Genomic DNA, 57,671 nt, shown 5'->3' with positions numbered 1-57,671 from the left:
CACGATTTGAGATAGAATACTTTCAATATCCTCCATTAGGGCACAGGAATTTTTACTAAAAACAATAGACTGGTTCCAATGATTGATGGAAGTCGTGTGTTCAGCAAAGAACCATTCTTGAATGGGGGTCAATTCCACATTTCCTCTAGTGGCTATTGGTTGAATCATGACTTTATTTTCAGTTTTTGCAACCGCTGCAAGCTCAGCTACCGTTTGATTTTCAAAAATTGATTTTGGACTGATGATTATACTTTCCTGCCTTGCTAGGGAACATATTTGGATGCTCTGAATGGAATCGCCGCCAAGTTCGAAAAAGTTATCTCGGATACTTATGTCATCTAACCCTAAGACATTCTTAAAAATCTGAAGAAGCACTTTCTCATTAAACGTCTTAGGTTCTTCTGATGTATTGTTTCTAGTGACTGGTACCGGAAGAATTGCTGAATCAATTTTCCCATTTGCATTTAACGGAAAATTGTCCACTTGCATAAAGAATGAAGGAATCATGTAACTTGGTAATCTCTCTTTTAAAAATGCTTTTAAGTGATCGTTATCAACCTGTTGTTTTGATGTGAAATAAGCGATTATTTGTTTATTTAAGTTTGGCTGATCCTGAACCATAATGAATGAGTCACTTACTTGCGGATACGCATTGAGATTGAACGAAATCTCATCAACTTCCACCCGGAATCCTCTTATTTTCACTTGATTATCCTTACGCCCCAGAAAAATCAACTCACCATCGTTCGTGAATTTTGCAAGGTCACCGCTGCGATACAAACGCTTTCCAGCTTTAAAAGGATGTTCAATGAACTTTTCTTTTGTTAAATCATCATTATTCACATATCCAACAGCTAATCCTTCACCACCAATATATATTTCCCCTGCAGCACCTATTGGTACGAGTCTTTGCTCAGGACTTAATAAATAGACGTCAGTATTCAGGATTGGTTTGCCTATCGATACTTTATTATTAGTAGTTTCATTTTTTTCAAACGCTTTAAACATTTCAATCGTGGTCCATACTGAATATTCCGTTGGACCATAGGCATTATAAAAATTTATATTTTGATAGCGCTCCAGCAAAGCTATTGGACATTCAGATCCGGCTGAACCAACGAATTTCACATCAGAATCCTCTATATTCAGCTCTAGTAATACCGCTGGCGGCAATACTAGGTGCGTTAACTTTTCACTTTTGATTTGATTTTCCAATGCGAATAAATCAAACATTTCCTCCTTATTATTCCCGATATGCAGCTCTGCACCATTTAATAGGCTTCCAAAAATCTCATATATAGAAGCGTCAAAATTAAAGGTGGCAAATTGTAATACCTTTGAGGTCACATCAAGCTGTAAGTACTTGTTTTGACTTATTACTAAATTCACTACTCCTCTATGGGATAACATGACGCCTTTAGGTTTTCCTGTCGTGCCGGAAGTATAAATTATGTAAGCTAGATCTGATGGTGTAATCATTTCGGTACAGCATTCGGAATCCAAGTAATGTACAGATTCAAGATCTATCACTTTAGCTATCTTTTTAATCGCAGGTACCACAACTTGATTCGTAATGCATATGTCCATTTTTGAATCATTGATGATATATTCCAACCGTTCAGCTGGTAGCATGGGATCAAGCGGAACGTATGCACATCCAGCTTTAATGATTCCCAACATGCCGATTACCATCTCAATAGATCTGCTAACATGCAGGCCCACTTTATTAGAGCCATTTTCCATATAGTTTCTAAGCAATTTCGCAATCACATTTGACTTTTGATCTAATTCTGAATAGGTAATGGTCTTACCATTATCAGCAACGGCTAATTTGTTTGGATGCTTCTTAACGATTCTTTCCAAAATGGAGGTGATCGTCTCATTTTGATGTACATCCGAAACCTCACCTTGCCACTCAAATAACAATTTATTCATTTGATTTTCGTCTAAATAATCCAAATGACAAATGGGCATATTTGTATTGTTACAAATTTGGAATAACCATTTTTCGAAACTCATCATGAGTCTTTCGATTGTTTCCCTTTTGAAAAGCTCATCGGAATACTCGAATTCAAGTATTAGGTCATGAGAACCCTTTACTTTTATAGTTAGATCATAGTTTGAAAAAGGAATTTCGAATTGGTCTTGTTCAAGCGTGAAGAATGAATTGCTAAAATTCCCTTCAAATCTTTCTTCCATAGCCAAAGCTGTTTGGAACAATGGGGATTGGCTTAGATCCCTGTCTGGATTAATGATTTCAACAATTTTTTCAAATGGAAAAGCCTGATGTTCCAATACATCCAAAATCACTTTGCGATTTCGGGTCAAGATTTCATGAAATGATTCCGTAACATCCACTGTTAACTTCAGTGGCAGCGTATTGACAAAGCACCCAACTGTCCGGGAAAATTCTTCTTGGCCGCGGTTTGCGACGGTACTCCCAACGATGATTCGATTCTTCCCGGTATACTGACTTAAAAACACTTGATAGGCGGTCATCATAAAAGTATATAAAGTTGTGCCATTCTCCTTTAAAATCTTGTCTATCAATAAACAAAGTTCATCCGTTATAGGCATTTCCAGTCTGTCACCAGAATAAGAAGGTGATTTTGGACGCTGAAAGTCAAATGGAAGTTCTAATGCTTCTTCCTCCCGATCTAAATAACTTTCCCAAAACCTCCTTTGGCTTGGCGTACTTTCCCTGACCCACTCCTTATGCCAGACAGCATAATCTAAATATTGCATGTCCACAGGAGGAATATCACCAACCTTACCCGTTTGAACCCTTTCATAAATCTCCATTAACTCCTCGAAAAAGGTTACAAACGATACTCCATCAAAAATGATATGGTGAAAATTGCATACTAAATAATACGTTTCTTCCTCAATTCGAAATAGCTTCATATTAAATAACCGATCATTTTCCAGATCAAAACATCTTTCTATTTCTTCAGTAAGATGGGAGGTGACCATTATATTACTGACTTCGGGGCCTACTTCCCGACAGTCTTCATAGGCTATTAAGTTACTGCTGTTTTTTGACAAGAATTGAAGTACTTGATGTTCTTCACCCTTAAAATTGGTTCGTAAAGTTTCATGGCGTTCAATCATGATATCTAATGCCTGTTGTAAGTCACCAATGTCCACTACGCCATTTAAAATGAATTTAAATGGCATATTATAGAGCATTTTCCTTTCATCGAGACTGTCAAACAGATACATTCGATCTTGATTATGAGAAAGCATCCCTTCCCTTTTTCCACGTTTATAAGGCTTATTGACCTCGTCTTCTCTCATGCTGAGAAGCATGTCCAGGAAACTTGCCAACCTTTCTATGTTCCATTGACTTGTAATGATTTCAGATGTTAATTGAATACCGAACTCCCGTTTTATCGAAGACAAAAACTCATCCTTTTTTTCATTTGTACTTAGTGATGCATTCATGTCCTCTAATAGTGATATTTTAAGAGGTTCGATGATAATTGAAATCATGTTTAATAGCCTATCTTCCGTTTCACTTATGATCCTGTTCATAGAACATCACCTCAATTCTTTTCCATTCAACTTAACTTATTAATATCGTCCAATTGTTTGATGAGTACAGATAGTTCCTGTATGGTTGATTGTTCGAACAACACTTTGATTGGCAATCTTACTCCCATGTTATTCTTCACCATTTGAATAAATTGCATGGCTAAAAGGGAATTCCCCCCTAAATCAAAGAAATTAGAATCTGTACCAATGGTTTCTTGTTCTAAGATCTCTTTCCAAAATCCAATAAGCTTTTCCTCAATTAACCTTCCCTTGACCGCAATAGTTGTCTCCATATATTTCCCCTCACTTAACTTTCATTTTTTCTAACATTCCGTTTAAGATTTGATTAAATATAGAAATGACTGATGTCCTTAACTTTAGATTGACCGCTGCCTCATTAAACTTGATTTGAACACTTGAACCAGGGTTAATGATGATGACGATTGGATAATGGGTGGTTTCCCGCCCTTCTTTCAAACTTACATTGATTTCACCAGTATTAGCTAGTTGCATGGGATAGTTTTCAAAAGCATATAATGAGTCAAATAAATGATCTTTCATATTAGCCCATTCATAAATTTCTGATAATGGTGTATTCTCATAGGCACTTAGTTCCAAAAATTCCTTTTGAACCTCATCCAGCAGTTCCATGTAGGTCTTCTCTTGGCTGATATGCTTTATAAACGGAACGGTATTGATAAATGGACCAACCATAACCTCAATATTTTGGACCGGGATATTCCTGCCGGATGTCACTACGCCGCAACATACATTATCCGTACCTTTTATTTCTTTTAAAGTAGTTAGCCAAATAGTTAGAAAGAAAGTATTCATGGTAATCTTGTATTCCTGACAGAATCGTTGAATGGAATCACTCAATTCCTCATCCAGTACTTTCAAGTAGCTATTCTCAATGTAACCCTCGCCTTCCAACACTCCCGTTAAACTAGGTGCAGAACTTCGGACACCTTCCAGTTTCCCTGCCCAATAGTCCCGCAGCTCCTTATTACTCGTATAATCTTTCATATATTCAACATACTTTTTAAATGAGGTACTCAAAGATGATGACGGTGTTATTGAATGATAAGAGTCAAAAATGTCATTAATCACCATCGAATAACTCCAACCATCCATAATAATATGATGGAATGTCCATATTAATTGGTACTCATTTTCCGCAAGCTTAATGATCATGAAGCCATTCAACCTATTGTTCTCGATATCTATGATTTTGTATTGATCTGCTAACAACTTTTCCAGCTTCGCTTGATGATCGGTCATTTCTTCATATTTAATCTCGATATCCATGGAACTCATCAATAGTTGATAGAATATCCCTTTTCTACTTGAATATAATTTCGTTTTTAAAATGTCATGTTTCCCAGCTGCTGTCCCAATGGCATTCTTTAATTTTGCGACGTCCAGAACGCCTTTAATATCAAAAATGAGTTGTACTTTATACTGACTGCTCTCACTATCAAATAAACTATGATATAACATCCCTTTTTGCAAAGCAGTCAATTCATAAATATCAACAATTCCTGTTTCTTTGCTTAGTAGTTGGTTAAGTTCCTCTTCAGGCACATCCACTAATGGAAAGTCTTCCGGACCGTACATCGAATTTTCCAATTTTGTCACTGCTTCCAACAATTCCAGCAAATTGTTTTGAATATAATTCTCAAAATCTTCTCTTACGAAATGTCTGTTGTAGTTTATTTTTATAGTTTGCTCTTCATTCACTACAAGTAATTCGATATCGACTTCATGCTCGGTATAGGAATTATGTTGAATATCATGTTCACTAAAAAAGATGACCTCCTTCGCAGCCAATTCATTGTTTTGATGAAATCTACCTAAATTATTAAAACTGATAAGCGGCTTATTTTGTTTCATTTGTGTCTCGCCACATAATTCGGTCATGATCCCATACTCAATCCCTTTATTAGGCAAGGCCCTAAACTTTTTCTTTGTACTTTTAATCGTGTTTGTAATGGATTCTTTATTTTCTAAATAAACCGGGCACATGGTCGTAAACCATCCCACTGTTCTGGATAAATCGACATCTGCGAATAATTCTTCGCGACCATGTCCCTCCAAAGTAAAATGAATATCTTTTTTATTAAAATAATTCCCGATTAGCATTGTAAAAATAGATAAGTATATTTGATCGATGGATGCTTTATGAGCTTTTGTCATTTCATTATAGATTTTGTTTGTAATCTCTTTATTCAGCTTCATATCAAATGATCTTCCATCGTATGCATTCCCTGTTTTGACCAAGGCGTTTTCATACAGTGCGTTATTTTCATTCAGCCAGTACTCTTTAATGCCTAAAGGAATACTATTTTTGTACTCATTAAGGTTATTTGCCCATTCCTTATATGATGTCGTTTTATTATCCAGTTTTAGTTCTTGATCGTTAATATCTTGAATATATAGCCGGTCAAAGTCTTCGATTAAGATTCTCCAGGAAACCCCATCAACAAGTAAATGATGAATGATCCAAATGATTCTATGCTCATTTTTGCCTGTATTGATGCATACAATTTTCATCAGCGGTCCGTTTGAAATGTTTATACCATGTTGTGCATTGATTCCGAGTTTAACAATTTCCTGTTCTTGTATGTCCTTATTCATGTTTGATAGATTTACGTAATTCAAAGTCCAATTTTCATTCGGGTCCGTATTTTTTTCTATTTGTGAAAATGCTTCTTTGCTAGTGAACCTTGATCTCAGCCCATCATGATGTTTAACGATATGCGCCATGATCTTCATAAGCCTTTTCTCACTCAGTTGCGGGTAGCCCTTTAATGTTACGGATTGATTCCAATGATTATAATTATTTATTTGTTGAGAGAAAAACCAACTTTGAATAGGTGTAAATGATGCCTTTCCAAAAACGTCAGACTGATTTATCGTTAAATCCCCCGTCGATTCCACAACCTTTGCCAGCTCTTCGATACTTTGTTTTTCAAAGATATCTTTTGAAGTAATGAAAAGATTCTCTTTCTTGGCAAGTGAACAAATTTGAATGCTTAGGATGGAGTCTCCCCCACATTCGAAAAAGTTATCGCGGATGGCTATTTCCTGATTATTCAGGACCTCTTTCCATATCTTTAGCAATTTTTGTTCCGTTTCATTAATGACACTTTTACTTTTAGTCTCTTCCGAGTTCGTTTTTGTATCCGGTAAGCTCTTCGTATCCACTTTGCCGTTAACGGTCAGCGGAAAAGACTCCATTTTAATGAAGTAAGAAGGAATCATATAATGAGGAAGATGATTCTTCATATAATCCCTGATATGATTTTCTTCCAGATCATTGTCTGAGATATAATAAGCAATGATGAATTTCTTCGATTTAGATTCATCTTTTATCGCGATAAAGCAATCCTTTATACCTGTACATTTGTTTAGAACAGCACTGATCTCACCAAGTTCGATACGATATCCCCGGATTTTCACTTGGTCATCCGCTCTTCCTGCAAATAGTAAATTTCCATCCTCGGTATACTTAACCAAATCTCCAGTTTTATAAAGCTTTTTTGAGGGATTGAACGGACTCGGAATAAAGCTTTCATCGTTCTTCTCCGGATTATTTATATATCCTCTTGCAATTCCTTTTCCGCCGATATACAGCTCGCCTATTTGACCTTTAGGTGTAGGCTTCATCCTGGAATTCAACACGAACGCTTCTGCATTTAGAATTGGCTTACCAATGGGGATCACTGTATCATCACTTGGAAGTACCTTATATACAGTCGCTACGACAGTACCCTCCGTTGGCCCATAATTATTATATAAGTCAAAACTCAAACGATCAGGTTTCGTTTTTAAACGATCCCCACCTGTCAATATAGCTCTGATTGATTGCGGGAATTTCATTTCGTTGATAAATAATTGCTCTAGCAGTCCCGTTGAAAAAAATGCGAGTGTGACTCTCTCCTTTTCTAACTTCTCCGAAAGGATCTCAACATCCAGTAAATCATAGTAATCTAGAATCAGGAGTTTATTCCCATTCGTTAGGTAAGGGAATGCCTCCCAAACAGAAGCGTCAAAAGATGTATTCGAAACCAGTAATGCTGCATCTTTTTCATCAATAGAATAATAATCGATATGCCAATCACAGAGGTTTGCCAATCCGCCATGTTCAATCATGACTCCTTTAGGTTTTCCCGTTGTTCCTGAAGTGTAGATGATATAGGCCAAATCATTATCCGATAGCTTTCTTGAATCGAACTCTTCACATTCACTTTCTCTTACTTTTAGTATGTCTTCGATCAATATTAGTTTTCCTTCATCACCGGGATACTTTGAAAGTCCTTCTTCATTACTTAAACAATATATGATTTGAGAATCCTCAATCATATGTTTCAGCCGCGACTCTGGCTGTGACGGGTCCAAAGGCACGTACCCTGCCCCAACTTTCATAATGGCTAAAATAGCCGTTACCATATTGATCGATCGATCCATAAAAATACCTATTCTATCTTCTACACCTACATCGTTTCGGAATAATTTATGTGCCACCTGATTTGCCCGGGCATTTAACTCGCTATACGATACTTGATCATCTCCATGAACAATGGCAATATCATTGAAATTTGTACGTACTTTATTCTCAAACCTAGTTATTACATCTTCAAAATGTTGATCTTCCATTTCTTGTTTTACGTTACTTGTCCCCATTTCGATTAGTGATTGTAACTGTGCAGGCTCTAAATAGGTAATGTCCTTTAATTTCCTGCTTTCCTGGGTTGTAATCTCTTGCAGCCAATATTTGAAATTTTTAGCCATTCTTTGAATCGTCGTTTTATTGAATAATGATTTGTTGAATTCAAACGAAATGACTAATTCATCCTCATCAATTTCCTCTACCTGAACAACCAAATCAAATTTAGCTTTAAAGGTATTGATTTTTTTTGGTTTTAATTTGAAATCTTTATAAGCCAGCTTTTCTTTTTGGTTATTCTGCAGAACAAATACTGTATCGAACAAAGGCGTATTTTCCATGGTTCTTTCTTCCGATGAATATTTTAAAATTTCTTTAGTAGGTAAATTTTGATGGTCAAAAACACCTGCAATATTTTTTATATTTTTTCTTAAAATCCCTTTAAATGAATCATCCTGAGATACCTTTATTTTAAAGGGCAAGGTGTTGACGAAATAACCTATCAATTGTTCTGTATCCACATGGTTTCTCTTCGCCAATGGACTTCCGACGACAACTTCCTCTTCATCAAAATAAACAGACAAAAAGGTTTGATAGGCTGTAAGTAAACTCATGAACAAAGTCGACTTCGTTTTTTTATGAAGACTTTCTAGATTGTGTTGAATATCTTTTGGTAACAAGAAGCTGATAATATCGGAAGTGCTTTTACCTTCTCCTGTTTTTTGATGATCATATTGTAATAAGGACTTTTGCCGTAATGCAGTTATTTCATTACTCCAGAACTCATTATCCTTGCCACTTATATAATTTGGTGAGTTTTTTTGCCATAAAGCATAATCTCCATATTGAATGGATTTGTTATTTATATCATTTTGTTCCCCATTCTCGATTTCCTCATAAATGGAAAACCAATCATTGATCATTAATGGAATCGACCAACCATCAAAAATAATATGATGGATATTACATATTAATTGATATTCACATTCATTTTTCTTCACTAACGCAATCCATAAGAGAGGACCATTACTTATATCGAATTGTCGTTCCGTTTCTTCATTCACCAAGTGATTTATTTTTTCTTCCTGTATGTCTAAAGGAATGTCCGAAACATCAATATAGTTAATACAATGGTTAATCGACTCATCAAAAACCAAGATGCCTTTTCCAGATTGTTCTCTTATGATACTTTTTAAAATTTGATGTTTATTGCTTAGCTTATCTAAAGATATCTCCAGTTTTCCTTTATTCACTTCACCTGATATTTCATAAGAAAAAACTATGTTATATAACGATTTATCTACATTGGTTTGGTGAATGAACCACAAATTTTCTTGTTCATATGTTAAAGGGTATGTATTCATGTCATTTATAGGTATATAATCTTGCTTTACCTCTTCTTTTTTACGGGTTTCTAAAACTTGGGATAATTTCGCAATCGTATCGTTATCCAAAAAAACTGAAGGAGCGATTTCGGTATTGAATTGATCTTTTATCTTGACAATTAATCTCATTATCGATAATGAATTCATTCCACTTTCAAGTAGTGACTGATTATTTTTTATAACCTCATTACCTATGATGCTAACAACCACTTCTCTTACTTTTTCACTTATTTTTTCATCTGCTGGACTCTTAATACTCGATGCAGTTTCACTGTCTTTTATAATGACTTTGGGTAATAATGATTTGTCCAGTTTTCCGTTTACAGTTAAGGGGATGTTGTCTACCTTGATAAAAAAGCTTGGTATCATATAGGATGGCAATGAGCTTCCTACACTTTCCCTCAAATAATCAGCAGCTAATTCCTCATCAGCAACATAGTATAAAAATAAATGCTTATCATCATTAAACGCTGTATCCATTGTAACGACAGCATTCTTGATGTTTTTCAATTCATTGTACGAGCTCTCAATTTCCCCTAATTCAATCCTGAAACCCCTTAGCTGCACTTGCTCATCATTCCTGGAGATATATTGCAGATCCCCATTATCTAAAACTTTCACTACATCCCCTGACTTATAGTAGCGAACATTATCGATATAAGTAAATTTCATCTTATTCATCATGGCATTTTTATAGTAACCTAGCGAAACACCTTTTCCTGAAACGTATAACTCGCCCTCTTCATCTCCAGTTACTTCTTCTCCATTTTGATTCATTACTTTAAATCCAAGATGAGGCAGGACTTTTCCGATATTAGTAATTCCTTTTTCAACATCACTTTTAGCGATTTCTTTGTATGTTACATGAACGGTGGTTTCAGTTATTCCATACATATTTATTAGCTTTGGCAGCCTGCCGTTTTCTGGCGAAAACCACTGCGCCAATTTTTTGAAGTTTAATGCTTCTCCTCCAAATATAATGTATTTTAAACTCAATTCATTTTGACGATTTATGAGCTCTCCACTCACCTCGAAGAAAGCACTTGGCGTACAATTAAAAACGGTTGTTTGAGTACTTACCATTAAATCAACAAAAGATATTGGATTTCTGCTTTCTTCAAATGAAACCATTACGACTTCTCCGCCATAAATCCAAGCTCCCCACATCTCCCAAACGGAAAAATCAAATGCGTAGGAATGGAAAAATGTCCATTTATCTTTATTACTAAACTCGAACAAACCCTCGCAACCTAAAAACAAGTTCATGACATTTTCATGTGAAACACAAACTCCTTTAGGCTTGCCGGTTGAGCCCGATGTAAAAATGATATAAGCTGGATCCTTTGGGTCAATTAAGGTATGTAAATTATCACCTGTCATATCTTTAGAATTCTCTACCACCTCATCAATGGTTAAATGCCCACAATCAATATCGTCAAGCTGACCCTTATCCCCTATTAATAACTTCAATTCCGAATTCCTTATTATATGCTTTACTCTTTCATCCGGACTTTTAGGGTCGATAGGTACATAGGTAACACCCAATTTAAGGAGTGCTATGATTAAAAATAAAACATACTCGGACTTTTCAATATAGATTCCGACATTGTCTCCTATATTTATCCCTTGATCCTTTATATACATCGCCATTTTATTTGCCAAAATATTCGTTTCTTTATATGAAAAGTGCATATCTTTATTTCTTACTGCAATATTGTTTTCATATTTCCTAACACTTGCCTCAAATAAATTCACTAAAGAATCCATATTCATCATTTTCCCCCATCATTTTAAATATGTGCCTGATGCGACCGTCAACATATGAAAAACTAAAGAAATTAAAGCTATGAAAATCGTTATGATTAATGCTTTTTTTCTCTTAATGAGTGCTAATTTTTCTAAGCTATAGCTGAATAAAATTAAACTGACAATATAAAACAATTCAAACTCAGCCATGAATGTGTGAAGAATTGAAGTTTTATCATGCACGAGTAAGGATAAACTAGTAAATGTCGTTTCCTTGCTCTTAACCAATAATGCGATTATTGCATTAACACCAGATCCAACTACAATGCATATCCCTGCATTAATGACAGCTTGACAAATCCCTTTTATATTTACCGATCTTTCTTTTGAGAATAAAAATAATAGGCATACAATTATTATTTGAATAATAAATGTAACCAATAATCCAAGAGCTCCCATTACAATTGTGTTTATGGCAAAACTCATGACCCCTATCTCTGAAATGGACATGCCATTTAATACATTCATCCCTTTTTGATCTGCAGAATATAACAAAAGCGTCGTTTCGATACCTGCAATTAAACTGAGGATCAATAACGAAATGATTAACTTATGTACTCTTTCCTCTTTTTTAAATAGATATTGTACTAGTTTGTTATTGTTTTTAAATTCAGCATTTGCTTCCACTTTTAATTCCATTGGTATTCCCCCTCAATTTATTTTCTGGAATTTATTAGAAAATAAACTCCTTCACTTTCCTTAATCTTTTTTTTGTCGGATTCCGTTATATATGCCTCCAAAAAGTCAGAGTCAGTTTTCGTTTTAGCTTCAATATCGATTCCCATTGGATGCAGTTGATCAAAAATCAAGATTCCAAAAGTTTTATCTGTATGAGTGATGGAAATACCGATGTTCATTGGTAAAAGACAAGTTATTAACAATATTACCGGCTGTCCAAATTCTCCTTTCAACAGGATATATTCTTTATTTCATCCAAACCTATATCTAAAAATTCATAATTGCTTTTTTCCACAAACGAACTTTTCTTTGCTTCGATTATTTTTTGGGGCCAGCTTGCAAATTAAATAATTCCATTCTTTTCGTTGAAAATATCATCAATATAGTCCAAATTGACTGAATCCTCTTCATAAAACTTTATCTCTAAGTTTTGAAAAATTTTTTATTATTCATAAAATATTCAATCAATTATAATGACTCTCCTCCAAATTACATCCATTTTTATCCTGTAAAATTTCTTTTTTAAAACAAATATTTCATTTTCTAGGTTAATTATTGCCTATTATCATTATCGATAACACTTTATCACAACAATTTTGTCGAGTCCATTAAAAATTTGTAAATTATCTACATTAAATAATAACTTTACCAATTTACCTAATATTAATTTATTTAAATATTTTTATAAAAATATAATTTTTTTAAATTGGCCACCTTTATTTCTCCAATAAAAAAAGCCGTATTTTATTTTTCACTATAATTGTGAAAAATAAAATATGGCTTTATATACTGTTCATTCATTTATGGTTGTTTCGTGAAAATATGCATTGCCTTTTTTAATATCTCATTCTCTTCCTGTAAGTCTTTGATTATTTTATCCTTTTCCTCTTTCAGACTTAGCCCTGTAAAACCATTACGGGAATCCTCCAAGCCCTCTTCATTTGTTTCTTTATAATTATTGATCCAATTTCTTAATGTAGGTATCGAGATATTGAGCTCTTCGGCCAATTCTCTAGGTTTTCTGCCTTCTTCCAATACTAATCGAGCAGCATAAATTTTAAAATCTTTATCATGGTGCTTCCCCATAATAAGACACTCCTTTTTTAAATTTATTTAGTGCCGATTTTCTGTACATCCTTTATCAACGAAAAAAATTTTTTCTAATATAAAGACTTTCATAAATATAGTTTCAACCTATTAACCAAAACGGAATTGATTACTATTACGATCATTAAAATTATGAGAGCTCCCATAATTGGCTGGACACTGAACCAGACCAAGCCAAAATGAATGAGTGCAACCATGATTAAAAATGGAAATCCATAAAGTAGGCTTATTAATACATTGGGGTTTGATTTAATTGCAGCTGATGGGTTCTCCCATTCTATACTTGGGTTTTTCATATCATATATGGGTGTTAGAAGATTATAGCAAACCACTAAACAAGAAATAATTAATAACATGACTGCACTTTCCAATTCCCAATGGCCAAATAGAGCAAATATTAAAAAGCTGATCACTACGGCTATAATACTGATAATTGATGAAAATATCACTTTAGAAAAATAAACATATCTTTCATTAAAAGGGGCACTTTTCAGTAAATAATGATATTTCCCTTCTCTTGAATATGGGGTTCCGCTTATATTATTTATACAACTCAAAAAGAGGACAGAATATGAAAAGTATTTATCAAAGACTCCTTCTTTCGTTATATCCAAATAATTTGGAAACACTTCCTTCTGTATCAACAATAGCATTACAAGTGAAAAGATTGGTGGTAATAAAAGACCTAAAACTATTTGCATCTTAAAATATGCTTCAGACTTAATGATCCATATCTCTCTTTGTAAATAGTTACTCCATTGATTTTTGGAGATATTGACCTTTGAGTTTTTCATATTCATTTTATTATTTTCCAATAACCCGTTTTTAAAATAATTAACAGAAATGTTTTCTATAATGAATGTATATAATAGGAAACTGATTAATATTGTCGAAATATAGATAACAAGAAAATGAGCAGTTATTTCATTTGATACAAATGCATCTAGTATCCAATTAATCACTGGAATCATATTTGCGGTTTCAAACATATGTTTCATTATGAATTCCAACGAGTTTTTTAACCCTTCAATAGAATTCAAATCAATATCCGAAATGACCTTTGATATAGCAATTGATGATTTTCCAGCAAAATAAACAATGGAAATAATCAAAAGCATTAGGATGACAGCAATGTTCACCATTAAATATGTTATTTTATTTTTGAATTTATAATAATACCTATTAATGCACGACAGAATGAATAGGAGGATCAATGCCGTTAATCCATTTACAATGGGTAAAAATATAAATAATTTAATCGCTTCCATAAACTTTTGATCGACTATCAAGAATCCCATGGTCGGCACTTGGATTACCATCGATAAGATGATAGGCACCCATAAGCTACTTAGTACCTTAGCCTTTGATATCTCCTTATAGGTCAGTGGCAGCGGAGCCAATACTTTAAATTCATAATAAGCAAATATTTGCGATGTGGATAAATAGCAAACCAATGCAAAGACGAGAATGCTCGAAATGGTTAAATTGTAAAACAGGAAGACCTGGGTATCCCCAAGAAAATAAACAAAGGCATTTACGACAGTTAGCTGCAAAAACATATAAAAAACGGCTATTATCAAAACAGCCTGCAGCATTGTCTGCTTGGGCATTTTATAGAAGGAAGAAACGAAAAATCTAGTTAATTGAAGTTTTTCCTTCATATACCTGAGCCTCCATAAAGGTAGATTCTAAAGAACTTTCACCTATTATATTTTTTATTTCATCATGCAGGATGATTTTACCCTCTTTTAAAATAGCCACTGTATTACAAATTTTTTCTGCCACATCTAACAGATGTGTCGAGAAAAACACTGTACCGCCCATTTCAACATATTGTTTGATTAACCCCTTAAAAACTAAAACGGCGTTTGGATCTAATCCATTTAACGGTTCATCCATAATGATGATCGGGGGATTAATGGTAAAAGCCGCTATCAGGGATACCTTATGCATCATCCCATAAGAATAGCTTCCCATTGGCTTTTTAATGGAATCCTGCATCCCAAACCGATTGATATATTTCCCCAAACGTTCTTTGTCATCATTCCCATATAGGTTCATCAAGAACCGAATCCAATCAAACCCCGAAACATTTTTAAATACATTGATAGTATCAGGAATGAAGAAAAATTGTTTTTTAAATTCTATGCCGTCTTCCTTGGTCAGGCCATTTATTTCAACCCTTCCATTTTCATAATCCAATATGCCCGTAATAATATTCAGCGTAGTTGTTTTTCCTGCACCGTTCGCACCTATAAAACCTAAAATTTCCCCTTTTTTAATTTTTAGATTTACACCATTCAATATCTTCTTTGTTGAGTAGCTTTTCTCTAAATCTGTGATGCTTAACAATGTTATCATCCTCCAATCACTTCATGAATAACACATTTCCTCCCAAACTTATTCGTTATTGAATTTCTTTTTTGAAATCCATATGTTCGTTACTAATATCGTTAGCGCCGTCAACGCAAGTGCGGCTAATGCACCCCAAATCGCCTGTGTATTGACTGTACCTAAAATCAGTACTTCCATGGCATGTTTACTCATGCTTGCTGGATTCAAATTGTCCATAACCGGATTTAAACCAACAATGATTCTGCAGCCGAGGAGAAATACTATCGAAATTAATGCAATAATACCCTGACTATTAAAAATGGTACTGATCATCGTCGTGAATGAAACGATAAATAGAATCCACAGCAGATAGAACAACAAAGCTATTATTAAATCCACAAAATCAACACTCGTAAACAAAAAAACTACATACAGATATGAAACCAAGTATCCTAATGCTACACTGCAGGCAACAAATAGATAGTTGGAAATGATTTTCCCGCTTATATAAGATACAACCGTCACGGGCCTTGTAAGAATGAAAGCCAGCATACCATTTGCTTTATCAGATTGTACGACCCCCATCATGGAAACGATGATGATCATGACCCCCAGCTGATCAAATTGGGACCCTAATGTACTTGCAAGAACTTCGCCGCCTTTTTGGGCAGCCATGCTTGGATCAATCGTGATTCCTTGGCCCCCACCCAGTGCCTCTAATATTGAAGGTAAGTAATAGCTTACAACTGGTTGAGTTATTCCTAAAAATATAAATACAAGTGGCAGCCAAATCACTTTAAATTCACGTACCATCTGAACAAATTCCTTTTTCGCTAAAACGGTAAAATTATTCATTTTTCCACCACCAATTTTAAGAATATCTCTTCCAATGTATCGTTATCTATTTCAAACCTTACAAGATCAACATTATGCTCAAGAGCACTCGCGAGTAACATGTTCTTGTTCGACTCAATATTTTCCACTTCTATCTTTAATTTATTTCCCGTTACCTCTACACCTTTTACAAAGTTCAAGCTTTTAACGTTTTCAATCCATTTTTGACTTTTAGAGGTTATATCGACATTAATTTTATTTCCGCTATTCCTGTTTAATAATTCTGACATTGTTGTATCTTCGATTTTTTTACCACTCTTTATAATGACAAATCTCTCACATATTTCTTCTGCATCGCTTAATATATGTGTCGATATTAAAATTGTCGTATCTTTCTTTATTTCTTTTATTATATTTAACACTTCTCTCCGGCCGATTGGATCTAATGCCGAAACTGGTTCATCCATGACAATCAATGCTGGTTTATGTAACAACGCTTGTGCAATTCCAAGCCTCTGTTTCATTCCGCCTGAAAAAGTCCTCACCTTCGAATTCTCTTCCCCGCTCAAACCTACTTTCGACATTATCTCTGGAATGCCCCTTAATAATTCTTCCTTCTTGATGCCTGAGAGCTGCCCCATGAAAGTTAGTGTTTCTTTGGCAGTCATCCATTGAAAGAAGTTTGGGTATTGCGGTAAGTATCCTATTTCCTTTTTCATTTTTGAAATTTTCTTACCATCAAGCAATACCTCTCCCTTACTTGGATCTATAATATCTGCAATCACTTTTATTAGTGTCGATTTACCAGCCCCATTTGGCCCGATCAATCCAACACATTCCCCTGATTGCAGTTCCATTGAAAAATTATTGACCGCTGTTTTTTCTTTGAATTTTTTTGTAACATTTCTAATTTCTAATTTCATATTCTGTCACTGTCCTTTCTACCAATAACGAAGTACAGAATTGGACCAATAGTATTTGCAAAAATAATGATGAGTGTCCACAATAAAACATTTTTTCTCGTCTTTCGATGTCTGTATAAATCAATCAATGCTATAAGGACTAAAATCAATCCAATAACAATTACCGGTAAAATAATCGGCAGAATAGACATGAAATCAATATCTTTCAATTCGTTCCATCCATAATGCAATTCCATATATAATCACTCCTTTAATAACGAAATAATGTTATCATTATCAATAATGATAACATGTAAATTGGAATATTGCACCTATTTTTTTCTTTATAAAATATTGTTTTAGTTTTTATTGTTATTTATAATGATAATATTATCATTATAAATAACAATAAAAATATAATGATATTTTTAACGCTTATTCGTGTAAATCCTCTATGCTTTATTGCATGGAGAGATTAGCTTTTAACAATTGAAAATATTTAAAAATGGCTTTTTATTTACTTCGAAAAAATATTTCGGTAATATTATTTTTCCAAATGTGTCATTTTCGTAAATGAAAATGATTCCAACATTACAATATATGATTAAATAAACTTATTATTCATGACCTATAAGGAAAGAGAACTGCTGAAACATCAAAATTGATTAACATTATCCAGTTATTAATTTCTAATGTAAGGAGAATACGATGATTAATAAAGCTGAAATTTTAATGCACCCTGTAAGAATAAAGATTTCTCAAGCTTTAATGAGAAACAGGGAAAATGGTTTAACACCATTAGAAATGTTAAAAATCATTAAAGATGTACCACAAGCAACATTATATAGACATATACAGGTTTTGTTGGATTCAGGGGTCATTCGCATTGTAAAAGAGAAAAAAGTGAGATCCGTTTCCGAAAAATACTATGTTTTAAATGAAGAAGAAGCGCGACTTAGCGGGGAAGAATGGAAAAAATCTTCAAATGAGAAAAAGCTGAACTTTTTTTCTTATTATCAATTATCCCTTATGACTCAATATCAGAACTATCTTACTAAATTAGAAGAAAGAGACTGCTCAGAAGATGGGTCAACCTTTTCACTTTTAGAACTAAAGCTTGATGATGAAAGTTTTATTAACTTTCAAAATGAATTGAACGATTTAATGTTGAAATACTACAAAGCTACGAATCAAAGTGCTAAACAGGACTCTCCAATACGAACCATCGGCGTTACAATTATTCCAGAATCATAAACAAATGAAAAAGGCTGTTCCAAAACCATGGTACCATAAACCATAAATAATATAGAAAAAACGTTAAAAACATATCTATATATTCACAAGCAATAGGTTCCAATCTCTTTTGGAACAGCCCCTTCATAATGGAAGAAACTCCAAAAAAAAAGTTTACCACCAAGTTTTTATTATTTGCTTTGAGGACTTCAAAATGAATATACCCGATGTCAGCTGCAAGAGGGTCACCCATCAACTATCAAATTTTCCCCAAAGCTTCCTTGATACTGCCGTATACTTCGTCCCAAAGGTGTTTATCTTCAGAAAAAGCCACTGTTATCTTTTTAAAAACTTCTTTTTGCTCTGCCTCAAAACTTTCATCATCCTTAGCAGGCAGGTCAGATCTCAACTCCATTACGTACTCTTGCACTTTTGGTGCACGAGGTCCCCAAACCGCTTTTTCTTCACCATTCCTATCAATGAATATAAAGATTGGAATAGAACGCGCTGTTCCATTCGTTAAGTATTGATCGATCAGCTCAAGATTTTGATCTCGTAAAACCATGCGAGTTTCAATACTTGCCGCTTCAGATATATTCAGGAGAATAGGTATATTCATCATTGCATCTCCGCACCAGTCTTCAGTAATGACAATTGCTCGAAGTTCCTTCGATTTTAATTCATTTAAAAAAACTTGATCCGCTTCAGTAATGGAAAAACGCTCCTGAATCGATTGTAAGTTTTCTTTATGGACTTTCATCGAAGATATAAATTCTTTAGCCGGAATCCCCTTTTCAAACCATTCATTCAGTGTCGTCATACTATTTCTCCTATCTATTTTTAAGTTAAAAGTACCATAAACCACTTATTATTTCATTGTTTCAGCCCTAAGATTACAAATTGGTAAATTAAATCCATGTTTTCATTCCCGTGTAAAGGGAAAACTCTAAATACATTCAATAGCTTACTAACTAACTATTTTATATTCATTAGAACATTGTTTTCTAGTTTAGGAGATGAAATTTGTGGAAGGTTTCTCTTTGCGCTACTCCCTGCATTGACATGGGGCAGCTTAGTGCTTGTTTCCGAAAAACTTGGAGGCAACTCTTATAATCAAACACTTGGCATTACAATCGGTTCATTACTGTTTGCCATCGTGATGTCTATCATCAATCCACCGGAATGGAGCAGTCTAGTCTGGATTGTCGGCATCATATCCGGAATAGGGTGGGCATTCGGGCAATTATTTCAGTTTAATAGCGTCAAGGAAATCGGAGTATCTAAAACCGTTCCAATCTCAACCGGACTGCAAATCCTAGGAAATACATTTTTTGCCGTTATCATTTTCAGGGAATGGAATGACAAAATTACAATCATCATCGGCATAGCTGCAATCATCTGCTTGATTACGGGTGTCTTGCTGACAAGCTATGGCGACGGTGAAAACAAAAAAGAAGGAAGCATGAAAAAAGGGATTTTTTATCTTGCCATTTCAACGTTGGGTTATGTTACATATGTCATTGTTGTCAGATGGAATGAAGTTGACGGATGGTCGGCCATCCTGCCACAAGCAATTGGCATGTTCCTAGCTGCCCTGCTCCTTTCCATCAAACATAAACCGTTTAATAAGTATGCCGGAAGAAATATTCTAACCGGAATGATGTGGGCAGTGGGTAATATCGGTCTCCTGCTCGCTAATCCAAAGGTTGGCGTTGCCATTGCATTCTCATTTTCCCAAATGGGAATCGTCATTTCCACTTTAGGAGGCATCTTTCTTTTAGGAGAGAGAAAATCCAAAAAGCAGATGGCCTTCGTCATCATCGGATGTGTACTCGTAATTGCTGGTGGAATCATGATTGGCTTTACAAAAGAATAGTAAAAGGAGCGATAAATGATGTATGAAGATTTAGAGAAAAAAGTAGTCGTGATCACTGGGGCGGCAAAAGGGTTAGGAAAAGCCATGGCCGAAAGGTTCGGTAAAGAAAAAGCACATGTCATATTAAATTATCACACTGAAAATGGCGACCATAAGGAAATCATTAAAACGATTGAAGCAGCAGGCGGGAAAGCCGCAGCCATTCAAGGCGACGTTTCAAAGGAAGCAGATGTAAAGAAATTACTTTCATTTGCTATCGACACTTTCGGTACCATCGACATCATGATCAACAATGCAGGCATTGAAAATGAAGTCCCGAGCGAAAAGCTGACGCTTGAGGATTGGCAGAAAGTCATCGATGTAAATCTTACGGGTATGTTCCTCGCAAGCAGGGAAGCTATCAGTTATATGCTCGATCATGGTATCAAGGGCAATATTATTAATATGTCTTCCGTTCATGACCGGATTCCATGGCCTCATTTCGTCCACTATGCAGCAAGTAAGGGCGGAGTGAAGATGATGACAGAAACCCTTGCACTTGAATATGCTCCTAAAGGGATACGGATAAATAACATTTCCCCCGGCGCAATCGACACACCCATCAATGCAGAGAAGTTCAATGACCCAAAATCTAAACAAGAAGTCATCGACCTGATACCGATGGGATATATCGGTAAACCGGAACAGATTGCCGCTTGTGCTGCCTGGCTAGCCTCAGCTGAATCAAGCTACGTAACGGGCATGACCTTATATGCTGATGGCGGAATGACCAAATATCCAGGATTCCAAGCAGGAAAAGGCTGAAGTTTTTCTGTTTTAGGTAGCTGTTGAAATTTCCTTTTATAACAAGAAAAAGTCATGTATATGGATAGTAGAAAAGAATTTGAGGGACTGGGTCTCTCTTCTTTGTTTCTGAAGCAATTTATCCATTAATGCATCATTTGTTGCTGAAATAAATTTAAAGCGTAAATTGGGGTTTTCCATTTTCCATAGAGGAAGAGCAAATGGAATAAAGTATTGCGATGTAATGATATTAGCCCCTATCTTTATTTCCTCCAGTTCGCTTCCTGTTTTCAACTGTTTTTTCCCCTGTTGAAAGGTGCGAATAATTTGATCCGCAAATGGAATGAAGGCTTTCCCTTTTTCGGTTAAAATAATCCCTCTCCCTTGCCTCTCAAATAGTACTGAATCGAGTTCACTCTCAAGTGTCTTAATTCTTGCCGAAACCGTTGGCTGTGATAAAAACATTGCCTCTGCGGCTTTATGAAAACTATTAAGGTGAACAACATACATAAAAGCTTCAATATGGTCAATATTCATCTTCCCAACTCCTTTTTCCAAAATGAACGCAAAAAGCTCCTGTTCGCTTATCGCGTTCAGGAGCTTTTGGTTGTCCAATCAGCTCATCCTATTATAATAATTCTTTCTCCGATTTTAATCCTATAAAACCAATAAGTAAAGGTGTAATTTAATTAACTGAACAATCAACAAGTCACGATATATTTATTGCGATTCATACAACATGATATCCATGGAACCTAATACTATTTATGCAGGTAGAGGATTCTAAGTAAATAAAACTAATAGTTCCATTCTCTTTTTGCCCGATTTTAAAAACTAAAGTTTCATGGATTTGGATGGTCACTTGATCATTTATTGTCCACAAGTTATGCACAGAATCCTTATCTATTCTTTGTTCGTCAATCTTTTTTGGCCGTTTCGGGACTTTTCCAAGCGGTCCACTTTTTAGGAAATTGATGGACCATCATGTATATGTTATATTTTTTCTCCTTATAAAAGAAAAGAAGGGTCAACCTAATGTAGGGAATTCCAATAATGACATAAGGAAAGAAACTACATGCCTCAACAATAAATTGATAACAATCAATTAAATCAGGTAAAAGCAAACGTTCTCCTTACGCAAACCTTACTTTCATAAGCATGATTTTTGGGATTACCTCAATTAATATATACAAAACCTAAATAACAGAGCCCTATACCCATATTGAGGAATAGGCCTTTTAATATCGAATGATTTTGATGCTTCCATTCAACCCCACCTTTTTAATGGCGGTATGCTTTGAGGGAATCTAAACGTATTGTATGGATCATAGGTCATTTTCACTTCTCGAAGCCGTTTGAAATTTTCTCCATAGTACGCAGTTGGCCAATCTTTGATGAGGGTATCCGGCCAATTCACATAGTCACCTGTAGTATACGGAGACAAGGCGTACTTAAGTTCCTTGATCCAGTGATTGTTTTGCCGCTCTTCTTCTGGATTAGTCCATGTAGCCAAATACTCCTGGGCGATTAAAGCATCCCGATAATAAAATGCCGTTTCCTTTGGTTCCACACGGCCAGCCGCTCCTCCAAGGGATTGATGCCAAATGGCTGCATTTTCATTTGGAGCGTTTTCCAGAAAATGCTTCATCGTCAAGATTGCTCGCTGAGGAAAAGTTTTTTCAATGAAAGAACCTGACCTCTTACGATGGGCCGGTCGATTTCCACTCGGATCATTAAAGAATCCTACGGCTTCAATGTAAGGGACTTCCTTTATCATGACATTTATTGGTGAACCAGTTTTCGTCAAAGGTTTTAGAAGCTGCTTTAACCTATGTGACGTTCCAACAAATTCACCTTGAGCGATAATTTGGTTTACTTCCTTTGCCTTGAATTCAATTTCAGAAGTTAGACATTCATCAGCTTGAGGGGCCCAATCCTGCCAGGCATTAAACACCGCTTCGAAATCTTTCCACCCCCATGTGACGGAGAAAACCGATACCCTTGATACAGGGTGTACCCTGAAAGTAAGAGAGGTGACTATGCCAAAGTTTCCTCCTCCACCCCCGCAGCATGCCCAAAATAAATCACTATTAATTTTCCTATTTGCTTTAATGAGTTTGGCGCCCATCTTTCCACACGCCCTTACCATTTCTATTTCAACCAGATTGTCACAAGTAAGTCCAAAGCGCCTCGTTAACATCCCTATACCACCGCCAAGCGTAAGACCTACAAGACCTACACCGCTTTCGGTCCCAGCCGGAATCGTCGTTCCATACTTCCATAGCTTATTATATACTTGCCCTAAATCAGCTCCGGCTTCAATTTTTGCGATCATTTTTTCACGATTGACCTTGATCTTGTACATTTCACTAATATCAATGATTAGACCGCCGTTCACTAATGAAAAGTTTTCATAACTATGCCTGCCGCTCCTAACCCGGAAAGGTGTATGATTTTCCCGGGCCCACTTCAGTGAATTCAACACATCATTGGTATTTTGGCAAAACACAATGACCTTTGGAAATTTAGGGAAACTTAAGTTATTATTAATCCTGGCATGCTCGTATTCGGCATCATTAGGTGTAACGATACGCCCGGTAAGCTTTGTTCTTTCCAAAATATTAACCCCTTTCTCAAATGATGTGGAGAGTTATATATACTATGAAAATCTTTAGGAAAAGACACATTCTATAGGTGAAAGTGATTTAAAATCAATCCAATTCATACTTTTACCTCACTAAAAAGTAGGATATTTTGTTTTCTATTTGATAGAGCATACTTAACTCGCAAGATTTCACTATTTACTTGTGAATTAATCGCAAAGACTAAAAAACCCTTAAAACAAAATACCGTTACAATCGCCAGCACTTATTTTAAAATAAATAAAAAAACATGGTCATAAAATAACCATGTTTTCTTTATACTCATATTTCTGTGTCTGCACAAAAAGTTATTTATTGATAAATTCTTTGTTGATTTTTTCAGCTTCATCCATGTATTCCGTTTTAATGCCGCTCTTAACTCCCCACCAAAAGAAGCCAAGTGCCAGACATGTAATGACCACCATATCCCAGCCAAATGTAAGAATATTTTTTCCGCCGAACTTCTCACTTCCAATATAAGAAATCAAAATCATACAACCTAAGTAAAGAAGCATCCAAACACCTGATAAAAATTGTTTTTTGAATCCATTCCATTTATTTTTAGCTTGATAATAAAAGTAAATAGGCAGTCCAATTGCGATGATGAAAGCGACTTCTCCTGTTAATGGCCAACGCGCCCAGTATAAAGTAAGCGATGCAAAAACAAATCCGCAAGGTGCAATAATTGAGGCACCTTTTAAGTGAAATGGACGGTTAAAATGTGAAGCGGTACGTCTTAATGTTGCCAATGCAACTGGCCCCATGATATACGAAATAAGTGTGGCAACTGAAATCACTTCTGCAAGTACGCCCCATCCGCGGAATAAAAATAAAAAGATAAAACATACACCTAAGTTTAATAACATCGCTGCACGCGGAACACCATAAAGTGGATGTAATGTACCAAAGATCCTCGGTAAGTACCCATTTTTCTGCATTCCATAAAGCATTCGCGAAGTTGTAGCTGTATAAGTGGCACCTGAACCAGACGGTGAAACAAACGCATCTACAAACAATACAATCGCTAACCAGTTAAGGCTTAGAGCAATTGCCAAATCTGCAAAAGGTGAATTAAAATTCAGATGACTCCATCCGTTCACGATCATTGACGGATCGACTACACCGATAAACACAACTTGTAACATAACGTATATAAAACCTGCAATTAGAATAGAGCCAATAACAGCAATAGGTATAGACTTATTCGGTGACTTCGCTTCACCTGCCATATTAACGGGACTTTGAAATCCGTTAAACGCAAACACTATACCAGAAGTAGCTACTGCTGTTAAAACGCTTGCCCAACCATATGGTGCGATACCCTGAGAACTTGTAAAGTTTTCACCATGAAATCCAGCAAAAAATAACGATCCTGCCATTACACCTGGAACAATTAATTTAAAAATGGTAATAAATGAATTTGCCTTAGCAAAAAGGTTGACTGTCCAATAGTTGACGAAGAAATAGAACAATAGTAGTAAAGAAGCTATGAATAATCCTTTGGTCGTTAAGATATTGTTATCAACTAAAGAATGAGACCATCTGGCCCATTCCCAAGGCCACGTACTCATATATTGTACCGAAGCAATGGCCTCAACGGTAATAGTCGAAGCGATAGATATCCAGTTCGCCCACGCAGCTAAAAATCCAATAAAAGAGCCATGCGAATATTGAGGATACTTAACCATGCCTCCAGCTTCAGGAAACATTGCCCCAAGCTCTGCGTAAGATAATGCAATAAATAAAATTACCACCATACCGATAATCCAAGAAAAAATAGCTGCTGGTCCAGCAATCTGGGCAGCTTTCCACGCTCCGAACAGCCAACCTGAGCCGATAATAGAACCAATACCTGTCATAGTTAAAGCAAAGGTCCCCATCTTTCTATGCATATTACTCATCTCTACCTACACCTCTTCCTAGGAAAATAAAAAACACTTGATCTATAAATCAAGCGTTTGCCCAGGCGCGCGGCTTATACTCTATATGCTCCCCCATGGTACTCCATGTTGCGCCAGTTACATATAGGAAAATAGTTTTTTTAAGTATATAAGATTATTTTAAATTCCACAACACTAAAAAAATATTTATATTTTTTAAATATTACCATTGATTTTTCGGAATTACCTATCAATATTCTTTTGAATTTGAAAAAATTAGGTGAATAAAGGTTCTAAAAACAAACATTCGATTTTTAGAACATATGTTAAAACCTATAATCATTCCCCTTAAACATTATACTTAAAAACCTTAAATAGCCTATATGTGCAAAAATGAACCGTTCATTTTTTACAAATTATATCCCAAAACCATTTACATAGAATTCATGCACTAGTTTGGAAAATCTTATTTTCTGCCAAAGGAAATACTTGAAATACTCCATACCTTTATTGAGAATTTTTTCTACAATAACTGTTCTTTCCTCAAAAAAGTCATGCACAAGTTGGGAAAAAGCCTGAGGGATGAAGATTTCTCTTTATCTCTCTTTGTTTTTTCCACAATTTATGCACAACTTTAATTAGTGTCTATTATATTTATACTAAGGGGAAACACACTCGGCAAAGCTCGAGTCATGAACGTAGATAAAACAAGATGATCTCCCAAAATCCTTATTATAGAAAAACTCGTATCACTCATCTTTTTATCGAAATGGCACGAGACTTCTTAACTGGAAATCTCATCATCGGATTTAGCATCCAATGGTATTCGTTTATCCATTTTCAGCATGTAATAACTTACTACGACCAATGCTAGGAAAACGATCCCGACAACCAAGGAAATCCTGGTACTGGGATTGATCCACATACCCACCAGCACCATCAGTAAAAAGGCAATTGTCGCATAATTACTGTAAGGGGCCAACGGCATTTTGAACGGATGTTTCTCCATTTCAGCAGCATTTACCTTTCTGAATTTAAGCTCACTGATAAGTATGACAAACCATGGAATCATTCCGGGTAAAACACTCGCACTGTACACATAAAGGAATAATTCCGGCGGTGCAAGGTAATTCAGGACAACCCCGATACCCAATCCTAATAGTACAGCGATCGTACAATATGCCGGCACTCCACTTTTAGATACTTTTGCAAAGATTTTAGGAGCTTGGCCATTCAATGCCAGTGTGTAAAGCATACGCCCTGCACTGAAGATCCCACTGTTGCATCCTGACATTGCCGCAGTGATTACGACAAAGTTAATGATGCCTGCAGCTGCTGTGATACCGATTTTAGCAAAGGTTGAAACGAATGGACTTCCGATGTCATCTAGTTTATCCCATGGATAAACCGTCACGATGACGAATATAGCGCCAATATAGAAAATTAAAATGCGCCATATGATTGATTGGATCGCTTTTGTTACGGTCTTCGTTGGATTCTTCGCTTCTCCGGCCGTGATGCCGATGAGCTCAACGCCTTGATAGGAAGCCACGACAAGGGAAAGCGCAAAGAAGAATCCTGTCCAGCCTCCAGTAAAGAAGCCGCCATTTGCCCAAAGATTCGATAATCCAATTGCGTCTCCGCCATTCCCTATTCCAAAGAAAATAAGGCCAAGGCCGGCAATGATCATCAATACAATCGTTATTATTTTTATAAGCGCAAACCAAAATTCAAATTCCCCGAAAGATTTTACGGAAATGAGGTTGGCTGCCCCCAAGATGATCATGGCGACCACACCTGGTATCCAAGCTGGTAACTCCGGGAACCAATACTGCATATACATTCCAACGGCGATGATTTCGGACATTCCTACGATTACCCATTGAAACCAATTGCTCCAAGCAGTCATATAACCTGCCAAAGGATGTATATAGCTGCTAGCAAAGGATGCAAAAGAACCCGTAGTCGGTTCTAAATATAGCATCTCCCCCATAGAACGCATGATGAAAAATATAAATATACCTGCGATGGCATATGCAAGCATTACAGAAGGCCCTGTCCATTTAATCGTGCTCGCCGATCCCATGAATAACCCGACCCCAATGGTTCCGCCCAAAGCTATCATTTGAATGTGACGTGCCTCCAGCCCTCTCTTTAATTCCTTGTTTGACATGATTAACTCCCCCAGATGCAATATTAGCAGCAATGCTCTTCCATCCTTACCGCCAATCGACTCTATTTATTATTGTGGTTAGAAATGCCTTATCGTAATCATATAAATAACACTTTAATTTTGTTTTCTTATCTTATAATAGTAAATACTCTGTAAAAACACAAATGTATTTTTCAAAAAAACAGTTGTCAAATATATCTTGGCGATTTTTCCTATCTTAAAATACCTTTTTTAAAAAAAGTGAATCAGTATTTTATAATAGTGATTACACAAAAAAAAGAGTAGAATCAAGTGAACGTTTAAAAAAATTAAAACCATTTCAATGTGTTATAAACCTCCTATAAGACTGGCTAACTCCCAAAAAAAATTGTTGACCTTCAGAAAAATAGATGATAGAATTCCAATATTATTTTATAAGAATAATGAATGCTTCAGCAGTGGAAGATCACCGCAGACAGACATTTTTACACAACCGCATACAAGCAAGCGATGAATGCTATGGATGACACTATAGCAGGAGCAGCTTCTGGAGAGACTGTACAAGATGCAGCGCCGAAGGATTCACAATCTCAGGCAAAAGGACAGAAGAGTAACGAATGATAAATTGTTATTCTGAACCCTTTAAGAGATTGGTATATCCAATCTCTTTTTTTATTGTCCACTTTGTGATTGGACTTAAAACAACACTCGTGAAAACCATTGGAAAATGGAAGCTGGGTAAAAAAATCACGTCCTTCTCCAAGACCATGCAGGTTTGAAATCATTCACTACCAAGACTATAAAAGACGGGGGCGTACGAATTGGCTAAACAGGAATTAAAAAGAGATTTAAAAAATCGTCATGTACAACTTATTGCAATAGGAGGAACCATTGGTACCGGTTTATTTTTAGGATCCGGAAAAGCCATACAAATGGCAGGTCCATCTATCATCTTCTCCTATCTAATAATTGGAATTGCCTTGTTTTTTGTGATGAGAGCCCTAGGCGAATTGCTCTTATCCAATGCAGGGTATACTTCATTCACTGAATTCGCAACCGAATATGTCGGCCCATGGGCTGGCTTCGTGACCGGTTGGACATATTGGTTCTGTTGGATCATGACCGCAATGGCCGATATCATAGCTGTCGGTGTCTATATACAATACTGGTTCGATATCCCTCAATGGATACCGGCTCTAATATGCCTTGTCATTCTGTTAGGATTGAACCTATTGACCGTTAAGTTATTTGGCGAATTGGAATTCTGGTTTGCCATCATAAAAGTAATCACGATCATCACCTTGATATTCGTAGGAATCATTCTCTTGGCCATCGGCTTCAATACCAATACGGGAACGGTTTCCCTAACGAACCTATGGACTCATGGAGGCATGTTCCCAAATGGAATTTCCGGATTCCTGTTGTCTTTACAGCTGGTCGTCTTCTCCTTTGTAGGTGTCGAATTGGTCGGGGTTTCAGCAGCAGAAACGGCGAACCCGAGAAAGAACATTCCGTCTGCCATCAATAAAATCCCAGTCCGGATTTTACTTTTCTATGTAGGTGCCATATTCGTCATTCTCTGTGTCAACCCTTGGACACAACTGGATGCCACGAGCAGCCCATTTGTAGAAGTCTTTGCGCTAATCGGCATCCCTGTCGCTGCAGGGATCATCAATTTCGTCGTTTTGACATCAGCTGCTTCTGCATGCAACAGCGGTTTATTTTCAACAAGCCGAATACTCTATACGTTAAGCAGGAATGGAGAAGCCCCTGCTAAACTGAAAAAATTAAATCAACAGGCTGTTCCTAGCAATGCCTTATTAACATCAACAATCGTTGTATCACTAGGAGCATTGTTAAGCAAACTGATACCGGAACAGGCATTTACCGTTGTGACAACCATCAGTGCCATCTGTTTCATATGGGTATGGAGCATCATCTTGATCTCACATATCAAATATTCGAAAACACGGCCGGACCTAAGAGCCGAATCAACTTTCAGGGCTCCTTTTACACCCTTTATCAATTACGCCATTTTAGGATTATTCCTGTTCATCCTTATTGTTATGCTATTCGCTGAAGCTACACGGCTATCACTGCTCATGACGCCAATCTGGTTCATGGTCTTGGTGATACTATATAACTATCAGAAAAAAAGATAGTAAAAGGATAAAGCCTTGAACTCTATAAGAATTCAAGGCTTTATCTTTTATCAGCTGCTCTGTTGCTAAAAATATATCAAGCAACTGCATTAAATTTCATATCAAAATAGTGTAAGCTTATATTTATCATCGGTTCCTTATCAACGAAGGAATATCCGTCATGTATGAATTTTCCATCCAGTTTGGTTCACCCATCCATCAGTGGCACTGAAGTAAAACCCCCATTGTTGGACGTTTCACTTTATTTAAAACGGAGGGGTTTGTTTAATGAAGATTCTATATATCCTTACTCTAGTTCCTTTTATAGGCATACTAGGATTTCTACCTTTTGTTAATAGAATAGAACCTTATGTATTAGGGATGCCTTTCAATATGTTCTGGATGGCTATGTGGGTGGTCCTTACCTCTGCCATCTTGGGCATCATGTATAAGCTGGATCCCCGGAATCGGGAAGGTGACCAGGAATGAATATTGCTCTCATAATCATTTTAGCTTTTTTACTACTATCGATATTTTTAGGCATTCGTTCTTCAAAAGGAAAAGATATGAACTTGGAACAATGGACGGTGGGCGGACGCGGTTTTGGTGCAATATTCGTCTTCCTGCTGATGGCTGGGGAAATCTATACGACCTTCTCCTTCCTTGGCGGCAGCGGCTGGGCCTATGGCAAGGGCGCACCCGCTCTATATGTTCTTATTTACATTACTTTGTCTTACGTATTATCCTATTGGCTCCTTCCTGAAATATGGAAATATGCCAAAGAAAATAAACTGATGTCCCAATCCGATTTTTTTGTAAGCAAATATAAGAGTCCCAGTTTAGGAATTTTGGCTGCGCTTGTCGGTGTGGTGTCGATGATTCCAGTGATCGTCGTGCAGCTGAAAGGATTGGGGATCATTGTCTCAGAGGCATCTTATGGTGCAATCTCAATGTCTGCGGCGGTATGGATGGGGGCAATCGGCCTTACCATTTATGTAATGATTTCCGGTATACACGGCTCAGTCTGGACAGCAGTCATTAAAGATATCATGATGATCGCCATTATAGGATTCTTAGGAATTTATCTGCCCATTCATTACTTTGGTGGATTTCAGCCGATGTTCGAAGCAATTGATGCGGCCAAGCCTGGTTTTCTAAAGTTCCCCGAGCAGGGACTTAGCATATCATGGTTCATCTCCACGGTAATATTGCTCGTATTTGGTTTCTATATGTGGCCCCAAGTTTTCAGCGCGGTTTATTCAGCTCGCAGCGGGAAGGTATTTCGAAAAAATGCCATCATCAGCCCTTTATATACGCTCATGCTGTTATTCGTATTTTTTGTAGGGTTTACAGCTATATTGAAAGTGCCTGGACTCGTAGGGGCAGATGCAGACCTCTCATTGCTGCGCCTTTCGATCCAGACCTTTGACCCATGGTTTATAGGTATAATCGGCGGGGCTGGGTTGCTGACCGCATTAGTGCCAGGATCCATGCTTTTGATGAGCGTCGCTACACTGCTCGCTAAAAACGTCTATAAGGAATTTGCACCTACAGTATCAGATCGCCACGTTGTAAGATTGGCAAAGATCCTTGTGCCAATCATTGCCCTTATAGCCGTCTACTTCACCTTAAACGGCGGCGAAACGATGTCAGCATTAATTCTCATGGGATACAGTCTCATCACACAGCTATTCCCGTCCCTTCTATTTAGTCTGAAGAAGAAAAAGAATCCAATCAATAAATATGGCGCAATCGCCGGCATCATCACCGGATTGGCCATCGTGATCTGCATTACACTCAGTCATTCAACAATAGGGACCCTGTTTCCATCCTTGCCACAAGCAGCGAAAGATTTGAATGTGGGAATCATCGCCTTGGCATTCAATTTCATTGTGATGATAACGGTAAGTCTTGCCCTCAGGAATCATGCGGTTCAGTTGGAACCAAAATCCGTTAACGATATATGAAGCACTCATTGATGCTGATTATTTTGGAAATCCTGTGAATGAACATCAGGCTCAGTCAAAAGACTGAGCCTTCCTTCGAATAATACAGTAATAATGTCCTTTTTCTTAAGAGTGATTATAGAAAGTTAATAGCCGTCAAAAAACAATGTCTCATAATAAACTACCAATCTTTTTTGTTTATAATCAAATCCCCTATTTTAACTAATAAATTCATCAAGGTTCTGGCTACTACCAGACCATCCATAGCTAAATCATATCCACCTTTTAATAAGGCTTCCGGATTAAAGCAAAAAGTAATCGATATTACAAAAGCTATTAAAATCAGGATAAAACCGAACTGAGAACTATTTGACATTAACGTTCCGCCTTATATTATGTATTTTACAAATAATAGCATCGTTTTGGAAATAATCTTCATTTACTATCATTAGGGAAATCTCAGTTGCAATAGAAATCAAAATAAATAGCCACCCTAATAAAGAATGACTATATATTATGAAATATGAACTTTAAAATACATCCCGCATTGCTTTTACTCGTGAGTTTGGTGCAAATACTCGTGAGTTTGGTGCAAATACTCGTGAGTTTCATGCTTTTACTCGTGAGTTTGGAGCAAATACTCGTGAATTTCATGCTTTTACTCGCGATTGGAGCAAATACTCGTGAGTTTCACGCTTTTACTCGTGAGTTTGGAGCAAATACTCGTGAGTTTCACGCTTTTACTCGCGATTGGAGCAAATACTCGTGAATTCCACGCTTTTACTCGCGATTGGAGCAAATACTCGTGAATTCCATGCTTTTACTCGTGAGTTTGGTGCAAATACTCGTGAGTTTCATGCTTTTACTCGTGAGTTTGGAGCAAATACTCGTGAATTTAATGCCCGTTAAAACTCATAACTTAGTAATCCACTAAAGCCTTCCTTCCATCATTCAATGTTTTAACCATTTCCTTATACTCCTGCAACGCTTGTTCCAGTTTTTGTTTTCTATTTACAATCATCCTCGAAACCTCTTTCGGGCTGGGCCCGCCTTGAATGCTTCTAATTTCCACAAAGTATTCAGGAGAGATGATTTTTTTCCATTCGTCTTCAGTTAAATTCACTGCAACGAATTCATTGATGATCTTGTTGATTTCTTGTGTGTCCCAATCATATAGCTCTTTCCCTTCACTTATCGACCGTTTTGCAATTGTACTTGCTATGGAGTGGGCTTTTCTAAATGATATCTCGTAATCTCTTGATAGGGTATCAGCTAATTCAGTAATTGTTATACTGGATTTTGCGGCCATTTTTTTTGTATGTTCTTCATTTACTTTCAATGTTGATATGACTGCATACATTAGTTTCATGACACGGCCTGCATTCGAAAAAGCCCGATATAAATGCGGCTGTAAATCATCTTCCGTATCGACGATATCACCAAATGGTGTGTTGTGGATCATATTCATTGCAGCAAGTGCATCACCATACGCACTGCTTGCAATCGAACGGGAATGTTCAATTGATACTGGGTTTCTTTTTTGCGGCATGATGCTGCTAACTTGAACATAAGGATCTGCCACATGAAATGTACCAAACTCCCTTGTCACATGCTGCAAGAAATCTTGAATCCACCTCCCAGTATTAACCATGCACGTCATAATGGCAGTTGCGGTTTCCAATAAATAATCAGCCCCGCCTATTGAGTCATAGGAATTTTCAACAACCACCTCAAACCCAAGCAGTTCAGCGGTACGGTTACGGCTGATTGGAAAACCAGTAGTTGTTAACGCAGCCGCGCCCAGGGGGGATTGGTTCACCGTTTCATAGGCTGCCCATAACCGTCCAATATCCCTTTGAAGAACGTCATAAATGGCTAAAAAGTAATGGCCTAATGTAGTCGGCTGAGCCGGTTGGGTATGCGTGTAACCAGTAATATAGGTTTCTATATGTTTTTCTGCCTGCACCAAGAATGCCTCGCTCAATTGGTTTGCATAGCCGATCAATTGGAGAAGATGACCTCTTATAACAAGCCGATACATCGCAACTCCCATATCATTACGGCTACGGCCGATATGAATCTTTCCTGCGAGCTCGTGACCGATTTCCTCGCCAATCTTTGCCTCCATCATGAAAAATAAGTCTTCGAATTGAGGTTGATAGGTCAGGAGAGTGAGATCTGTTTGAGCCACTTTCCGAATCCCCTCCAGCATGGTTTTCGCTTCTTCTTCTTTAATGATCTTTTGTTCCGAAAGCATGATGACATGTGCCCGATGAATATCGAACATAACATGAAATAAGTAATCTCTTTGATCATTAAAAACAGGCATTAGAAGCTCTTCCGCATATGTTTTTCCGGGAAAAACACTGCCTTCATTTTTGATAAATTCTTCAAGCTTACTCATCTTTGAACCTCCGATTTATAAAGCTTTTTCCGCTTTTATTCCAAAAAACTTGTTCGAAATAAAAAGAACGATAACTATCAGCGTGATTTGAATCATCCCATAGGCAGCTGCCTGCCCCATATTGAACATCCGAAGCTGATTCATGATTTCAATAGATATGGGTCTGTTTGAAATCGTGTACAACAGGACTGAGGTTGGGAATTCTCCTACAGACTCTATAAAGGCTAATAATGTCCCTGATAAAACACCAGGCAAAATAATCGGTAAAATGACCTTTCTGAAGGTATAAAACCACTTTGCCCCCAAGTTTCTTGCCGCTTCCTCAATTGAGTCATCAAGCTGTTCCAGAACGGCGTTAGTTGAGCGAACAACAAGGGGAATATGTCTGATGAAATAGGCAAGGGGCAAAACCCAAAATGTTCCTACTAATATTTGACCGAAAGAAAAAACGCTAGGTTCATTAAATGCGAATATCAAGTTCATCCCAATAACCGTTGCAGGCAAGGCCCACGGAATCATGACTAGGATATCAATAAAGCTTTTCCCGACGAATTTCCGTTTAACAAGAACATAGGACGCGATGACCCCAAACACCAAATTTGCTAGTGTGGCAATAACAGCCATCAGTAAACTATTTCGTAACGGTTTAAAGATATTGGGGTCTTCAAACAAAAGTCGGTAATTTTCCGCATTAAATACTGTCGGGTACGTTTGAAACGTCCAGGTTCCATCCGGCACAAGCGAAAGCAATAGAATCGTAAAGTGCGGTAAAAGCAGAATAAGTACGCCGATGATACCCGTTACGACCATCATCCACTTCATAAATGGATTTTTCACTTCACTCCTGTGTGCCCCAATCCCTTTCGAAGCCATGCGGTAATCTTTCCTATTCTGATACCAACGCATGAATAATAGAAATGAAATTGAAACAATGGATAGAATGACGGATTGAGTGGCAGCAATTTCCATATCACCATTGATTTTCGAAAAATAAATTTGCAGGCTCAACACCCTGTACCCCCCAGCTAATAGAAACGGGGCACTGAAAGAAGCCATTGATATCATGAAAACAAGTAAAGAAGCGGCAACGATGGCAGGTGTCAATAATGGAAATGTCACCTTCCAAAAAACCTTGAATTTATTTGCGCCTAAGTTATATGCAGCTTCTTCCAGGGACGGATCAATTTTATTGATTGCAGCGGATACGGTCATATAAAAATAGACATACATCGTATAGGCATGAACGATCAGGATTCCTGATACCCCGCCAATTTTAAATGGAACTTTATCGAGACCGAACATATCCTTGATAGCATTTGGAATTAATCCCGATTCTCCATATAAAAACATAAAGGCCATAACCCCCACCAATGATGGAAGAACAATCGGCAAAATCGCTGCTGATGAAAAGAAGCTTCTGCCTGGAAAATCGTAACGGTTAAAAATGAATGCGAGCGGAATGCCAATCAAGGCACTGACCAATACACTCAATATGGATATATAAACGGAATTCCATAGAGCCTCTAGGTTCGTTTTTGATTCCTGTATGAAGAAGTCCTGATAATTCCCCAGGGATATCGATCCGTCTTTTTGCAAACTTTCTATAAATGTTCTCGACGATGGGTAGAGAACATAAGCCACGAGCACTAATAAAACTGGTATTAGGAGCCAAATCGTTAGTCTAGTATCACGATTTTTAATCATGGAACTTCACCGCTTATGACAGGGATAAGGCGCAGCTGTTTCCCAGGAAGTTGGACATATACTTCCTTCCCTTGATAAAAGTATCCAAATTCATGAGTATTAAATACATCCACCCTTAATAACACGTTTTGAACATCCACCATGACATTTACTACAGATCCAAAGAATTGGACGGAATTGATTTTACCTTTAAAGATATTCATTCCCTCTTCGGCCACATCCAGAATCCTGATTGCTTCAGGACGAATCGAAACAGCAAGGTCATAATCAGTCTGCAGAATAGAAATTCCTTCACTAACTTGATTTTGTACATTGAATTTAATCGGTTGTTCACTGTTTTTTAGGGTTACCACTATATTATCTTGTTGAACTTTTTCGACTTGAACGGGCAATAGATTAATCTCACCTATGAAACTCGCCACGAAATCATTGGCCGGCCGATTATAAATTTCTGCCGGCGTCCCGACCTGGTGGCATACACCAAAATTGAACACAGCAATCCGATCACTCATGGACAATGCCTCAGCTTGATCATGTGTGACATAAATGGTGGTAATCTTATAATCACGCTGCAGCCTTAAGATTTCTACCCTCATTTCATCACGAAGCTTGGCATCCAGATTACTTAATGGTTCATCCAGCAGCAATATTTCCGGTTCAATAACCAGGGCCCTGGCAAGGGCAACACGCTGCTGCTGTCCTCCGCTTAACTGGCTCACTTGACGACTCGAGTAGCTCTCCAGTCTGACTTTGCGAAGTGCATCCAGCACTTTCCCCTTTAAATCGCTTGAAGAAACTTTTCTCACGCGCAAACCAAATGCAACATTTTCAAATACAGTCATGTGGGGAAAGAGGGCATAGTTTTGAAATACCATGCCTGTATTCCTTTTCTCCGGAGGTACACGCGTCATATCTTTGTTGCCGAATCGGACGACGCCTTTTGTTGGATAATAAAAACCGGCAATCATCCGAAGCGTTGTCGTTTTACCGCAGCCACTTGGGCCAAGAAAGGTAAAAAACTCGCCTTCTTTGATTTCCAGATTTAAATGATCAACAGCTATCGTTTTCCCGAAGGCTTTTTGGACATTCTCTATTTTTATTGACGCCATCCAACGACACTTCCTTATTCTTTAATTTCTTTATCCCCACTTTTTATATTTTCGTCCCAATATTTCATCCACTCGTCACCTTTTTCTTGGAATGCATTCCAATCAATATCCATCGCTTTAATTTCTGTATCCGTGATCCATTCAGGTAAATCCTTCACATCACTTCTGGTCGGAATCCTGTAAAAGTCTTCCGCCAAAATCTTTGCGGCTTCTGGTGAATTCACAAACTCATAAAACGCTTCAGCCGCTTTGGGATGTTTGGCACCTTCAACGATGGCAATTCCTTCTGTCAATACTGGCGTTCCGCTTTCAGGAATGACGAACTCAAACGGATAATTTTTATTTTCTTTCAGCATGACAACATCCGGCATTGCCCAAACGGAAAGCGAGCCCTCTCCTTTTGCCACCTTGTTATACATCATTTCCGGGTTGGCTGAATATTCCTTTGTATTTTGGTCGAGCTTCTTTAACCAGTCATATCCTTCTTGTGGATCATTTGTATCCTTATACGTACGATAGATCATCGCAGAAAAAATTGTCCTCATCGTCCCGGAGGCTAGCGGATAGCGGAGGATGATTTCATCTTTCCACTTCGGATCAAGCAGCTCATCCCAATCTTTCGGCACTTCGGCTTTGGATAGTTCTTTGCTGTTGTACATGATGACTTCTGGTGTCTGGCTCGTTCCCGTCCAATACCATTCCGGATCGCGGAATCCTGCATCGAGACTATCGGAATAGGTAGGCTTATAAGCAGCTAGCAGCCCCTCATCCTTTGCTTGATTGAAGTTTGTGGAAGGTGCTCCCCACCAAACGTCTGCCTGCGGATTATTTTTTTCTGAGCGAACACGGTCAAGGATTTCCTGAGACCCCATATCAAGCCACTCAACATCAATGCCATATTTACCTTCGAACTGCTTTTCGAATGTTGATAAAATATCTTTGCCATGCGGTGAATAAACGACGATTTTATCTTCCAACTCACCTTTTTCTCCCTTGGCACCGCCAGCATCCGAATTCGTTTTCGTATCAGTACCGTTACATCCTGAAATCAATATTGCTGCCGATAAAGTCAGTACTGAAACAAGCGACTTTTTCCTCTTTTTCATTATTAATCCCCCTCATCATGAAAATTCAAAATGCTATCATGTTCCCTTAAGAATAGGGAAACCGCTCCTAATACTCCTGCGTTTTCTCCCAGTTGTGAAATTTTCATTTCTACTAAACTTGGAAGATATCGATCAACGATCTCACGAATTCTAGGTAAAATGTATTCAGATGAATTTAATACACCACCTCCTAATATGATCACATCTGGATTTAGCAAACTAGCCGCATTGACAATTCCGCAGGCTAAATGTTCGATTGCTTCATTAATGACGGCCATGGCTGTCGTGTCCCCTTTTTTCGCGGACAAAAAGGCATCTTCCCCTGTCAGTTCGGAAGACTTAGCCCGTTCAAATAAAGAATGCTGAGGATCTTTGAGAACAGCTCTAGTAAAATGACCGCCAATCGATTTTCCTCCTGCGACACTTTCCAAATAACCGTATCTATGGAAAATCGGCTTGAATTCACGCTTCATATCCTCTTTGTCCGTCACCATATAACCCATCTCCCCAGCCGCACTGGAAGCCCCTCTGTATAACTGGTTATTCAAGATAATGCCGCTTCCTATACCGGTTCCAACCGCAATGAACAACAAATTCCGCTTATTTTGTGCATTACCCAGCCACTGTTCACCGAGTGCCGCCGCGTTTACATCATTGTCGAGAAAAATAGGGAAATCAAAATACCGTTTCGCTTCCGCTATAAACGGATATTGAATCCATCCTAAACTCGGTGCCTCTATGACTAATCCGCTTGCCGTTTGCGTTATACCAGGAATCCCAACCCCCATCCCTAATATCCTGTTTTTCACAATCTGATTCTTTGCAATTAACCGTTCCGTTTCAATCGCCATTTGTTTAAGAAGACCTGATTGCAAATAATTTTTTGTTGAAAAACTAGTTTCAGCAAGGATTTTTCCACTTAAATCACATAAAACGATTTTCACTTTCGTCCCGCCAATATCAGTCCCAATGATATAGGCAGCCTTCTCATTGAAAAAGAGCTGGATAGGCCTTCTCCCACCTTGAGAAGAGGACTCTCCAATCCCTTTCTCAAATACCCATTTCTCCTGTATAAGTTCATCCACAGCCAGAGAAACAGTCGGTTTACTCAACTGAAGCTTAACGGCGATTTCCGCTCTTGAAATGGGTGAACATTGTTGAATGCATTGAATGATCCTTTTTTTATTTGCATATTTTTGATGACTGGGTGTTTTTTTAAAACTCATCACATCACGGCCTTACATCATTTAGTTAGTAATTCTTACTAATTAAGTAAAAATATAACTTAAAGGAATTTAGCACACAAGTTTTTTTTTGATTCTTTTAAATATTCTCATTTTAATAGTTACTTCGCATTATTTACATTTATAACCATCAATGATATTTATTAGATATGTTTTTTCCGTCTGGTTGGTTAGAAAATATTACTAACCTACATTAATTTCTTCACAAATGTTTAGGTATTTTAGTTGAAGGAGGTTAAATGAAAAATGAAAAAAACTCTGGTATCTTTGCTTTCTCTTTGGTTCGTTCTTGCATCTTTGCCGCTCGGGGGCAGCGCTGCAAAAACGGAGAAAGCCAACGTTGAGTTATGGAATGCAGTCAAGCCACTCGAGACAACCGTGACATTCTTAAACAGCGGAGCCCATCCAGATGATGAGCGAAGTGACTTTCTCGCTTATCTATCGAGAGGATTAGGTGTGAAGACATCCAGCCTGATTGCAAATCGGGGTGAAGGGGGACAAAATGAAATTGGGGATGAACTGGACAATGCTCTTGGAATCATCCGTTCAAGGGAAATGATAGAAGCTGCAAAAATCACTGGGGTGAAGGCGTATCATCTAAGTGAAACAACCTCTGATCCCATTTATGATTTCGGCTTCTCTAAAACACCAGGGGAAACATTAGAAAAGTGGGGTGAAGAACTCACGTATGAACGGCTTATCCGCTTTATTCGAACGTATCAGCCTGATATATTGATGCCTTCCTTCCAAAATGATGATACCCAGCATGGACATCATCGAACAATGACAATCTTAAGTGAACGTGCCTTTAAGGATGCCGCTGATCCAACTGTTTTTCCACAACAATTGAAACAGGGACTATCTGTATGGCAAGTGAAAAAGTTATATTTACCTGTTTCCTCCGCAGATCAAGCAACCACTTCGATTGAAATCGGAAAATATGATCCAATATATGGTATGACTTACCCGCAGCTTGGGGAACAATCCCGCTATCTTCATAAAAGCCAAGGCATGGGTTCTGATATTCCTGCAGCACCTCGACAGGTCCATCTGGATTTGAAACAAAGTGCCGTTGATACAAAAAAACAGTCGGACCTTTTTGCAGGTGTACCTTATAATTTTACAGAATGGGCTGAAAAACTCCCTCACTCAGCTTCAAAATTAAAGGGTGAATTTAAATACTTACAACGAAATTTGGATGCCGTTATTACGGCTTATCCAAATGATAAACGTGTTTTTTCAACATCCCAAACAGCGCTCTCCAATGTTCGTTCAATTATTGCGCAAATCAAAAAAGCTAAGCTAAGCCCTGCCACGAAGAACGACTTGATTCATAAGCTCTCATTAAAAGATGAGCAATTGCAAAACGTCAGTTATGTCTCCTCAGGACTGGATGTTCAAGCTAAAGCTGCTTCAATGATTCTTACGAAAGGCCAAAATACGAACGTAACCGTAACCTTGAAGAATAACGGGAAACAAGCATTGAAAAAAGTCGCGGCTGCATTAAACGTGCCTAAAGGATGGACGGCTAAAACAAAATCTAAAGAAATCAATCTAAAACCAAATGAATCAGCAAAAATAACCTACCAGGTTAAAGTCCCAGAAGATGCAGCTTATTACCATGCTTATGATGAATCAACAATTACAACCAATATTTCTTATAAATACGGCAGCACCAAAACTGCCATAAAGGAAGAATTGGATGGAACGATAGCTGTCCTTCCTGACGTTGGCCTTACCCTATCTCCTGAAGATATCGTGGTAAATACAGTAGATGTAAAAGAAGAAATACCAGTGACCGTAACCTTGAAAAATTATACAGAGGGAAAGACATCAGCAAAGGTCGCTTTGAAAATCCCTGAAAACTGGGAAATCCTCCCTAAAAAAGCCGCCGTATCATTTAATGAAAAATCAGAAGAAAAACAAGTGAAGTTCACCCTCACACCACCGAAGGCAATTCGAAATGGGGAATATCAGGTTAAGGCAGTTGCCACTGTCAATGGAAAAACCTTTGATTCTACCATCCAGGAAATTTCCTATGACCATATCGGAACATTCTATTACCAATACCCAGCAGCCATCAACACCGTTGCATTTGAGCTTTTAATGCCGGCTTCATTAAAAGTGGGTTACATTGAAAGTGGATTTGATAAAGTAGCAGATTACTTAAGCAATGCAGGCCTTAACATTACAAAGTTAACCGCAGCTGATTTAGCAGAAGGTGATTTGAGCCAATACGACACGATCGTTACAGGCATACGTGCCTATCTATCCAGGGAAGATTTGAAGGCAAATAACGCTCGCTTACTTGAATATGTGGAAAATGGCGGTCATCTCGTCGTTCAATACCATAAACCTGGTGATGGATGGGATGCCCTGAAGACTGCCCCATATCCACTTACCCTCGGGAATCCTTCCATTCGCTGGAGGGTAACAGATGAAAATGCCGCGGTAAACGTGTTGAAACCAGAATCAGCGCTTTTTAACTATCCAAATAAAATAACATCGGACGACTGGAATAATTGGGTTCAAGAAAGAGGATTGTACTTCCCAATGAAATGGGATAATCGATTTGAAACGTTCATTTCCATGGCTGATCCGAATGAAGCACCATTTGATGGCGGAATCCTTATGGCAAATTACGGTAAAGGCACCTACCTTTACACGAACCTTGTCCTATACAGGCAAATTCAAGGTCAGGTTCCAGGCGGATATCGAATCATGACGAACCTGATTAGTTATGGGCAGTAAATAGAGAAGAAACCTATGCAAGTGTTGACTGCATAGGTTTCTTTTTTCTGATGTTTGCCAAATTGAAGCTTTACTAGATTTCCGATTTACCTGCCTACGATTAAAAGAGGCTGTTTTGTCAGCGGTGATTAAAGACTCCAAATTTTGAGGTGCATCTTCAAATAAATACTTAATCTTCAACGAATACCTCTCCTCTTAAATATTTATTAGAGGGAACCTTTCGCTTTGATTGTAGGAAAATTCCCCAACAACATCAAAAGGAGGGCTGTGCTTTTAAACAGCCCTCCTTTTTTTGGTATTAGATTCAATAATTAAGCTTTTGGGATGATTGGGATGCACAGGCACCGAAACAAAGCTGGAATTTTTGATTATAGTCATTAAATCAATATCTTGTCTTGAATGATTATATTAAGTTTTCCTACAATGATTCCTAACAATAAATTGTTTAATCTTGCTTTCTCAATCAAATTCAGAACCCACTTACACCATGAAATTTCTTCTTCATCTAACATACTCCTTCTATTAAAAAGAATATAACCACCAAAATGTTTAGATGTCATTTCTAACCCATTCTTCCCATGTGTTTGTTCAATTCCGGCTATATTTTCATCTCGCAAAGCCACGGTTTGTTCTAATTTAGCAATTCGGTCCTGAATTAATTTTTTCGCATTTTCTTCATTCGATAACCAAATCGAATACATCTTAATAAGAAATTCATCTCGAATGATCGGATCAGAAGGCGATTCAGTGACCCATTTTTCCAGAGTTTCTCTTCCCTTTTCTGTGAGTGAATATATTTTCTTATCAGGTTTACCCGTTTGTTCAATATGTTCAAATTCCAAAAGCCCATTCTTCTCCATTTTTGTTAACAGAGGATATATTTGACTATGCTTCGCAGGCCATAATACCTCTAAATATCCAACTAATTGATAGCCGGAACATGGATTTCTACCAAGCGAACTAAGTATCGCATATCCAAGAGTATTCATCTAATCCCCCTTCATCCATATATAGCATTCAATAATAGTGTGTATGTTGCACGCTTCGATTCAACATTCCTTATGACTTAAAACCAAAGGTTAAATAATCCTTCATTAACCCCTAAATTATACATATAATATATTCCAAAAACCATGCTAATTGTGCCCATTGTGAATACAAGTGTTCTACTAATTTTAACACGTTTCATACTTAACACAAAAGGGATACCAATAATCGTAGTGAAAAAAAGCATACCAATGACCGTTCCTACTCCAAATAAAAGGATATAAATAGCCGCTTCCCAAACACTCTTTACTGTACTCATCGTCAATATAACCATAGTGCCACTTCCTGCAAGACCATGGACTAGACCAATAGACATCGATTTCAAATATGAAACATGTTTATGTTTGTGTTTATGCTCATGTTTACCACCATGTTCATGGGTATGGACATGTTTATGTTCATCTCCATCATGTCCATGCGTATGTACATGGATACTTTTGAAAGAAAGGATCGTTGTAACACCAAGATAAACAAGCATGATTCCTACTAAAAATTCTAGGGACATAGACCATTTCCCTGGTATTTCACCCTTCATAAGAATAAGAATAATACCAACTATAAATAATGTTATCGTATGACCTATCCCCCAAAATACTCCTGCTAGAGAAGCGTGCCATAACTTTTTGCTTTGACTTGCAATTGTTGATACTGCAATCACATGATCAGGCTCAATTGCATGCCTGATCCCCAAAACAAAACCTATCGTTAAAACTGAAAACAATGTAACATCCATAAATATTTCTCCTTCAAACTTTTTGTCCCTTATAAGTGAAACTTCCATAAGTGGCGGTTTTTTACAGCCTGATTAACCCGGATAAAAGCCCGGCAACCTTTTGATTGCCGGGTTCTAAGTATTAATACTTTCTTAGAAAACACGGTTTTGTAATAAACCACTCTTGACTAATAATTCGGTGACACTCAGTAAAGATTTTCTCTATTTCTTGTGTCGAGTTAGCTAATACACGAACCGTAAATCCTGGTACAGATAATAAAGATAGTCCAATTTTATATCGATCTGTATTCCCATTAATAGCCTGATATAGCCGATCAAGGAGGTCAGGGCTTGTTTGTTCGCCAACCACAATCATGGAACCTAAATGCGAAAACCCTTCCATGAATCCAATCTTCTCTATATTTTGGGCAGCAGGATTCAATTGAATATGATCATAGGCCACAAGCTCATCGTCCATATAAATTTCATTGATGAATTGAAGCCGATTATAACTGAAACGATTTCCATCCGGAGACCACCCCGGGGTTAAAATGTCGGAATAAAGGAAAGTCGCCCCTTTCTCCATGCGAATGACATTTTTTTGTTTATAGCGCGCGTCCTGATACATAATAAGCGGATCCGGAATATATTCGAGATAACATCCAGACTGTAGAATGATCTCTGTTTCCTGGTAGGCATGAGTGTTAGGTGTCTTATAAACCTTTGTTGCGGATTGTGTCGTTAAGGTTAGTCTCGCTTGCTTCTCGAGCGTAATTTGTATTTTATAGCGATCTCCGTCTAAATAGCCTCCACCGGGGTTCAATATATAATAACAAGCTTGTCCAGAGTCGTCATGATAAACCGGACGCATCACTTTCAATGCGCCCTGAAAATATACATTTTTCGCTACAGTCTTTCCATTCCTATCTTCGACATCTAGACACAAAACTCCAGTCCAGTCTTCCATTATTCCAATCCTTTTAATAATGCATTCTTCATAAGCCAGTTAATGACCTGATCAAGCCCCGTGTTATCTTTTAAATTGGTGAAAACAAACGGTTTATTTCCGCGAAAAACCTTCGTATCAGACTCCATCACTTCGAGGCTTGCGCCAACGAAAGGAGCTAAATCCGTTTTATTAATGATGAATAAATCTGATTTAATCATCCCTTGGCCACCTTTACGCGGAATTTTTTCGCCTTGAGCTACATCAATAATATAGATGGAGAAATCCACAAGCTCTGGGCTGAAAGTCGCCGCAAGATTATCGCCTCCACTTTCCACAAAAATGAGCTCTACGTCCGGATGCTTCTCTTTTAATTCATCTATAGCCGCAAAATTCATGGAGGCGTCTTCACGAATAGCTGTATGTGGACATCCGCCTGTTTCAACCCCAATAATACGGTCTGCCGGTAGGACTCCATTTTGCATTAAAAATTTGGCATCTTCTTTTGTATAAATATCATTCGTCACAACGGCCATGCTGATTTCACCTTCTAAATGACGGGTTAGCCTTTCAACCAACATCGTTTTTCCGGCTCCAACAGGTCCGCCTACTCCAATTTTAATCGGTTCCATATAAAAACACTCCTTCTATATTAAGACATGAAAATACGAATGTTCACACGCTCATGTTTCATTTGAGATAACTCTAAACCTGGTGAAATGATTCCAAAATCCTCTTTATCCAAAGTTTGAATTTTTTCTGTCGCCTCTATTAAAGCACTTTGAAACTCATGAATCGTCTTCTGTCCCGCGGTTTGTCCTAACGGAATCGCACGAACGGCATTTTGAACAAGACTTGAAATAGTAGAATACAAATAATAGAGGGTGGTAGTTGATTTCGGAACACCAAGATGGTGCCCTATCATCGTAAAAGCAATAGCTGGATGTCCAAAGGAGTGCTTCTCCTTAATCCGTTTTTGATATTGCGAGTGAACAGGAAACTCATATAAAGATCCCACAAGGTTTACCATGCGTTCTCCCATTCTTTTGGTGCCTTCTCTCGTTTCACGCGGCAAATTTTGAACCGTCAGCATTCGATCGACCTTCCACACCGTTTGTACATCCTCATTTTCCAAGGCATCATAGACAAGACGGGTTGCCAGCCCATCTGAATAGACAAGCTGTTCATTTAAATATACGTGAAGCCACTTGGAAAACGATGCTTGATCATACACTTGATCTTCTTGAATATACGTCTCTAGACCATATGAATGACTAAAAGCACCAGTTGGAAAATTCGAATCACATAGTTGGAATAAAGAAAGAATATTAGGATTCATGGCTATGTCCAATATGGCGAAAAGCCTGTTTTACTTTCCGATCTTCACGTGTAAAAGGAATTTGAAGCTCTTCCAGCAATTCTTCAACAAGATAATCATACTGAACGAGCATATTATTCTCTTCAAATTGAGCTGGAAGGTGACGATTCCCCAATTGGTGGGCAATCGTTCCCATTTCATTTAAACTTCGCGGGCTAATGACTAATAGATCATCGGAAAGGACATCTACGACAATCATATTTTTATCATCCATATATAAAACATCGCCCGCCTTAAGGTCACGCAGTTCTTTTAAGCGAATGCCAATTTCGTGGCCGTGGTCGGTGGTCACTCTTTGAATCCGTTTCACTAAATTAGCACTTTCCAGGTACACCTTTTCCATATGGCGTTTCGCAATTTCTTCTCTGTCCATTGCGTCGATATTTGTAACAATTTTTTCAATGATCAATATTTTCACCTCAAAATAAGACTTAAAATAAGAAATAGCGTTGTCCCATCGGTACTATATCCACAGGTTCACAAGTAATGAGTTCCCCGTTTACTTTTACCTCATACGTTTGTGGATCAACCGTAATCTCAGGCGTTTCGGAATTAAGCTTCATATCTTTTTTCGTTAAGTTCCGAATACCATGAACTGGAAGAACCGTTTTTTCCAAGCCTAATTTTTCATGCACTTTATCATCAAAAGCGACTTGAGAAACAAAGGTAATTGAGCTCTTAGACAAGGCTTTTCCATAAGATCCATACATTGGCCGATAAATAACTGGCTGTGGTGTCGGAATGGACGCATTGGCATCACCCATTAAGCTTTCTACGACAAAGCCATTTTTAAGAATCATTTCAGGCTTCACGCCGAAAAATGCCGGTGACCAAATGACAAGGTCCGCCATTTTTCCGACTTCAATCGAACCGACATATTCGGAAATACCATGAGTGATAGCAGGGTTAATCGTATATTTAGCTACATAACGCTTCGCGCGATTATTATCAGAAAGCTCGCTGTCACCTTCCAACGCTCCTCGCTGTTTTTTCATTTTATCTGCTGTTTGCCATGTACGTAAAATAACCTCGCCAATTCGTCCCATTGCTTGTGCATCTGAGCTAACCATACTGAATACACCCATGTCTTGAAGAATATCTTCAGCCGCAATCGTTTCTCGTCTAATCCTTGAATCAGCAAAGGCAAGATCTTCAGGAATAGATGGGTTTAAATGGTGACACACCATTAACATATCCAAATGCTCGTCAATCGTATTAATTGTATATGGCAATGTCGGGTTTGTAGATGATGGAAGAACATTCATAAAGCTCGCTGATTTAATTAAATCAGGAGCATGTCCGCCCCCTGCCCCTTCCGTATGGTACATATGAATAACTCGGTCTTTAATCGCCGCTAGCGTGTTTTCCAAAAATCCGCCTTCATTCAACGTGTCTGCATGAAGGGCAACTTGTACGTCATATTGATCCGCTACTCGGAGAGCGTGGTCGATAGCAGAGGCTGTAGCTCCCCAGTCTTCATGCACTTTTAATCCAATTGCGCCTGCACGGACTTGCTCAGCCAACACCTCATCGTTCGCAGCTTGTCCTTTTCCAGTGAAGCCTACGTTAATTGGAAATCCTTCCGCTGCTTGCAGCATTCTATGAATATTCCATTCACCTGGCGTAACAGTTGTGGCTTTTGATCCTGCAGCAGGACCCGTGCCTCCTCCAATTAAAGTTGTAAGACCGGAAGCTAATGCAGTCTCAACCTGTGCTGGATTAATAAAATGTACATGGGAGTCGATTCCACCAGCTGTGACGATCATCCCTTCCCCAGCAATAATTTCTGTAGAAGCCCCAATTACAATATCCACATTATCCATTACTAAAGGATTTCCGGCTTTTCCGATTCCAGCAATTTTTCCGTCACGGATTGCCATATCCGCTTTATAAATTCCGGTATAGTCTAGAATAACAGCATTTGTAATGACTACATCCGGAACTCCATCTTCGCGAGTTGCAAGAGGATGTTGCCCCATCCCGTCACGGATTACTTTTCCGCCGCCAAAAATGACTTCTTCACCATATGTAGTATAATCTTTCTCAATTTGGATCACTAAATCTGTATCCGCTAAACGAATGGAATCTCCTGTCGTTGGACCATACATCTCGGCATATTGCTTTCGTGACATTTTGAAACTCATTGATTTCCCCCTCTTTCCACGGATCCATCTGTTTTATTATTTAATCCATACACACGACGTTCTCCACCAAAATCAATCAATTCTATTTCTTTTTCATCTCCAGGCTCAAAACGAACGGCAGCACCCGCAGGAACGTTTAACCGTTTCCCAAACGCTTCTTCGCGATTGAATTGAAGAGCTTCATTGACTTCATAAAAATGGAAATGAGAGCCAATTTGAACAGGCCGATCTCCTGTATTAATTACAGACAGCTTTGTGACTATTTTCCCGGCATTACAAATAATTTCTTCTTCTTTTAAAAATAGTTGCCCTGGTATCATTTAGCATGCCTCCTTGTCGATTCTTATCTGATTGGATTATGAACCGTTACTAGTTTCGTTCCATCAGGAAAAGTAGCTTCTACTTGAATATCATGGATCATCTCTGGAATACCTTCCATAACATCTTCGCGCGACAAAATCATTGCACCATATTCCATCAATTGTGCAACTGTTCTTCCATCCCTTGCCCCTTCTAACACTTCATAGGTGATAAGTGCTACGGCTTCTGGATGATTTAATTTTAATCCTCTTTCTTTTCGTCGCTTAGCAAGATCAGCTGCCACTACAATCATGAGCTTATCTATCTCACGCGGTAATAATTGCATCGTAAAGCCTCCCCATTTTTAAAATGACTAAGTATATCGAAAATTCCATCAATTTTTGAGACCTTTCTTCCAAACCAATTGGGATGTATGAACTATTTATCTCCCTTCAAATGCTCCTGACTCCTCAAAGATATAAGGTAGACATTACACCCTGTTATCTGAGATAAACGGAAAATCCCTCTTTATATGGCCTGCTTTTTTACTAATGGAGAATCAAATATTCATCAAAAACGTTACCTGAATTATCTGAAATCAAATGATAAAAAATACCATTAACCCCCATGCGGAACATCACTATTTTAGAAAAACAATGATGTAGGAATTAATCTTATTTTTACTTAATTGACAAAAAAATTCAGATTTTACAATAAAATGAAGGATTGATTCCCCTGAAACATTAATATATCATAATATACATATATATCAAATTATATATGGTTTTATGTATTTAATAGTTAAGTGAATGGACTTTGTAAGAAGGAAATTTAAGAAAAGCTATTAAAGGAGGGAGAACTCTTTCCGGAAACATAGGACTTGCAAAAATCCCCTATAAAAAAAGTAAACTTGGAAAAATGATTATCTTACATTTTTCGTTTCGGTTATTACATTGCCCTTCTGCTGAACTTAAACTCTTGATGCATGATTAGCAAGTTATGTGTCAGAGGATATTTTTTAAAACTGTAGAAAATGAAATGATTGTATCTGAATCTATTTTTTTAATATCTTAATTGAGGGGTTAGTATTATGCAAAAAGACAAACGTACTTCATTGACCGATGGAATGTTTCTTTCTTTAATGAAGTCATCACTGAAAGGAATCTCTCAAGTCATATTGATTGAGAATGCTGTTACTGGTTTCATTATTCTAATGGCGATCACGATTTACTCTTATCATTTAGGGATTATTACTCTATCTTCCGCTATCATAGGAACGCTAATCGGAAAACTGGGAGGAGCTAATGAAAACAGTGTGAATTCAGGTTTATACGGATATAACTCCGTGCTAACAGGCATTGCACTAACATTGTTTTTAACTGGGCCCTCTCAGTGGTTTATCGCTTTAGTTGGAGCTGCTTTAGCCGCAATCTTTTCCGCAGCAATGGTACATTTCATGAGAAACACAGGGATTCCCATCCTTACATTCCCTTTTATCATTCTGACCTGGTTTATGTTGCTTGTATCTTACAAGTTAAAGGCTTTCCAGTTAAGTCCGGGACTAGTTCCTCAAGACTTATCACACTGGACCTTAAACATCTCTGGAAAGGTTAATTGGCTGGAAGGGAGTTTTAATGGGATAGGGCAAATTTTTTTTCTAGATAGTACCTTAGCTGGCATTCTGTTATTTATTGGCGTATTTTGGGCCGGATGGAAATATGGTCTTTTTTCCATTTTAGGTAATGCTTTCGCATTACTCATATCATTCGTACTTGGAGGGGAACACTCGCTAATTATCATGGGGCTTTATGGCTACAATGCGATTTTAACCTGCATTGCCGTATCTATAGTTTTTAAAGAGGACCATAATCGATTTGCGCCTATATCAGGGATTATCGCAGCTTGTGTGACAGTACCCTTATCGGCAAGTGTTGCTACCTGGCTTTTACCCTATGGACTCCCAGCCCTGACAATGCCTTTCGTTCTTAGTACCTGGCTTTTCCTAGGCGCGAGAAAAGTCCTTCCTAGGTTGTAACAAATTTGACTTTTGAGAATGGAGCATGAGGCATTACTTCCAAAGACCGCTACCTTTTAAGTAACCATCGGGAAACCTTAAGTGGTTCTCATGTTATGGCTTGATCAATAAAGAAAATAAAAATCGCTCCTTTAGTTAGCTTGTTGTGATGACTTACATTTACTAATTCGCATTCCCTAACGCATCGTCAATTGCCTTGTAGCCATTGTTTAGATAAGGTTTTCAAATGAACTTAATTTTCGATTCATTGGATTAGCTGATTAGTTCAATTAGAAAAAGACTGGCGCTGCACCCCCTGTTGTAATGCACCTGTTAGCGAAATAAGGGAAGCGATTTAGGAACACGTTTTATAAAGAAGATGAAACTCTACCAATTATATTAATAAGAAATAGAGCAAGCTCAAATTCTTCTTGCTCTCTTCTTAAGCTATTATTCTATAACAAATCTAACTGTGTGTACTTTTTCGTCCTTTTCCCAAGTAACGGAAGCTTTATAGGTATTTTCTTTTTTTGGTGCATCCCCTAAATAAAATGACTCATAATAAAAAGGATGTAATTTAGTCTCTGTTCCATCTTCTCGTCTTCCTTCTTTAAAACTTTTAAGAGTTGTTAGAGTTTTATCATTCTCTAATAGCGCGATTTCTTTGACAACAACTTTCTCATCATTTAGTTGTTTAATCGAGGCTTCCCAGCCGGTTGGTTCACTAACATCTCTATTTTCTTTATATCTCACTTTCCACATATCGTTTTCCGATTTCCCAGAAATAGATCCAGTGGAGTTATACCAATAAATACCTAACAAAATTACTAATAGCGGTATAAAGAAAACTAAATAACTTTTTTTCATTGTATTCTCTCCAAGTTAAAATTTACTTACGCGATATTTTACCCAATGAGTACTAATATTTTTGAAATTTTTAAGGCAATTTCTTGCTTATGACACTCGAAGGTGATCATCATCAACTCCATTGTTTCTTAAGAAATTAAAAGGCATATTCGTGCAATTTTTTCCTAGACCCTCTCCACGTTTTTTTGTATTAAGTAATATAAATTTACATATCCAATTTTGTTTACTTATCACGCTTAGTAAGTTCAAGTTGATCAATGGGTGTTCTGTGTTCTGTGTTCTATCACTAATACAAATTCTTCAGGGAATAAATCAATTTGTTTTTCAAGCCAACCAAGATATTCATCTTCGTTTCCGAAGTCTTTATCTGCCAAAACTAATAATGAAAGAATCCCTTTGAAAAGGAATCACATAATTCCGATGCTTTTTAAATCTATTGGTTCAAAATCCAAAAATAACTCTTACTTCTTATAAAGATATAATTATACATCCAGGCATTGATATCCTTGTTGAACTCCCTCAGATAGAAAAAGGTGCTCAAAAGGATCCTGAAAATCGTCAACATGGCAGAAAACTCAGTTTTACTTATTTCTATTGTAAAATACTTCATTAATTCTCCACACAATGACCGTTCAGATACACCACTTAAGATAAAGGCTTTCCGTTCTTTCAGAAAACCTTTTACTGGCCTTTTCAAAAACTCCAACTATCTCCTATATATGAAAATCCCCAAAATAAGTTAATCTTACACGACAAAAAGTATCTTGAAATAAGTACGCTTTGCTATTTAGTTCTTTCTTTTAAAGTAATGAACCAGGTTTGAGTTTCATTTGATGATGTTTCTAGAAAATGTACTTTTTAACGTTATTTAATTTTTATAGAAGTAATCAACGATAACTAAGCAAGGGTTTTCCTCGTGAAAATGTTTTATGGTATGATAATTAAATTGTTTATCTGCCCTGTGACACATTTACATTCATCTAAGAAAAGAGGTATTTATGCACGACACAGAATTATCCAAGCGACATTGGTTACTCATCTTAACACTTACTTTATTAACATTTGTTCTCGGGACAAGCGAATTTGTTATCATCGGGATCTTAACCGATATTTCCTCGAGTCTCCATATGACAAATGCAAAAGCAGGCACACTCGTTTCTGCGTTTGCGATTACGTTTGCCATTGCCACACCACTCGTGATGTCGGTAACAAGCCATTTTCCAAAGCGTAAATGGATGTTATTTTTGATAGGTTCGTTCATCATCCTGAATGCTTTGTGCGTGATTTCGACAAGCTACATCATGCTCCTTGCACTTCGGATGATGACTGCGATTGTTACAGGAGTTTTAATTTCTCTTGCCATGATTGTTGCAAGTGAAGCCATGCCGATCGCAAAACGTGGACTTGCTATATCATTCGTTTTCGGTGGTTTTACTCTTGCAAACGTGGTTGGAGTACCAATGGGCACGGTCATCGCTGAAATGTACGACTGGAATGCAACCTTCCTGTTAACGACTTTTCTCGGCGGAATCGCATTTTTGGCATCTTTCTTCATTTTGCCTACTATGCACAGTCCATTTCGCAGTTCGATGCGCGATCAATTTTCTTTGTTAACACACCCACGAATCTTAATGGCTTTTTTCATTCCATCTCTTGGATTTGGGGCTACGTATGCCGTTTATACATATCTTGTTCCGATCCTGAAAGTAATGGAAGCACCAAGTAGTTCAATCAGTTTGATTTTGTTTTGCTATGGATTCATTTCCATTTTCAGCAACATACTCGCTGGTAAAATTGCCAGCTACAATGCTATCGCGCGCCTCCGGTTTGTTTTCCTCGTGCAAGCAATTGTTCTGATCAGTTTATATTGGACGACAAATAATTTTATCTTTGGATTGGTTAACATTGGCTTGATGTCATTAATGGCCATCCTTTTAACAACATCTACTCAGCTTTATTTGATAGACCTTGCCGGTATTTATCAACCAAAAGCTACAGGACTAGCTGCTTCACTGATGCCAGTGGCAAGCAATGTCGGTATCGCCTTTGGTTCCGCATTAGGCGGAATTGTTTACCATCAGGGAAATTTGATGAGTGTGTCATTGGTCGGTGGGCTGGTTGCTATCTGTGCAAGTCTTCTCACTTTCCTAAGTTATCGCTTAGACCAAAAACAAAAGAAAGCAGCTTAACCTTGGTAATGGAATTTCACCATCTGGGATTCAATTGCTTCATTCTTTTGCCCGTCGTTTCATCGAAATGACGTCTCTGTCGAATAAAGTAAATGAGGGACACTGACTGTGTCAGCACCCCCATACGACTGCCTGTCGCACAAAAAGCTGCCTTAAAGACAGCTCCGATTTTAAGCTAGCGCACCTGTTAGTTTCAAGAAAAAAAACTGATTTCGTAGTGAAATTGGTTTTTTTTATTTTTTACTTCCTCGAGACCAGATAACCACTGGAATTAATAATATAGATAATAACCCTCCAATAAATGATAATGTTGTATAACTTGAACCAGCCACAATCATTCCAGATAAGGCTCCACCAGAAGCTCCTGATAATGCAATTAAAACATCCACTGTACCTTGAGTTTTAGCCCGAGTTGAAGTTTCAGTTGAATCAACAATAAGAGCAGTCCCACTTATTAAACCAAAATTCCATCCTAATCCAAGTAAAGAAAGAGCAATTACTAGGAGAATCATAGAATCACCTGGTGCAATCGCTGATATTAAACCTGCCAGAAGCAACGTAGCTCCAGAGGCAATAGCCATAGCAGTACGACCAAACTTATCAACAAGGACACCTGTAACCAGTGAAGGGAGATACATTGCCCCTATATGAAAACCAATAACAAGACCTATTTCACCCAAGTTATGTCCATGATGTCTCATATGAACTGGTGTCATTGTCATAATAGCCACCATTACGATTTGAGTAAGAACCATAATTGTCGCACCAACAATAATACCTCTTTTGTTTGCAATTTGTTCAGTATCAGTCGAATGTTCTATTCGATCACTATCTTGGTTGGAAGCTTCTATCGTTCTTGCTATAACTAATGGGTCTGGGCGAAGCATGACGAAAAGTACAAGACCTGCCAGGATAAATGCTGCTGCTGATAAAATGAAAGGACCAGCAAGTGATGGAATGCCAATAGATGTAGCAAAATCCCCCATTACATTCACTAAATTCGGACCTGCAACTGCACCAAATGTTGTAAACACCATTGTAATACTAATAGCAGTAGCTCGTTGTTTATTGTTCGCTAAGTCCGTACCAGCGTAACGAGCTTGTAAATTTGTCGCTGTTCCTGCACCATAAATAAGCAGGGAAGCAAATAAAAGGAAAACACTATTTATTATAGCTGCAGTTATGACTCCTATTGCTCCAAGTCCACCTATCATAAAACCTGCTGTTAGACCTGTACGGCGACCGTAACGTTGAGAAAGTCTCCCTACGATTAAAGCAGCCCCTGCAGACCCTAAAGTAAATAAACCCGAAGGAAGTCCAGCAAATGCATCAGTGCCAAGCATTTGTTGTGCAAGAAGTGCCCCCACCGTAATTCCAGCCGCTAACCCAGCACCACCAAAAATTTGTGAAATACTTATAATAATTAATGTGCGTTTGTATAACATTTTTTGTTTTTCTTGAGAATCTACATAACTCTGGTTCAATTGATATGCTTTATTAGACATTTGTTAATACCTCATTTATCATTCTGTAATTTCCAATCATGTACATCTTCCTCTAGACGAAATGCATTAAAACCTTTGGATCTTAAAAGTTCAACAGCTTCCACTGACATTAAACAGTAACAACCACGGCAATAAGCAATCACATCACAATTGGTTGGTAAAGTTGAGAGTTTCTCGCTTAACTCTTCAATTGGCATAGAAACTGCACCAGGAATATGAGCTTCTTCATACTCCTCCAAAGGTCTTACATCCAACAAAATAGCTTCACCTTTATCCATCCGTTCTTTAAGTTCTGAAAGTGAAACCCCATCCGTGCCAAGATTGACATTTAAGAACTCTTGCTTAATTTGTTGAACCTGTACAAACTGTTTTTCTCCTAATGTATGCAAGGAAGTTAAAAAATCCGATATGGCTGCATCTGCTAGTTCGTAAATGACGTAGTTCCCTTTCTTCTGAAACTTTACCAATCTAGAATTAGCAAGGGTTTGTAAATGTTGAGATACATTCGCCACAGACATATTAGTAGCTTTAGATAATGCCTCCACCGACTTTGGACCATGAGATAAAATATCAAGAATTTCCAACCGTTTTGGACTAGAAAGACTTTTACCTATTCTTGCGAACTCTTGATACAATAAATCTTTTAAATATCGATCATCAAATATGTAAAATCACCATCTATCTATTCAAGTGTTTTATTGAATAATTGAATATTAATCAAAACTATAAGAATTGTAAAACAATTCCTTAACTCCAACCGTTTGTTAAAAGTTCCCCTTTTGTACTTAGTATGGCACTAAACCATATAAATGGGCATATAAAACAGTCTGCAGAGTCATCTCCAGACCATTATCGCACAATATGAATACACTAAGCTTGTTGAACGCCCCCCCTTTAGTTCTATTAGAAAAAGCCGCCTTAAAGACAGCTCCAATTTTCAGCTAACGCACATGTCAGTTCAACAAAACCGGGTTTTCACCGTGTATTATGTTCATCAAAAATCAGACTAGTGGGAAATCCGTTAGTTCCTTAGCGCTTTTCTAACTTTCTTTGCAAAAACTAATGGATCATCAACAGCTTCGATATTAACGTAAATCAAATTCGGATTATCAAATAGCCACTCATTGTGTATGGATGAAACTATTATTCCTTGTTTAAGAATCAAAGTAACAAAATTCTTGACTTCTTTTTGCAAGAGTGCAACCCTACCTAGGCACAATGCTCGTCCAGTCTGATTATCTCTTGATTCAAATGAGAAAGAAGAGGTTACTCTAAAACGTTTTCCTAAAATTTTTGCTTTTATTTCATTTCGATTTATGGTTGTTACACATTTTCCACCCGCAAAACCTTCTTGTCCGCCGATAATTCTAGCAAACTTTTGACAAATTAATTCATCATTAGATGCCATCTATTCATCCCCTCCCTAATATTAATAGGATATGAATCAATGAATAGATCCGAAACGGATATGAATCTATTTTGAAATGAAAACTATTTTTATATCTTGTTCAAACTATACTGCTCCTGTTAGCTCCATAAGAAAAGAGCTGATCGCCAAAGCTCACTAATGAACCATTTATTAGAGGTGGAACAATTATTATTCAAGCATCAATATCCTCTGTAATGAAAAACAAGCTTAATAAAAATCTCTCTAAAACTTAATCGATAATACAAGCCTTGCCTATAAAAAAACAAGGCCTTATTGGCCCTGCATTTTATTCGACTATTACTTTCCCAACCATTCCTTTCTCGAAATGGTACCGACATATCAGTTCATATGTACCGGGCTGTTTCGGATTTACGGTAATGTTTTTTTCTTCACCTGGCTGGAGCTCAACGTCAATTCCGAGCTTTTCCAGTGTGAAGGTGTGCTCTTTACTGCCTTTGTTTTTCAATATCAACGTTGTGGCTGTTCCATTCGGAATAGTGATGACTTTCGGATTAAAGAAATCATCGTTCAACTCGACCTCAATCGATTTCCCCGTCTCCATAGGCTGATTTATAACACCGGATTCGGCAAATACGCCGAGTGAGCCTAGTGTTGCCACAACTACAACCATTGCAAGCACAACGCCCAATCCTGTTACCCACTTTTTCATAGACATTCGCAATCCCTCCTTTCCTCTATTTTTTTCTAATTCATTAAATATTATTACTATAAATTTGGTTGCGTGCTTTCAAATAGTAACTTTTTTATCTGAAACAGTGAAAAGAGGAAGATCGACTCTAATCTTCTGGAGTCTATTCTTATGCAACTAAATTGCCCGTTTATCCATAAATCGAGTAGGAGGAGGCGCCTAGCCTCCGACCTCTCACACCACCGTACGTACCGTTCGGTATACGGCGGTT

At 37.5% G+C, this 57,671-nt stretch carries 46 protein-coding genes and 2 riboswitches (1 of these 48 running past the window's edge); of the genes, 11 read left to right on the top strand and 35 right to left on the bottom strand.

The window, feature by feature from the left end:
* The 10 genes from N9I19_RS10710 to N9I19_RS10665 all read right to left on the bottom strand — a co-directional run.
* Positions 1-3,534 carry the 5' portion of a non-ribosomal peptide synthetase gene (locus N9I19_RS10710; protein WP_317777773.1) on the bottom strand. Its footprint begins 1,185 nt before the window's first position, so 3,534 of the gene's 4,719 nt are visible here — the first part of the coding sequence; its start codon is at positions 3,532-3,534; its stop codon lies beyond the left edge, outside the window.
* A gap of 26 nt (positions 3,535-3,560) precedes the next feature.
* Positions 3,561-3,827, bottom strand: coding sequence for a phosphopantetheine-binding protein (locus N9I19_RS10705; RefSeq protein WP_061461678.1), 267 nt, complete (start codon positions 3,825-3,827; stop codon positions 3,561-3,563).
* Between the two features lie 10 nt (positions 3,828-3,837).
* Positions 3,838-11,361, bottom strand: a complete 7,524-nt coding sequence (locus N9I19_RS10700) for a non-ribosomal peptide synthetase (protein WP_317777772.1) — start codon at positions 11,359-11,361, stop codon at positions 3,838-3,840.
* Between the two features lie 12 nt (positions 11,362-11,373).
* The gene (locus N9I19_RS10695; RefSeq protein WP_317777771.1) at positions 11,374-12,033 is read right to left on the bottom strand and encodes a hypothetical protein; all 660 of its coding nucleotides are present in this window, start codon (positions 12,031-12,033) and stop codon (positions 11,374-11,376) included.
* Positions 12,034-12,873: 840 nt separating this feature from the next.
* Positions 12,874-13,158: a transposase gene (locus N9I19_RS10690; RefSeq protein WP_061461674.1), complete on the bottom strand. Its 285-nt coding sequence runs from the start codon at positions 13,156-13,158 to the stop codon at positions 12,874-12,876.
* Between the two features lie 89 nt (positions 13,159-13,247).
* The gene (locus N9I19_RS10685; RefSeq protein WP_317777770.1) at positions 13,248-14,840 is read right to left on the bottom strand and encodes a hypothetical protein; all 1,593 of its coding nucleotides are present in this window, start codon (positions 14,838-14,840) and stop codon (positions 13,248-13,250) included.
* Positions 14,815-15,531, bottom strand: a complete 717-nt coding sequence (locus N9I19_RS10680) for an ABC transporter ATP-binding protein (RefSeq protein ID WP_317777769.1) — start codon at positions 15,529-15,531, stop codon at positions 14,815-14,817. Before N9I19_RS10680 ends, N9I19_RS10685 begins: the two co-directional genes overlap by 26 nt.
* Before the next feature lie 48 nt (positions 15,532-15,579).
* Entirely contained in the window at positions 15,580-16,368 is a 789-nt protein-coding gene (locus N9I19_RS10675) for an ABC transporter permease (protein WP_061461671.1), read from the bottom strand.
* On the bottom strand, positions 16,365-17,270 hold the full coding sequence (locus N9I19_RS10670) for an ABC transporter ATP-binding protein (RefSeq protein WP_317777768.1): 906 nt from the start codon (positions 17,268-17,270) through the stop codon (positions 16,365-16,367). The genes N9I19_RS10675 and N9I19_RS10670 overlap by 4 nt, the downstream gene beginning before the upstream one ends.
* Complete coding sequence (locus tag N9I19_RS10665; RefSeq protein ID WP_061461669.1) at positions 17,267-17,506, bottom strand: PLD nuclease N-terminal domain-containing protein; 240 nt, start codon at positions 17,504-17,506, stop codon at positions 17,267-17,269. Before N9I19_RS10665 ends, N9I19_RS10670 begins: the two co-directional genes overlap by 4 nt.
* Before the next feature lie 451 nt (positions 17,507-17,957).
* On the opposite strand from N9I19_RS10665, the gene N9I19_RS10660 reads away from it, so the two are divergent.
* Entirely contained in the window at positions 17,958-18,503 is a 546-nt protein-coding gene (locus N9I19_RS10660; RefSeq protein ID WP_061461668.1) for a helix-turn-helix domain-containing protein, read from the top strand.
* 238 nt (positions 18,504-18,741) lie between these two features.
* Here N9I19_RS10660 and N9I19_RS10655 read toward each other — a convergent pair whose 3' ends face one another.
* A complete protein-coding gene (locus N9I19_RS10655; RefSeq protein ID WP_317777767.1) occupies positions 18,742-19,302 on the bottom strand; it encodes a thioredoxin family protein in 561 nt (186 codons plus the stop codon).
* A 201-nt stretch (positions 19,303-19,503) separates the two neighbouring features.
* Between N9I19_RS10655 and N9I19_RS10650 the strand changes: the two genes are divergently transcribed.
* Complete coding sequence (locus N9I19_RS10650) at positions 19,504-20,358, top strand: GRP family sugar transporter (RefSeq protein ID WP_317777779.1); 855 nt, start codon at positions 19,504-19,506, stop codon at positions 20,356-20,358.
* Between the two features lie 18 nt (positions 20,359-20,376).
* Positions 20,377-21,162, top strand: a complete 786-nt coding sequence (locus N9I19_RS10645) for a glucose-1-dehydrogenase (RefSeq protein WP_317777766.1) — start codon at positions 20,377-20,379, stop codon at positions 21,160-21,162.
* 36 nt (positions 21,163-21,198) lie between these two features.
* On the opposite strand, the gene N9I19_RS10640 is transcribed toward N9I19_RS10645, so the two are convergent.
* The 4 genes from N9I19_RS10640 to N9I19_RS10625 form a co-directional block, all read right to left on the bottom strand.
* Positions 21,199-21,756: a LysR family transcriptional regulator gene (locus N9I19_RS10640; RefSeq protein WP_317777765.1), complete on the bottom strand. Its 558-nt coding sequence runs from the start codon at positions 21,754-21,756 to the stop codon at positions 21,199-21,201.
* 652 nt (positions 21,757-22,408) lie between these two features.
* Positions 22,409-23,758 (bottom strand): FAD-binding oxidoreductase, encoded by a 1,350-nt coding sequence (locus tag N9I19_RS10635; protein WP_317777764.1) that lies wholly within the window; start codon positions 23,756-23,758, stop codon positions 22,409-22,411.
* A gap of 333 nt (positions 23,759-24,091) precedes the next feature.
* Positions 24,092-25,684, bottom strand: coding sequence for a glutamate/serine transporter AimA (gene aimA / locus N9I19_RS10630; RefSeq protein ID WP_089362817.1), 1,593 nt, complete (start codon positions 25,682-25,684; stop codon positions 24,092-24,094).
* A gap of 52 nt (positions 25,685-25,736) precedes the next feature.
* A riboswitch (ZMP/ZTP riboswitch) is annotated at positions 25,737-25,815 on the bottom strand.
* A gap of 632 nt (positions 25,816-26,447) precedes the next feature.
* The gene (locus N9I19_RS10625; RefSeq protein ID WP_317777763.1) at positions 26,448-27,836 is read right to left on the bottom strand and encodes an amino acid permease; all 1,389 of its coding nucleotides are present in this window, start codon (positions 27,834-27,836) and stop codon (positions 26,448-26,450) included.
* Positions 27,837-28,352: 516 nt separating this feature from the next.
* Positions 28,353-28,431, top strand: a riboswitch (glycine riboswitch).
* A gap of 205 nt (positions 28,432-28,636) precedes the next feature.
* On the opposite strand from N9I19_RS10625, the gene N9I19_RS10620 reads away from it, so the two are divergent.
* From N9I19_RS10620 to N9I19_RS10610, 3 genes are all read left to right on the top strand, one after another.
* Entirely contained in the window at positions 28,637-29,977 is a 1,341-nt protein-coding gene (locus tag N9I19_RS10620; protein WP_317777762.1) for an amino acid permease, read from the top strand.
* Between the two features lie 267 nt (positions 29,978-30,244).
* Complete coding sequence (locus N9I19_RS10615; protein WP_061461660.1) at positions 30,245-30,445, top strand: DUF3311 domain-containing protein; 201 nt, start codon at positions 30,245-30,247, stop codon at positions 30,443-30,445.
* Entirely contained in the window at positions 30,442-31,923 is a 1,482-nt protein-coding gene (locus tag N9I19_RS10610) for a sodium:solute symporter family protein (protein ID WP_289321044.1), read from the top strand. Before N9I19_RS10615 ends, N9I19_RS10610 begins: the two co-directional genes overlap by 4 nt.
* A 160-nt stretch (positions 31,924-32,083) precedes the next feature.
* Here N9I19_RS10610 and N9I19_RS10605 read toward each other — a convergent pair whose 3' ends face one another.
* Positions 32,084-32,278, bottom strand: a complete 195-nt coding sequence (locus tag N9I19_RS10605) for a hypothetical protein (RefSeq protein ID WP_317777761.1) — start codon at positions 32,276-32,278, stop codon at positions 32,084-32,086.
* 204 nt (positions 32,279-32,482) lie between these two features.
* Between N9I19_RS10605 and N9I19_RS10600 the strand changes: the two genes are divergently transcribed.
* Positions 32,483-32,671: a hypothetical protein gene (locus N9I19_RS10600; RefSeq protein WP_317777760.1), complete on the top strand. Its 189-nt coding sequence runs from the start codon at positions 32,483-32,485 to the stop codon at positions 32,669-32,671.
* Positions 32,668-32,811, top strand: coding sequence for a hypothetical protein (locus N9I19_RS10595; protein ID WP_155727202.1), 144 nt, complete (start codon positions 32,668-32,670; stop codon positions 32,809-32,811). Before N9I19_RS10600 ends, N9I19_RS10595 begins: the two co-directional genes overlap by 4 nt.
* 10 nt (positions 32,812-32,821) lie before the next feature.
* Here the strand turns inward: N9I19_RS10595 and argH are convergent, their stop codons facing one another.
* The 5 genes from argH to N9I19_RS10570 are packed head-to-tail and all read right to left on the bottom strand — an operon-like array spanning position 32,822 to position 39,451.
* The gene (gene argH / locus N9I19_RS10590; protein ID WP_317777759.1) at positions 32,822-34,306 is read right to left on the bottom strand and encodes an argininosuccinate lyase; all 1,485 of its coding nucleotides are present in this window, start codon (positions 34,304-34,306) and stop codon (positions 32,822-32,824) included.
* Between the two features lie 15 nt (positions 34,307-34,321).
* Positions 34,322-36,010 (bottom strand): ABC transporter permease, encoded by a 1,689-nt coding sequence (locus N9I19_RS10585; protein ID WP_317777758.1) that lies wholly within the window; start codon positions 36,008-36,010, stop codon positions 34,322-34,324.
* Complete coding sequence (locus N9I19_RS10580; protein ID WP_317777757.1) at positions 36,007-37,119, bottom strand: ABC transporter ATP-binding protein; 1,113 nt, start codon at positions 37,117-37,119, stop codon at positions 36,007-36,009. Before N9I19_RS10580 ends, N9I19_RS10585 begins: the two co-directional genes overlap by 4 nt.
* Before the next feature lie 14 nt (positions 37,120-37,133).
* Positions 37,134-38,225, bottom strand: coding sequence for an extracellular solute-binding protein (locus N9I19_RS10575; protein WP_317777756.1), 1,092 nt, complete (start codon positions 38,223-38,225; stop codon positions 37,134-37,136).
* 2 nt (positions 38,226-38,227) lie between these two features.
* Positions 38,228-39,451 (bottom strand): ROK family transcriptional regulator, encoded by a 1,224-nt coding sequence (locus N9I19_RS10570; protein WP_317777755.1) that lies wholly within the window; start codon positions 39,449-39,451, stop codon positions 38,228-38,230.
* 264 nt (positions 39,452-39,715) lie between these two features.
* On the opposite strand from N9I19_RS10570, the gene N9I19_RS10565 reads away from it, so the two are divergent.
* Positions 39,716-42,220: an NEW3 domain-containing protein gene (locus N9I19_RS10565; protein ID WP_317777754.1), complete on the top strand. Its 2,505-nt coding sequence runs from the start codon at positions 39,716-39,718 to the stop codon at positions 42,218-42,220.
* A gap of 377 nt (positions 42,221-42,597) precedes the next feature.
* Here the strand turns inward: N9I19_RS10565 and N9I19_RS10560 are convergent, their stop codons facing one another.
* From N9I19_RS10560 to N9I19_RS10520, 9 genes are all read right to left on the bottom strand, one after another.
* Positions 42,598-43,209: a PadR family transcriptional regulator gene (locus tag N9I19_RS10560; protein ID WP_317777753.1), complete on the bottom strand. Its 612-nt coding sequence runs from the start codon at positions 43,207-43,209 to the stop codon at positions 42,598-42,600.
* A gap of 77 nt (positions 43,210-43,286) precedes the next feature.
* Complete coding sequence (locus tag N9I19_RS10555; RefSeq protein WP_061461649.1) at positions 43,287-44,000, bottom strand: HoxN/HupN/NixA family nickel/cobalt transporter; 714 nt, start codon at positions 43,998-44,000, stop codon at positions 43,287-43,289.
* A 121-nt stretch (positions 44,001-44,121) separates the two neighbouring features.
* Positions 44,122-44,946, bottom strand: coding sequence for an urease accessory protein UreD (locus N9I19_RS10550; protein ID WP_317777752.1), 825 nt, complete (start codon positions 44,944-44,946; stop codon positions 44,122-44,124).
* Complete coding sequence (ureG, locus tag N9I19_RS10545) at positions 44,946-45,557, bottom strand: urease accessory protein UreG (protein ID WP_061461647.1); 612 nt, start codon at positions 45,555-45,557, stop codon at positions 44,946-44,948. The genes N9I19_RS10550 and ureG overlap by 1 nt, the downstream gene beginning before the upstream one ends.
* Positions 45,558-45,577: 20 nt before the next feature.
* Entirely contained in the window at positions 45,578-46,264 is a 687-nt protein-coding gene (locus N9I19_RS10540; protein ID WP_144529933.1) for an urease accessory protein UreF, read from the bottom strand.
* Positions 46,254-46,712, bottom strand: coding sequence for an urease accessory protein UreE (gene ureE, locus N9I19_RS10535; RefSeq protein ID WP_317777751.1), 459 nt, complete (start codon positions 46,710-46,712; stop codon positions 46,254-46,256). Before ureE ends, N9I19_RS10540 begins: the two co-directional genes overlap by 11 nt.
* Before the next feature lie 22 nt (positions 46,713-46,734).
* Positions 46,735-48,447, bottom strand: a complete 1,713-nt coding sequence (ureC, locus tag N9I19_RS10530; RefSeq protein ID WP_317777750.1) for an urease subunit alpha — start codon at positions 48,445-48,447, stop codon at positions 46,735-46,737.
* On the bottom strand, positions 48,444-48,767 hold the full coding sequence (locus N9I19_RS10525; RefSeq protein WP_089362802.1) for an urease subunit beta: 324 nt from the start codon (positions 48,765-48,767) through the stop codon (positions 48,444-48,446). The genes ureC and N9I19_RS10525 overlap by 4 nt, the downstream gene beginning before the upstream one ends.
* 23 nt (positions 48,768-48,790) lie before the next feature.
* On the bottom strand, positions 48,791-49,093 hold the full coding sequence (locus tag N9I19_RS10520) for an urease subunit gamma (protein WP_061465959.1): 303 nt from the start codon (positions 49,091-49,093) through the stop codon (positions 48,791-48,793).
* Between the two features lie 744 nt (positions 49,094-49,837).
* Between N9I19_RS10520 and N9I19_RS10515 the strand changes: the two genes are divergently transcribed.
* Positions 49,838-50,782 carry an urea transporter gene (locus N9I19_RS10515; protein WP_081108688.1) on the top strand — a complete coding sequence of 315 codons (945 nt, stop codon included), beginning with the start codon at positions 49,838-49,840 and terminating at the stop codon, positions 50,780-50,782.
* A 429-nt stretch (positions 50,783-51,211) separates the two neighbouring features.
* Here the strand turns inward: N9I19_RS10515 and N9I19_RS10510 are convergent, their stop codons facing one another.
* On the bottom strand, positions 51,212-51,628 hold the full coding sequence (locus N9I19_RS10510; protein ID WP_317777749.1) for a hypothetical protein: 417 nt from the start codon (positions 51,626-51,628) through the stop codon (positions 51,212-51,214).
* Between the two features lie 998 nt (positions 51,629-52,626).
* On the opposite strand from N9I19_RS10510, the gene N9I19_RS10505 reads away from it, so the two are divergent.
* The gene (locus tag N9I19_RS10505) at positions 52,627-53,817 is read left to right on the top strand and encodes an MFS transporter (protein WP_317777748.1); all 1,191 of its coding nucleotides are present in this window, start codon (positions 52,627-52,629) and stop codon (positions 53,815-53,817) included.
* Between the two features lie 233 nt (positions 53,818-54,050).
* On the opposite strand, the gene N9I19_RS10500 is transcribed toward N9I19_RS10505, so the two are convergent.
* The 4 genes from N9I19_RS10500 to N9I19_RS10485 all read right to left on the bottom strand — a co-directional run bounded on the left by N9I19_RS10500 (position 54,051) and on the right by N9I19_RS10485 (position 57,427).
* Positions 54,051-55,322: an MFS transporter gene (locus N9I19_RS10500; RefSeq protein ID WP_317777747.1), complete on the bottom strand. Its 1,272-nt coding sequence runs from the start codon at positions 55,320-55,322 to the stop codon at positions 54,051-54,053.
* Between the two features lie 11 nt (positions 55,323-55,333).
* Positions 55,334-55,957 carry an ArsR/SmtB family transcription factor gene (locus tag N9I19_RS10495; protein ID WP_411730428.1) on the bottom strand — a complete coding sequence of 208 codons (624 nt, stop codon included), beginning with the start codon at positions 55,955-55,957 and terminating at the stop codon, positions 55,334-55,336.
* A 386-nt stretch (positions 55,958-56,343) separates the two neighbouring features.
* A complete protein-coding gene (locus tag N9I19_RS10490) occupies positions 56,344-56,730 on the bottom strand; it encodes a DUF1259 domain-containing protein (protein WP_061461630.1) in 387 nt (128 codons plus the stop codon).
* A gap of 307 nt (positions 56,731-57,037) precedes the next feature.
* Positions 57,038-57,427: a cupredoxin domain-containing protein gene (locus tag N9I19_RS10485; protein WP_317777746.1), complete on the bottom strand. Its 390-nt coding sequence runs from the start codon at positions 57,425-57,427 to the stop codon at positions 57,038-57,040.
* Positions 57,428-57,671 lie beyond the last annotated feature (244 nt).

Source organism: Peribacillus sp. CSMR9 (assembly GCF_033141925.1).
Lineage (GTDB): Bacteria > Bacillota > Bacilli > Bacillales > DSM-1321 > Peribacillus > Peribacillus simplex_A.
The sequence above is the reverse complement of the archived record's forward strand: the minus strand, read 5'-3'. Positions and strand labels throughout refer to the sequence as shown.

Coding starts and splice junctions, on each gene's coding strand:
- N9I19_RS10705 (WP_061461678.1), bottom strand. CDS start 3,827: ATGGAGACAACTATTGCGGTCAAGGGAAGGTTAATTGAGGAAAAGCTT.
- N9I19_RS10700 (WP_317777772.1), bottom strand. CDS start 11,361: ATGAATATGGATTCTTTAGTGAATTTATTTGAGGCAAGTGTTAGGAAA.
- N9I19_RS10695 (WP_317777771.1), bottom strand. CDS start 12,033: ATGGAATTAAAAGTGGAAGCAAATGCTGAATTTAAAAACAATAACAAA.
- N9I19_RS10690 (WP_061461674.1), bottom strand. CDS start 13,158: ATGGGGAAGCACCATGATAAAGATTTTAAAATTTATGCTGCTCGATTA.
- N9I19_RS10685 (WP_317777770.1), bottom strand. CDS start 14,840: ATGAAGGAAAAACTTCAATTAACTAGATTTTTCGTTTCTTCCTTCTAT.
- N9I19_RS10675 (WP_061461671.1), bottom strand. CDS start 16,368: ATGAATAATTTTACCGTTTTAGCGAAAAAGGAATTTGTTCAGATGGTA.
- N9I19_RS10670 (WP_317777768.1), bottom strand. CDS start 17,270: ATGAAATTAGAAATTAGAAATGTTACAAAAAAATTCAAAGAAAAAACA.
- N9I19_RS10665 (WP_061461669.1), bottom strand. CDS start 17,506: ATGGAATTGCATTATGGATGGAACGAATTGAAAGATATTGATTTCATG.
- N9I19_RS10660 (WP_061461668.1), top strand. CDS start 17,958: ATGATTAATAAAGCTGAAATTTTAATGCACCCTGTAAGAATAAAGATT.
- N9I19_RS10655 (WP_317777767.1), bottom strand. CDS start 19,302: ATGACGACACTGAATGAATGGTTTGAAAAGGGGATTCCGGCTAAAGAA.
- N9I19_RS10645 (WP_317777766.1), top strand. CDS start 20,377: ATGTATGAAGATTTAGAGAAAAAAGTAGTCGTGATCACTGGGGCGGCA.
- aimA (WP_089362817.1), bottom strand. CDS start 25,684: ATGAGTAATATGCATAGAAAGATGGGGACCTTTGCTTTAACTATGACA.
- N9I19_RS10625 (WP_317777763.1), bottom strand. CDS start 27,836: ATGTCAAACAAGGAATTAAAGAGAGGGCTGGAGGCACGTCACATTCAA.
- N9I19_RS10615 (WP_061461660.1), top strand. CDS start 30,245: ATGAAGATTCTATATATCCTTACTCTAGTTCCTTTTATAGGCATACTA.
- N9I19_RS10610 (WP_289321044.1), top strand. CDS start 30,442: ATGAATATTGCTCTCATAATCATTTTAGCTTTTTTACTACTATCGATA.
- N9I19_RS10605 (WP_317777761.1), bottom strand. CDS start 32,278: ATGTCAAATAGTTCTCAGTTCGGTTTTATCCTGATTTTAATAGCTTTT.
- argH (WP_317777759.1), bottom strand. CDS start 34,306: ATGAGTAAGCTTGAAGAATTTATCAAAAATGAAGGCAGTGTTTTTCCC.
- N9I19_RS10585 (WP_317777758.1), bottom strand. CDS start 36,010: ATGATTAAAAATCGTGATACTAGACTAACGATTTGGCTCCTAATACCA.
- N9I19_RS10580 (WP_317777757.1), bottom strand. CDS start 37,119: ATGGCGTCAATAAAAATAGAGAATGTCCAAAAAGCCTTCGGGAAAACG.
- N9I19_RS10575 (WP_317777756.1), bottom strand. CDS start 38,225: ATGAAAAAGAGGAAAAAGTCGCTTGTTTCAGTACTGACTTTATCGGCA.
- N9I19_RS10570 (WP_317777755.1), bottom strand. CDS start 39,451: ATGAGTTTTAAAAAAACACCCAGTCATCAAAAATATGCAAATAAAAAA.
- N9I19_RS10565 (WP_317777754.1), top strand. CDS start 39,716: ATGAAAAAAACTCTGGTATCTTTGCTTTCTCTTTGGTTCGTTCTTGCA.
- N9I19_RS10560 (WP_317777753.1), bottom strand. CDS start 43,209: ATGAATACTCTTGGATATGCGATACTTAGTTCGCTTGGTAGAAATCCA.
- N9I19_RS10555 (WP_061461649.1), bottom strand. CDS start 44,000: ATGGATGTTACATTGTTTTCAGTTTTAACGATAGGTTTTGTTTTGGGG.
- N9I19_RS10550 (WP_317777752.1), bottom strand. CDS start 44,946: ATGGAAGACTGGACTGGAGTTTTGTGTCTAGATGTCGAAGATAGGAAT.
- ureG (WP_061461647.1), bottom strand. CDS start 45,557: ATGGAACCGATTAAAATTGGAGTAGGCGGACCTGTTGGAGCCGGAAAA.
- N9I19_RS10540 (WP_144529933.1), bottom strand. CDS start 46,264: ATGAATCCTAATATTCTTTCTTTATTCCAACTATGTGATTCGAATTTT.
- ureC (WP_317777750.1), bottom strand. CDS start 48,447: ATGAGTTTCAAAATGTCACGAAAGCAATATGCCGAGATGTATGGTCCA.
- N9I19_RS10525 (WP_089362802.1), bottom strand. CDS start 48,767: ATGATACCAGGGCAACTATTTTTAAAAGAAGAAGAAATTATTTGTAAT.
- N9I19_RS10520 (WP_061465959.1), bottom strand. CDS start 49,093: ATGCAATTATTACCGCGTGAGATAGATAAGCTCATGATTGTAGTGGCA.
- N9I19_RS10515 (WP_081108688.1), top strand. CDS start 49,838: ATGCAAAAAGACAAACGTACTTCATTGACCGATGGAATGTTTCTTTCT.
- N9I19_RS10510 (WP_317777749.1), bottom strand. CDS start 51,628: ATGAAAAAAAGTTATTTAGTTTTCTTTATACCGCTATTAGTAATTTTG.
- N9I19_RS10505 (WP_317777748.1), top strand. CDS start 52,627: ATGCACGACACAGAATTATCCAAGCGACATTGGTTACTCATCTTAACA.
- N9I19_RS10500 (WP_317777747.1), bottom strand. CDS start 55,322: ATGTCTAATAAAGCATATCAATTGAACCAGAGTTATGTAGATTCTCAA.
- N9I19_RS10490 (WP_061461630.1), bottom strand. CDS start 56,730: ATGGCATCTAATGATGAATTAATTTGTCAAAAGTTTGCTAGAATTATC.
- N9I19_RS10485 (WP_317777746.1), bottom strand. CDS start 57,427: ATGTCTATGAAAAAGTGGGTAACAGGATTGGGCGTTGTGCTTGCAATG.